The following is a 48,315-nucleotide window of genomic DNA, read 5'->3' on the forward strand; positions in this document are numbered from 1 at the left end:
TCGTTCAGTTTTCAAAGAACTCATCTGCCGCTCAGAAGCGACTTTATTAATATAACATTTCGTTATATTTTCGTCAACAACTTTTTTCAATAAGTTGTTTTTCGTTTGTTTTACTTGTTACCTTTCGTGGCAACGAATATAAATATACCAGTTTGATTATTAAAATGCAATAGTTTTTCTAATAAAATTTTTAACTTAGTAAAAAAGTATAAAAACAGCACATTTCTTCTATATAAATATAATTTCTCGCACCATCAAGAGCTACTATCCCTACGTAGCTCATACTCAAATAAAAAAAGCTTTGGAGAAATCTCCAAAGCTTAGTCTTGTTTATGACGCATAGCAGGGAATAATAATACATCACGAATAGATGGTGCATTCGTTAACAACATAACAAGACGATCAATACCAATTCCTAGCCCACCTGTAGGAGGCATACCGTACTCAAGAGCTTCAATATAATCATCATCCATCATGTGAGCTTCATCATTACCTTGTTCGCGCTCTTTTAATTGCGCTTCAAAGCGTTCTTTTTGATCAATCGGATCATTTAGCTCAGTGAATGCATTTGCATGTTCACGTGCAACGATAAATAATTCGAAACGATCTGTGAATCGTGGATCTTCGTCATTCTTTTTCGCAAGTGGCGAAATTTCTACTGGATGACCGTAAATAAATGTTGGTTGAATTAATTTATCTTCTACTTTTTGTTCGAAGAATTCGTTTATAATATGACCAACTTCCATCGTATCCTTAATACCTACATTATGTTCTTTTGCAAGTTCACGCGCTTCTTCTACACTCATTGGATTCCAGAAATCTGCTCCAGAATGTTCCTTGATTGCATCTACCATATGAAGACGTGTCCATTCTGGTTCTAGATTAATTTCATAATCACCATATTGGATTGTTGTTGTACCTAGTACTTGCTTCGCAATATGCGCAACCATATTTTCTGTTAGTTTCATAATATCTTTATAATCAGCATACGCTTCATATAATTCAATCATTGTAAACTCTGGATTATGACGAGTTGATACACCCTCATTACGGAATACACGACCGATTTCATAAACTTTTTCTAATCCACCCACAATAAGGCGTTTTAAATGAAGTTCAATTGCGATACGCATGTATAATTCCATATCTAACGCATTATGGTGCGTAATGAAAGGACGCGCAGAAGCTCCACCTGCAATTGCATGCATCATAGGTGTTTCCACTTCAAGATAACCATTGTCATCTAAGTATCTTCTCATTTCACGAATGATTTTACTGCGAGTAACGAATGTTTCACGGCTTTCCATACTTGTGATTAAGTCTAAGTAACGTTGACGGTAGCGTTGTTCAACATCTTTTAATCCATGATATTTATCCGGTAATGGACGAAGAGATTTCGTTAATAGTGTAAAGCCCGTTGCCTTCACCGAAAGTTCTCCAACGTTCGTTTTGAACACTTTACCTTCAATACCTACTAAATCACCTAAATCTGCTGTTTTAAATAATTCGTACTCTTCATCTCCAACAGCATCTTTACGAACATAAATTTGAACTTGTCCATGTAAATCTTGAATATGTGCAAATCCAGCTTTTCCTTTACCGCGTTTTGTCATAATACGACCAGCGATAGAAACAGAGATTTCTTTCTCTTCTAATTCTTCTTTAGAGAACTCTCCATATAAGCTTAATAAGTCATTTGTTGCATTTGTACGTTCAAATCGTTTACCAAACGGATCGATTCCTTGCTCACGTAAGTTATGTAACTTTTCACGACGAACAAGCAATTGGTCGTTTAATTCTTCGTGGTTCATGTTATCCATGGTATTGATATCACTCCAGCTCTATTAATTTTTACAATATATACAGTATAGCATTTTCTACTCAACTAGAAAAACTGCCAGCAACTAGCTGGCAGTTCTTCTTTCTTTCACGTAATTATAGGAAGTGTATAGAAGAATGTCAATCTTCCCTATCTATTATTAACCAACGTGAATTGTTTGTTGTTTCGCTTCTACTTCTTCTACAAATGCACCTAATACATTCGCAAGGTCCTCACGCGTATTACAAGCATTGATACCATTACGTACAGTTGCATTACCACGAACACCCTTTAAATACCAAGCTGCATGCTTTCTCATCTCTCTTACAGCGACATTTTCGTTCTTTAAATCGATAAGACGATCTAGATGCAACATACATACGTCAATTTTCTCACGCACTGTCGGTTCCGGCATTAATTCACCTGTTTCCAAATACTTTACCGTACGATAAATCATCCACGGGTCCCCAAGGGCAGCGCGACCAATCATAACACCGTCTACACCAATTTCATCAAGCATACGCTTTGCATCTTGTGGCGTTTCGACATCACCATTTCCGATAACCGGGATATTTACAGCTTGCTTTACTTGTTTAATAATATCCCAATCCGCTTTCCCTTCATACATTTGTACTCGTGTACGTCCATGAACCGCTACCGCTTGTCCGCCAGCACGCTCAACAGCTTTTGCATTCTCAATTGCAAAAATATGATCTGCATCCCAACCAATACGCATCTTAACTGTAACCGGCTTTTCAACAGCATCTACAACTGCCGCTACCATTTCATATATTTTATTTGGGTCTAAAAGCCACTTTGCTCCCGCGTCACACTTAATGATTTTCGGTACTGGGCAACCCATATTAATATCAATAATGTCTGCTGTCGTATATTTATCTACGTATTTCGCAGCATCTACAAGAGTTTCTTTCTCTCCACCAAAAATTTGTAAACTTAATGGCTTTTCTCTTTCATCAATATATAACATATCTAATGTTCTTTTGTTATTAAGTAATATCGCTTTATCACTTACCATTTCAGCACAAACTAAACCTGCACCAAATTCTTTTACTGTTAAACGGAATGCAGAGTTACACACTCCCGCCATCGGTGCTAATACAACCGGGTTTTTCATCTCAATATTTGCAATCTTTAACACTCGACTTACTCCTTCCTTCATAGTCACTTCGGCATTAATTCCTCCACTGAAACCTTTAATGCCTTAGCAACTTCCACTACAAAATCTTGGGAAGGCGATCGATTCCCTCTCTCAACTTCACCTAAAACAGATACAGATACCCCTAACTCTTTCGCAAAACCTTCTTGTGTATAACCTTTTAGCTTTCGAAAAGCACGAATGCGTCTTCCCCATTTTTCTGCTTCCATACCGTTACTCCCTCTCGCCTTTTCATTTCTTCTACTTGTGAACGTGAAATGTTTTGTTTTATATCTTGATTAATCTCTAACAACGGAACGATAACAAAAGCTCTTTCGAACATCCGCGGATGCGGAACAATAAGATTCTCTGCTTCAATATTTTCTTGATTATATAGTAAAATGTCAAGGTCGATGGTCCTCGGCCCCCATCTAATTTCCCTTTTTCTTCCTAAATCATTCTCTACTCTTTGTGTGATTTTCAATAATTCTTGCGGTGATAAATTGGTAGAAATTTTTATAACTAAATTTAAAAAGCAACTTTGGTCAGTATAGCCAACTGGCTCTGTTTCATATACAGATGAAATATCGTTAACTTGGATATACGGGTTTTTGTTTAAAAACTGAATCGCTTCAGTTAAATACGTATAACGTTCTCCGATATTTGAACCTAATGCAATGTAAGCTATATTATTCATGGACGTTCTCTCGTAATTTCCACTGCTACAGCACGATAATGCCCAGGTATCGGCGGATCTGGTTTAATTACTTTAATTGTACAACGGAAAATACTCTCATATTGTTTTAATATATCTGCAGCAATATTTTCAGCGATACTCTCTACAAGCTTATACGTTCTATCTTCAACAACTTTTCTACATAACTCGAAAAGCTCTCCATAATTGACAGAATGCTCTAAGTCATCACTTTCTCCTGCCTGTTTCAAATCCAACTCCACCGTTAAGTCCACTTTAAATCTCTGACCCAATTTATTTTCCTCTGGGAATACACCATGATAACCGTAAAACTCCATATCATGAACATAAATTTTATCCAATTACTTTACCCCCTTACCAATCATCGCATCCATCATCTTAGCCATACGTGCCATTTCCTTCACATCATGAACACGAACAAACTCACAACCCTTTTCAATGCCGAGACAAACGGTAGCTCCTGTTCCCTCAAGACGTTCCTCTACCGGTAAATCTAACACATGTCCAATAAAGGACTTTCTTGAAGTACCTAAGAGAACTGGATAACCCAGTACGTTTAACTGTTCTAAATTACGCATCGCTTCTAAATTTTGTTCAGGTGTTTTAGCAAAACCGATGCCTGGGTCTAAAATGATATTCTCATCTCGCACGCCAGCATCTTTAGCAATTTTGATGCTTTCATATAAATCAGCAATCATATCAGCCATTAAATTGCGGTAATTCATGTTATCGCGATTATGCATCAAGATAATAGGTACATCATAATGAGCTGCAACTTCAGCGATTTTTGGTTCCGCCTTCGCTCCCCAAACGTCATTAATAATATGAGCGCCAGCTTCGATTGCTTGTTTTGCAACTTCAGCTTTATACGTGTCGATAGAAATAGGCAATTCCACTTCTTTTGCAACCGCCTGAATCATCGGAACAACTCGCTTTATTTCTTCTTCCACCGATACTTTAGCAAAACCCGGGCGAGTAGATTCACCGCCGATATCAATAATATGAGCACCTTCATCTCGCATTTCTTTCGCATGGCGCACCGCAGCCTCTACCTCGTTGTAACTCCCACCATCAGAAAAAGAATCTGGTGTTACATTTAAAATCCCCATAATTAAAGTTTTTTCATTTAAGTTCAATGTATATTCGCCGCAGCGCAAATCATAATCCCACTTCAAACTACACATCTCCTCTTCGCAATTCATTTCTGCTCCACAATTTCTCTCTCTGCATTTCATAAAGACTCATAAACCTTTTTGTAACCATACCTACTTTACCCGGGAAATCTCGTCCCTCTATATGATAAAGCGGGACAATTTCTTGAATCGAGTTTGTTACGAAGACTTCATCAGCTGAAAGTAATTCATCTTTTGTAAAGAAACCTTCCTTCACTTCGATGCCCAGCTCTTCAGCAACCTTTATAATAAACGCACGAGTGATACCATTTAAAATCCCTGTTTTTAGCGAAGGTGTATACAAAATATCACCTTTCACGAAAAAGAGATTCGAAACAATACCCTCTGCAACATAACCTGTTTCAGTAAGGAAAATACCTTCCTTATTCACAACATTTCCAATTTCACGTTTTCCTAAAATGTTATTTAAATAATGATGAGACTTTAAGCGAGACGCACCCTCTGGTGTATTTCGCACTTGTTTTAAAACAACCCCTTCTTTTTCCACTACATCTTCGGGGGCTGCTAAAGGTTTTATAAAAACAATAACAGACGGCTCTTCATACAATTCCGTTTGCAATCCAATTTCATCTATACCCGCTGATACATTAAAGCGTACATATGCATGCTCTAATTCATTCTTAACGAGTAAATTCTTCAAAATAAGCAGTACTTCATCTTTCGTCATTGTCCATTTAATTTGCAATGTATCCAGTGCATCTATTAAACGGTCATAATGATCATCCAATAAGAAAGGATGACCATTATAAATACGAAATGTCTCAAAAACTCCAAGACCATATAAATAACCATGATCATAAGGAGAAATTCTCGCTTCACTTGCTTCTACATACTCACCATTTACGTAAATTAACACGATGTCACACTTGGGCTGTATTTACGAATGAAATTCTGCAACAACTCTTTCCCGTGGGAAGTCATAATTGATTCTGGATGGAACTGTACACCTTCAATCGGTAATGTTGTATGACGGAGCGCCATAATTTCCCCTTCTTCTGTCCAAGATGTTACCTCTAAGCAATCAGGTAACGTCTCTTTCTTAACGATAAGGGAATGATAACGTGTCGCAGTAAACGGATTAGGGATATCCGAAAAAATCGTCTTTCCGTCATGATGCATAAGCGACGTTTTCCCATGCATTAAGCGCTCCGCACGTATAACCTCTCCGCCAAACACTTGTGCAATGGATTGATGTCCAAGACAAACCCCAAAAATCGGAATCTTTCCAGCAAAGTATTGAATAACCTCCATACTAATACCTGCTTCATTAGGACTACACGGACCTGGCGAAATCATTAAAAAGTCTGGTTTCATATTCTCAATATCTGAAATAGTCACTTCATCGTTACGTTTAACAACAAGCTCTTGTCCAAGTTCTCCAAGAAACTGCACTAAATTAAATGTAAAAGAATCATAATTATCAATCATTAATATCATTTCTCTCACCTAACCGTTTCTTCGCTACGTTCTTTTGCACGCCATAAAGCAATCGCCTTTTTTAACGACTCTTTATATTCATTTTCCGGATTCGAATCAATTACAATTCCCGCTCCTGCTTGTACATGCGCTTTTCCATCTTTAGCAAGCAGTGTTCTAATTACAATATTCAATTCTGTATCTCCAGAATAACCGATCCACCCGATTGAACCTGTGTAAATCCCTCGGCGAACAGGTTCTAATTCTTCAATAATTTCCATCGTACGTATTTTCGGGGCACCAGTAATTGTTCCCCCAGGGAATACAGCCTTCACTAAATCAAAAGCATCTTTATCTTCTTCCACCTCACCACGCACATTAGAAACAATATGCATAACATGTGAGTATTTCTCAATTACCATAAATTCATCTACTTCTACAGTGCCATATTTACAAACACGCCCTAAATCATTTCGTTCTAAATCCACAAGCATGACGTGCTCTGCTCTTTCTTTTTCGTTCTCAATTAACTCTTTTGCTAATTCTTCATCCTCTTGCTCATTCGCCCCTCTAGATCTCGTTCCAGCAATCGGTCTTGTACTTACTTCGGTTCCCTCTTTCTTAATTAGCAACTCTGGCGATCCACTAACAATTTGAAAATCCCCGAGCTCCAAGTAACCCATATATGGAGATGGATTAATCTCACGAAGACTTGTATAGATTTCTAGTGGGTGTGTTTGTAACGTTCTTTCTTGCCTTGTCGACAAGTTTACTTGGAACACATCACCAGCCCCAATATATTCTTGAATACATTCAACTGCCTTCATAAAACTTTCTTCTGTAAAAGCAACTGTTTCACTTTTCTCTTCAGGGCATGCAAAAGGTATATTCACTTCTGGCGCTTCTGTCGCCCAAAGAATCTTCCATTCATTTAATCGCTCTTTTGCCTCTTCATGCTTATCTACATAATGTGTAATAATCCATAATACTTTTTCTTTTTGATCATAAACAAACACATCATCAAATAATAAAAAGAATATATCAGGTATATTAATGTCATCCTCCGCATGGGAAGGGAGTTTTTCAATATAACGGATGCAATCATAACTAAAGTAACCAATTGCACCACCTTGAAATGGAGGGTATTCCGGATTATAGTCCGTTTTCCATCGCTCCATATATTCCTGCATTAAATCTAATGGGTTTCCTTGTTTTATTGTTTCCTTACCACTTTCGCTTATATGTAACGTTTCACCCTTCCCTCGGATTACCGCTACTGGGTTCAACCCCACAATGTTATAACGACCGCCACGTCCACTCTCTAACAAAATATGTTGCGGTTTATCCTTAGAAAGAAATTTATACTGCTTAAAGAAATCTAACTGATATGGAATAGAAAGCGCTAAAGATTTTCTTCGTTGCATATCAACACCCCGTCTTCTTTTATCCCACCCTCTTAGATTAACCACCTCAAACTACATTCGTTATATATATAAAGTGGTTATACTCGAAGGCTAGTGAAAATAAATTAATTATACTACCTCTTATTTTACATGAAGTTTTCTAGTCATTCACTCTTTTCCTATTTCCAATCCAAAAAGAAAAAGCATCCTTTTCAAGGATGCTTTTTCAATCACATATAATTAAGACTCAAATTGATAAAGCGGTGTACTTAAATAACGTTCACCGTTACTTGGGATAATAACAAGTACCTTTTTCCCTTTACCTAACTTTTTCGCAATTTCTGTTGCTGCATAAATAACTGCTCCAGAAGAGATACCCACTAAAATACCTTCCTCTTTAGCCACTCTTCTTGCATATTCAAATGCTTGCTCTGCTTTTACTTGAATAATTTCATCATATACCTCTACATCCAATGTCTCTGGGATGAATCCCGCACCGATTCCTTGGATTTTATGTGGACCCGGTTTCCCACCAGATAGTACTGGTGAATCCGCAGGTTCTACTGCATAAATTTTAATATCTTTATACGCTTCCTTCAACACTTCACCAGCACCAGTAATCGTTCCACCTGTACCAATACCTGCAATAAACGCATCTAATTGGTCACCCATTTGTTCAACAATTTCTGGCCCTGTTGTTAAACGATGAATTTCTGGATTCGATTGGTTTTTGAACTGTTGTGGTATAAAGTAGCCATGCTCTTTTGCTAATTCAGTCGCTTGACGAATCGCTCCACCCATTCCTTCAGGCCCTGGAGTCAATACTAATTCCGCACCGTAAGCACGTAATAAATTACGACGCTCAATACTCATTGTTTCTGGCATTACTAAAATTGCCTTATATCCTTTAGCGGCCGCTACCATCGCTAAACCAATTCCTGTGTTACCACTTGTTGGCTCAATGATTGTATCGCCTTCTTTTAATAATCCTTTTTTTTCAGCATCTTCAATCATAGCTAATGCAATACGATCTTTAACACTGCTCCCTGGATTCATAAATTCTAATTTTAAGTATATATCTGCGCTGTTTGATTCTACGATGCGGTTCAACTTAACGATCGGCGTTTTCCCGATTAATTCTGAAACTGATTGTGCCACTCGCATTCCTGTCACTCCTAACACCGAGTATTTTTATTGGTTTTATCTATATTTAGATTTTGTCAGAAAATTCCCTGTTTGTCAATCTATTTAGAGGGTGGATTCCCTCACTTCCCTTATTACAAACTCTCAATTAAATTTGTAATATCTTCTTTAGAGAACTTGTATCGCTCATTACAGAAATGACAATGAACTTCTGTCTCTTCTTCTTCTTCGCGAATTTGCTCTAACTCTGTTTTACCTAAACTAATTAACACACTCTCAATACGTTCGCGTGAGCATGTGCAATTAAATTGAACATCCATCGTTTCTAACACTTTCACTTTATCTTCTCCAAGAACTGCATACAGTAACTCTTCTGGAGAAAGCCCTTGTTCAATTAACGTTGATACAGGAGGAATCTTCTGCAAACGATCTTCAATGAATGAAATTGTTTCTTCCTGTGCACCTGGCATAATTTGAAGGATAAATCCACCTGCCGCTAATACGCTGTCATCTCCATTTACAAGAACGCCAACTCCTACAGAAGAAGGTGTTTGCTCAGAAACTGCAAAATAATACGTGAAGTCTTCCCCTAATTCTCCTGAAACAATTGGAGATTGACCAATAAACGGCTCACGCATACCAATATCTTTAATTACTGTTACAAATCCCTCAGTACCTACCGCTTGATATACACGTAATTTCCCTTGTTCCGTTCCTTCAAAATCAACATGTGGATTCGTTACATAACCACGTACATCCCCATTTGCATGAGCATCTACTAAGATAGGACCAATCGGACCATTACCTTCTACCTTAATCGTTAACTTTTGGTCACCTTTTAACATCGCGCCCATCATTGTACCTGCAGTTAAAGAACGACCAAGTGCCGCCGAAGCTGTTCTCCATGTATCATGACGTCTTTGCGCCTCACTTACTGTGTTTGTAGTACGCACACTATATGCACGCACTTCTCCATCAAATGCTAACGCTTTTACTAAATAATCTTTCATACTCATTTATTCACCTTTCTCATGCTGTAAATTTGCATTACGCTCGTATAACATATACAAACCTTTTAATGTTAAAAATGGATCTACAACGTCAATTACATTCGATTCTTCTGAAATTAATTTCGCCAATCCACCTGTTGCAATAACTTTCGGTTCTTGTTTAGCTTCCTCTTTCATACGCTTAACAATACCTTCCACTTGTCCAACATAACCATAAAGAATACCAGATTGCATTGCACTTACCGTATTCTTTCCAACAACACTGCTTGGTTTTGTAATTTCAATACGAGGAAGTTTTGCCGCTCTACTATATAAAGCCTCTGCTGAAATCATAATTCCCGGCGTAATAACTCCACCCATATAATGCTTTTCTTCGTTAATATAACAATATGTAGTAGCCGTACCGAAATCGACAATAATAAGCGGACTTCCATACAAGTGGATTCCTGCTACCGCATTTACAATTCGGTCCGCGCCTACTTCACGTGGATTTTCATATTTAATATTTAGCCCCGTTTTTATTCCAGGACCTACTACAAGCGGTTTAATTTTAAAATACTTTTCACACATGCGCTCTAATGCAAACATAATTGGTGGTACGACTGAAGACACGATAATACCTTTCACATCTTCAAACGAAAGACCTTCATGCTCAAGCAACTGCTTTACAAGCATTCCATATTCATCTTCTGTCTTATGACGATCTGTTTCCATGCGCCAATGTTGACGAAGTTCCCCCTCTTCAAACACGCCTAGCACAGCATTTGTGTTCCCTACATCCAATACAAAAATCATATTCTCACCACTTATCTTATTTAATCTATATTTGTGCAGTATGTATAAAACTTATAAAAACATCATATCACACATACTTATATAATCAGCTTTTCTATCCTCATCATTTTACAAAAAGATTACGCTCTATTTCAATTTTTAATACCAGATTTACTTAAATTTTTTTCTACTTCATTTCGTTCCACAAATAAAAAAAGGAGTGACCATCGTCACTCCTTCATCTCTTACTTATCTTCTGATTCTTCATCGTCCTTCTTCATATTGATGTTTACTTTCACATCATCTGAAGATGTTGGACGCTCTGGCAATCTGCCGTAATCATATAAATGATTAATTTGCTCTGCATCTAACGTTTCTACTTCAAGTAACGTTTTCGCAATAATATCTAGCTTATCACGTTTTTCAGTAAGAATTTGTTTCGCGCGAGCATAACATTCTTTTATAATAGTTTGCATTTCCACATCGATTTCATGTGCAATTGCATCACTGTAGTTTTGTTCTGAATGGAAGTCTCTTCCTAAGAACACTTGACCACCTTGTGAGCTACCGAATTGCATCGGTCCAAGCTTATCACTCATACCGAATTCCGTAACCATACGTCTTGCAATACCAGTCGCACGTTGGAAGTCGTTGTGAGCACCTGTACTTGCTTCACCAAACACAATCTCTTCAGCTACTCGACCACCAAGTAAACCAGTGATTTTATCAAGTAACTCTGGTTTTGTCATGAAGTAACGATCTTCTTTCGGAAGCATTACTGCATATCCACCAGCTTGACCACGAGGGACAATTGTTACTTTATGAACGATATCTGCTTCATCAAGGACAACACCAATTACAGTATGGCCAGCTTCATGGAATGCAACGATATTACGTTCTTTTTCAGAGATAACACGACTTTTCTTAGCTGGACCTGCAATAACACGATCCGTTGCTTCATCAATGTCACTCATATCAATTTTCTTCTTATCTTGACGCGCAGCCACTAAAGCAGCTTCGTTTAATAAGTTTTCAAGATCCGCACCAGAGAACCCTGGTGTACGAGTTGCAATTGCTCTTAAGTTGATATGATCATCAAGCGGTTTATTACGAGCATGTACTTTCAGCACAGCTTCACGGCCATTTACATCTGGACGATCTACTGTAATTTGACGGTCAAAACGACCTGGACGTAATAACGCTGGATCAAGAATATCAGGACGGTTTGTTGCAGCGATGATAATAATACCTTCGTTTGCACCGAATCCATCCATTTCAACAAGTAATTGGTTCAACGTTTGCTCACGCTCATCATGGCCACCACCAAGACCTGCGCCACGTTGACGTCCTACCGCATCAATTTCATCAATGAAAATGATACAAGGAGCATTTTTCTTTGCATTTTCGAATAAATCACGTACACGTGATGCACCGACACCGACGAACATCTCTACGAAATCAGAACCACTGATAGAGAAGAATGGAACGCCTGCCTCACCTGCAACGGCACGTGCTAGTAAAGTTTTACCTGTACCTGGAGGTCCTACTAATAGAACACCCTTCGGAATACGGGCACCAACTTCAGCGAACTTACGAGGATCTTTCAAGAATTCAACTACCTCAACAAGCTCTTGTTTCTCTTCATCCGCTCCAGCAACATCTCTGAAACGAACTTTTTTCTTTTCGTCATTATATAACTTCGCCTTACTTTTCCCGAAGTTCATAACACGGCTACCGCCGCCCTGAGCCTGGTTTAATAAGAAGAAGAATAAAATGAAGATAATGACGAACGGAATGATAGAAGTAAAGAACGTTACCCAAGCACTTGTTTCTTCTGCTGGTTGATACTTAACTTCAGCACCTTGCGCTTTGTCATTAATTTTCTTTTGTAATTCCTCAGTATTTGGTGCATAAGTAACAAATTGTTCTCCTTGGCTAGAGTTGTTAAATTGTCCTTTTACCTCAAATACACCATTTTTCGGTTGAAGTTGCACATTACGCACTTCACCTTTTTCTAGTTTAGTAATGAATTTATCGTAGCTAACTGATGTCGTTTTTTGTGTCGAACCATTAAAATAGCTCACGATTCCAATTACTACTAGGAATATCAGTAAATAAAAGATGGTATTACGGAAGATACGATTCATTCCTAACCTCCTCTCACGGCATAAACACTATAGTAAATCGTAACATAGAAAAACTTTCCTATACAATTGTGACGCCTGCATTTAATTAATTTGAGTAAACACTCGGTTTTAATACTCCTACATAAGGAAGATTACGGTACTGCTCTTTATAATCTAATCCATACCCTACAACAAATTCATGTGGAACAGTAAACCCAACATAATCCGCTTTCAAATCTACCTTACGGCCTGTCGGCTTATCTAATAACGTAACAATTTTTACAGACTTCGCTTTACGATATTTGAATAGGTCTACTAAGTAACTTAGCGTAAGACCGCTATCAATAATATCTTCAACGATTAAAATATCGCGACCCTCTACAGAAGTATCAAGGTCTTTTAAAATTTTCACTTCGCCTGTTGAAACAGTAGAGTGACCGTAACTAGATACAGCCATAAAATCCATTTCAAGATATGTATCTGTTCTCTTTAATAAATCTGCCATGAATGGCATTGCGCCCTTTAATACACCAATCGCAAGAGGTATTGTGTTTTTATAATCCTCTGCAATAACCGCACCTAATTCGCGCACCTTTTCTTGTATTTGTTCTTCAGAAATTAATACTTTTTCGATATCTTGATTCATCATTTCATTATCCTCCCGGAAGACTCCTTGCTTTTGTAGTGAATAATCATATATTTATCCTTCTTTGCCGCCTCTTTCGAGATAGCAAATGCAGATCGCTTCAACAAGGGTACCCAAATAATATTCCCACTTGCATCACAAACGACCGGCCATTCTTCTCTTTTTTCTCTTGGTACTTTTGCTTCGATAAAAATAGTTTTTATCTTTTTTGTGCCATTCATACCTTGTATTGACATGCGATCTCCATTTTCTCTAGAACGAATACGAAGTGGATATGATATATCATTATACTTAGCAACAAATACTGTTTCATTCATGTTACTTGGTATGTCTTCGCTCACCTCTGTTACAAGCTTATCCCCGTTCGATAGCGTAATTGTCCCGGGCACTGATAAATCTTGTGAAAAAGGAGAAACAATTTCTTGTTTAAATCCAAAGCTGCACTCCTCGTATGCGCGAACAATTTTTAAATCACCTGGGAAATCAAGTGAACCCGAAGGTTGTGTCCGCTTAAAAAACTCGATCACTTTGTCAATATGTATAGAGGAAAGAGAAGATGGAATCTTATATTCATAAAGATAGTTTAATATTAGTTGAATCCCTCTTCTTTGTAAAGGCATAGACATGGATTCAAAGGCAGGAATTGATAAGCTAATTTGTTTATCACTTTTTTTTGTAATTACTTTATTCATTTTCTCAAAAGCTAATTCCTGCAAATACGCCTCATCCTCTTGCATCTGCATGCTAAATTTTTGGAATTTCTCATGCACTTGTGAATTTTCTTCTTTCAAATGAGGAAGAACATATTTACGTAATCGATTCCTTGTATATACTTCCTTTTTATTACTTGGATCTATACGGGGAATTATTTTTAGCTTATTACAGTAATCAACAATCTCTTCCTTCGTTACTCCAAGTAACGGCCTAATTAAATATCCATTATGAAAAGGACGCTTCACCGCAATTCCTGCATATCCTTTCGGAGTACTCCCTCGTACAAGGCGCATTAAAATCGTCTCTACTTGATCATCACCATGATGTCCAAGAGCTACATATCTCGCATCATATTTCTTCATTATTCTTTCCAAAAATGCATATCTGCATTCTCTAGCAGCAACCTGTGCATTCATTCCGTGTTGCTGTTGATATTGCGACACATTAATCCTTATCGTTTCGCAAATAACTCCCAGCCCTTTACAAAGGTCCTGCACAAACTGTAGGTCCTCATGAGATTCATCACCTCTAAACATATGGTCCACATGTGCCACTACAATTTCGAACTGTTTTGCTGCTCTTTTTTCTAACAAATAATATAGAAGAGCCAAAGAGTCAGGACCACCAGAAACCCCTACAATAATTGTTGAACGTTCCTTTAATACATCATGCTGCTTTACAAAGTCATCTACCTTTTCAACAAATGTATCTTTCAACTTCGTAATCACCTTTCATTAAACAAGAACAGCAACGTTAGTTACCTTGTTTATAATGGTACAACTTTTAGAAACATTGTGCAAAAAAAAGATATACAAAAATTACATTTTTATCTTACATCATCCGTACATATTCACAAAAATAATAACATTATCTTTTAAAGTAAAAAAACCTAGGCATCCACCTAGGTTTTTAGAAAGAAACAGTGATAAAGAAACATCACACTTAAAATTTATTGTGCCTGCATTCCTACAATTGGAATCGTAGCCCACTTCGGCATATTTTTCTTCACTTTCGCCACAACGATAGTCATATCATCATTTATATAACCATCACAAGAGCGAATCACCTCTTCCATAATGATATCAGCAATTTCTTGCGGATCTTCGGTTTGTAATTCTTTAATTTTTCGTTTCATCCATAGTTCATGATTTTCTACATGTTGCGCTCCCTCGAAAATCCCATCGCTCATCATAATAAGGATATCGCCCGTTTTTAATTGTTCACCTACTACATCAACTTCAACATCCTCAATAATGCCCATCGGCAAATTACTTGCCTCAATTTTCAAAATATTATTCGCACGTTTAACAAAACTCGGCGTCGATCCAATCTTTAAAAATTTCGCACTCGCATCCCGCAAATCCACCATAGCTAAATCTAACGTCGTAAACATCTCTTCTGTTGTTCTTAAAGAAAGAATAGAATTGATAGATTTAATCGCTATTTCCTCATCAATGCCTGATTGAAGTATTTTTTGTAATAATTTTACCGTTTCTTTACTCTCCATATGAGCTCTTTGCCCATTTCCCATACCATCACTAATTGCAAGCGCATATTTACCAACACTTAAATCCATCATCGCATAAGAGTCACCAGAAACAAACCCACCGCCTTTTGCAGCTGTGGCCAACCCAGTATCAAGAGAATACGTTTTTGCCGAACCAAATGATATTAAGCTGTGGCCGTTCGGATAAGAAGATTTTTCTTCATGTTTAACAACAATATTTTCCTTTAGAATGTCAGAAAGCATCGGCGCAACTAACTTTTCACATTCTCCATGTTCATTAGATGCAACTGGAATCAACATTTCAATATCAATACTTCCTCTATCTAAACAATATATATCAACATGCTCTACTTCTACGCCAAAATCACGAAACGCTTGCATAATCTGTTCTTCCTGCACTTGATGATTTTCTCGTTCTCTTTGGATCTCCTTAGCAAAATCCTCCATAACTTTTGATACACCTAATAGTTGCTCCGCTACTATTCTACGGTTTTCTTTCATTTGTTTTCGTAATTTTTGTCCTTCATAGAAGTGATCTAATTCACCCGCTACTAAATCCGTCACTTTCTTCCCTCTCACACAATGCTTGTCCCATTCACGAACTAACTTCCGATTATGCTGCAACGTCCCTTCTTCCGTTTCACTCATTATTTGTTTCATATAATCGTACGTTTTGTCGAAATTTACTACCCAGCATTGGTCCTTTTTAAAGCATGTTTGACATGTTTTTGCAGTTATTGTACTTAAGAACAAATCCGCTTCTGTCTCTTTATCTTCCTCCTCCACATATCCATATACAGAAAAGCTATTAGATAAAGCAGCAAATACATTGGCAAATTGATTAATTTTATTCGCTGTAACATCACGCATCCTTCTTAAATACTGTTGTTGATCTTGCGAATGTTCCTGTGTGCCTGGCATGAATTTAGCAATACGATCCATAACAAGTTTCGGTGTTAATAAGAAGAACATAATCGCCACACCAGATTCAATTAAAGTTGTCACAATGTTTGTTTGCTTGTCTACATATAGCGTAATCAAGCTCGTCCCAATTAATAAACCTAAACTAACACCTAAACGCTTCCCTTCTTTTAACAAACCACCAAGCAACCCAGAAAAAGCAAGTAGACTAAGTTGAGACAAACTGGAGACATTGGCTAAACTTAATATTAATCCAGTGACGACCCCCACTGTAGATCCTGTAGCAGCCCCCGCAATAAATGCAAACACGAGCACTAAATACCTAGTAAAAATATGTTGAATAGAAGCGTCATATACAAACCAATCTGTTGTCCCTGTTAAAACAGATGCTAGTAATATAATTAAACAAACAATTTCTTCTGTCTCTAGCGCTTGTTGTTTACCTTTTCGTTCTACTAAAAGCGGAACACTTTGTAAAAATATCATAGTTAATACGAAGCTAAGCCCTGCCTCAATCGTACTAACGAGTAAATCGTACATGGTGACAGTTTGTTGCGCGAAATATACGACAACTAAATGTGCGGTTAATGCGGAGATAAATACTTGGAATGGAACAAGTCCAACAGTTTTACGTGTAAACCGACTAAAGAAGATATTATAAATGAAGAAAGTAAAAATAGATGCAAAGGTAAAGAATAAATTATCTATCGAAACTGAAAGTGCGCCCCCCATAAGAGCCAAGAACGCGAGCGGCATTTTATCCCGCTTCATAACATAAACAGCAGCAAAAAACGGCAGTGCAAACGGTAAAATGTTTGTTAATATATATGCTCGTCCCAAAAGAAAACCAATAACAACAATAATAAATCCCCATCTAAAGAAAACCTGTTCAAACTTCATTCGCAACTTACTCGTCCACTTTACTGCTCCAAGCTGACTCTCATTCATTGCCAATGCACTTGTATTCATAGTATTCCTTCCTGCTTTAGGCATATTTTTAACACCACCTGCATAGTTTAATTACTGTCATTATAAAAGATGATTATTGGGATTTTTGTCAAAACAACAGTTTTCACTTTTATAATCGTTCGACTTTTTATTCGAAATAACTCTACATATATACACGGTATGTAATTTATTCTCACTATTTTAATTGAACATTCAGAAAATATAGGGTGATTTTGTAGAAGTGTTGTATGTCTTAATTTATTTAACAAAAAAAAGATCATGCAAATTTGCATGATCTTTTTAGGATGACCCGTACGGGATTCGAACCCGTGTTACCGCCGTGAAAGGGCGGTGTCTTAACCACTTGACCAACGGGCCGTTAAATTAAATATAGCGGCGGAGGGGATCGAACCCCCGACCTCACGGGTATGAACCGTACGCTCTAGCCAGCTGAGCTACACCGCCATGTCGTCTTATTTAACGGACAATTAGTATCTTACCTCAGATATATTTTAAAGTCAACACATCTTGAAAACTTTTTTAAAAATATATTTTCACATATAAAAAAGCACCCCGAGCAATCGCCCTGGGTACCTCTCTATATGCTAAGAATTAAACGTTCTTATTATCCGCGACGTGCGCCACGGCCACCACGTTTAGATTCTGTGTTACGCTTTAAAGAAGTTAAACGATCTTCACTGTCCTTTAAGAAACGTGCCATCTTTTGCTCGAATGTTTCTTTTGGAGCTCGTTCGTTACCGCCGCCACGGTTATCTCTGTTGAAAGAACGATTACGTTGTGGACGTCCAGAACGTTGTTGATCGCCACCGCCACCGCGTTGGTATTCACCACGTGGACGATCTCCTTCTGTTTTTTCACGCTCTTTCGCTTTTTTAATAGATAGACCGATCTTACCATCTTTTTCAACGTTAATAACTTTTACTTCTACTTGGTCGCCCACTTTTAAGTGATCGTTAATATCTTTCACATAATTATCAGCAACTTCACTAATATGAACAAGACCCGTTAAGCCTTCTGGCAGCTCCACAAAAGCCCCAAAATTTGTAATACCTGTTACTTTACCCTGTAACTTGCTGCCTACCTCGATTGACATAAAAAAAATGCTCCTCCTTAGTGGTTAAAAAGTCAAATTTTACTTTATTATATATAATCCTAAAATATAGTGTCAATAAGACATACTCTACTTAGAAACAGGAAAAATTATCTCCCCTTTTCCAGAGAAGAAATAATCCCTTCTAGCAATCTTTAATACGTACTCTTCATCATTCAACTTTTGAACTTCGTCTTTTAGACTCTTTTCTTTATTCGTTAATGAATCCAGTTCTTTTTTCATGTCCTTAACTTTTGCTTCTTTTGCTCTAATGGAACTGTTTTGTTGATAAAACGTTACACTAATACTCGCAATAATTGTAAAAGCAAAGACAAGAAAAACCGCTAAACGGCGATAAAGTCGCTTCCTGTTCTCATCCGTTTGTATTATATGCTCTTTAACAGGATTTGGACTCTGTTTTTCGATTGTTCTTTGTCTCAGTTCCCTCATTTCCGAGGTCCCCCTAACTTCTTTTTTATACGCCCCCATAATTGGAAGATGTGTCCCTTCAATTTTGCTATATATTGCAGGAACCCTACATGTTTCATTATAAAAAGTTTAACACGATTAGGGAGAAGTTTCCATATGAGCGAAGCAATAAATCGAACAGGCCAGAAAAAAACTTTCCATATGAAAAGTAATATCCAAATCACCATTTTCCATAACACATGTCCAATTGAAAGCAGTATACGAAATAAGAATAATATAAATGCAATAAATAGCTGCGCTATAATAATAACAGGTTTTATCATGAGTAGCTTTATAATTTGAACAAAAAAATGTGTTGTTTGCATAAAAATATAGATGAGAAAATTTAACAGTCTCATGTATATTGCTTTCAATAAGCTTTGATATGCCGCAAAACCACATAATAATGCCAAAAATACATATATACGTAGTTCAGCTTCATTTACAAGAAGTAGTACATAAAAAACGAATAATGCTTGGACAATCCAAAATAGTATATCATGTATAAATACAAGCCAACGTTTACGTTCTTGCCGCTTTAAAAATCGTTGGTATGTATCTAAAGACGCTCCAATCCAAGCACCCATTCCGATCATTGAGAGCATCGTATACAACTGAATTGTTAGGCTCATTTAAACAACTTACTAAAGAATCCTTTAGTTTTCTCCCCTTGATTCTCATCAATATACAGCATCTCATGAACTTTCCCTTTAATCGATACAACACCTTTTTCTACATCTAAATTTTTCATTTGCAAATTTTGACCACGAATTGTTAAAAAACCCATTACGGTCTCAAGTAAAAACTCCTCGCTATCAAAACTCTCTACCTGCTTTACACCGGTAATATCAATTACACGCCTGCCACGCATAATAATATCATGCTCTACCGAAACATTTTGTTGATTAGAAGACATAGGTGAGTAACCATTATTCACGTAAATCCCCCCATAGATTTATACTAGCTAATAGTAATGTATGAAGGGATAATTGATTTTAGAACAAGCCTTCTTCAGCCTTTACTTTTTCTTCGCGAACTAAACTATACATATTTGCTGCATCTTCTTTTTTAGTCGTTTCTTTCAATTCGTTTATTTTTACAGTTACTATTTTTTGACCAAAACGAATTGTTAATTCATCAGCTACTTTTACATCTGAACTCGCCTTTGCCACTTGACCATTAATTGATATTCTTCCTTGATCAGCTACTTCTTTCGCTAATGTTCTTCTTTTAATTAAACGTGATACTTTTAAAAACTTATCTAGACGCATATCAAATCCCCCTATTAACGCTCTGTTTGTTTTGCCTCTTCCCATAAAACGTCTAACTGCTCTAATGATAAATCTTGCATCTCTTTATTCATTTCAGCTACCTTTGCTTCCATGTATAAGAAACGACCGACGAATTTCTCATTCGTTGAACGTAACGCCTCTTCGGGATCTATTTTATAATGACGAGCTATATTCACAAACGCAAATAGTAAATCGCCAAATTCACCTAACATTTTCGCCTCATCCATATTTGTAACTTCTTGTTGGAACTCTTGCCATTCTTCTAAGGCTTTCTCTATCATCGGTTGTACATTAACCCAATCGAAACCAACTTTGCCAGCTTTTTTCTGGATTTCATAGGCGCGTAGTAACTGTGGCAAACTTTTTGGAACCCCATTTAAAACAGATTCTTTCACGAATCCTTTTTCTTGTTTTTTAATTTCTTCCCAATTGGCAATTACTTCATCGGCATTATTTACATCCGTATTCCCAAATACATGCGGGTGGCGGCGAACCATTTTCTCAGATAAAGTTCGAATAATATCATCTATAGAGAACCAACCTTCATCCTCCCCGATTTGAGCATGCAACATAACTTGTAATAATATATCACCCAGTTCTTCTACTAAGTGATCATCATCCTCTTCATCAATTGCTTCCAACACTTCATAAGCTTCCTCAATTAAATACTTCTTTAAAGATTGATGTGTTTGCTTTTTATCCCACGGACAACCATTCGGTCCACGAAGGTCTGCAATAATTTCTCTAAGCACATCAAACTGTTGATACAAGGACGCACGTTCTTTAACTGGTGGTACATATACACTCGTTAAATTATTCAACTCTGTTTCATGATCTAACATGTACAACGGCACCTTTTTAACTTGTTCAAATGAAGTCCCTGCAGCTGTTACGATATACACTTCATAATCATCTGATAGCATCTCCATTAATGTTAATTTCACATCAGATGCAACGAATGCGTCATATACTTGGCAAAAGATTAAATGTTGACGTAATTCTAATTGTCCTCTTTCAAATGATGTGGCGTCAATTAATTGGAATCCTTCAATCGGATCAATCTTTAGACTCGCAAACATAGGATCAAGGAAACTTTGTCCACCTTCAATGCGCACTTCAACATTCGCTACTTCGCCTTTTTCCAACAGTAGCTGAACCGTTCTTTCCGCTACAAGCGGATGCCCTGGCACGGCATAGATGATTTCTGTGCCTTCAGCTTGTTCTAACAATGTATTGGCGATTGTTTCATATACAATTTCAAATGTATCATGCGCTTCATATACACTGTCAAAGGCTGTATATTGTATACCTTCTTTCTCCAACTCTTCTATAACGGGATGTTCCTTCGTTCTAACAAACATGTGATCTGCTTCTTTTATTTTTCGATATACACCCATCGTTAACTGATCTAACTCACCAGCACCTAATCCTAAAATAGTAATGATTCCACTCACAACCTGCCACCTCTATCCACTCTTCTTCAATGAACCTTCTTTTTTCTCTTTTTTCATAACGGTTCCTATTTCCGCTTTTGTAAATACACGTAATTTTAAAATTAAAAACACATATGTTAATCCACCGATAGCTACACCTAACAATGCCTCAAGTGTTGCAATTCCTCTATGCCTTGTATCAATTACTAATCCAGACATTTGCATCAAACGTATAAATATTATTAATACAAACCCCATACCGATACCACTAATAACTACACCTAACATATTACGCTTATCGATAAGCGATTCGGATACAGCTTGCATAAGTAATGCACTATTTAGCACAGAAATTACAATTAACGCAACTAGTGTTGCAATTGCAGCTCCCTTCGCACCAAAATACGGCATTAATGTATAATTTAAAGCTAACTTTAAACAACCCCCAAATATAACGAATATTGCTGGTTTTAATGTTTGTCCTAACCCTTGCAAAATAGAAGCAGTTGTAATCGACAATGAACTAAATAAAATAGATAAAGATAAAATGGATAAAACATCTGACCCATCACTATTTTCAAACAACATAATATTCGTAGGCTGAATAATACAAGTTAATCCAATGGCAGCTGCAAATCCAATAACAAATGTTATTTTCATTGCTAACTTTACCTTTTCTCGAATAAAGGAAAGATCTCCTCTTTCCTTCGCCGCTGTAATAATTGGAATAAGTGACAATGAGAAAGAAGTTGTCACGACAGTACCTAATTGCATAAGCGGGATACTTCTGTCGTAAACACCTTTTAATACCTTTGCACTTTCAGCTTGCTCTCCTGCCCCAATAAGTAAGGAATAGAAGGAAATGGAATCCGCCATTTGTATAAAAATAAGTACTAAGTTACTAACACAAATCGCCAATCCCTGCCAAAACAGAATTTTAATGATCCTCTTTTTTCCCTTAATTCTCTTTACACTCTTGAAAAATATAGAACGAAAGTCATGACGCATATAAAGTACAAGTACGATAATCCCAATTAGTCCGCCTGCGATTGAACCTAACATAGCACCTGCACCGACTGTATATAAATCAAATCCGCGAGCAATTAGGAATAGAGATAAAAATACAATAATAGAAACACGAATTGTTTGTTCTATCACTTGCGAAACAGCTGTTGGCATCATATTATTGAACCCCTGAAAATATCCTCTTGCTACAGATAAAAACGGCATCAATATGAATGAAAATGAAATAACACGTAATAACTTATCTAAGTGTATATCACCCATGGCTGCTGCAATTGTTTCGGCACCAAAAAACAATGTAAAAAAGCCTACGAAACCAATTCCTAATAAAAACCAAAAAGATACACAGATAATTTCTTCTGCTTCTTGTTGTTTCCCTCGCTCTAATCGTTCCGCAACCATTTTTGAAATTATAATGGGGAACCCATAAGTAGCTAAAATTAAACAAAATCCATAAAACGGATAGATTTGTTGGTAAATATAGAAACCAATATCACCCGCTATATTTTGATATGGAATACGGTAAAAAGCGCTTAATACCTTTGTAACAAAACTTGCGATTGTTAATATAATAGCCCCACGCCAAAAGGCTTGATACTTCTTCGATTCCATACAAGAAAACTCCTTTTTCTATTCTCACCCCTCGTATTATATCATAAAGAAAAGGACAAGCTTCCTTGCCTACACGAGTAATAATACGTTCGTGCAACGCTAGAAATGTTCAACGAAAAAAGGTAGCAAAGCGCTACCTTCATTCAATATACATATATCTCCAAATATTTGATTTCTCAAAAAGAAATATCATAATTAGGAAAGATTGCTACTTCTAAAATTCGATATAGCCTTACTGCTCCATTTGTTTCGCTAAAAAGCTTGCAGCTGTATTTACTGACTTATGCTCTACTTCACTTATAATATCCTCTTTAGAGAAGATAACAACAGCTCCAATTGGATCCCCATTCGCAACAATCGGGCCAATTGTATAGGAACTCACTTTTTCTGTTACTCCATCAATAATTGAAATTTCGCTTTCATCTGTCATAATTACAGACTTACGCTCTTCCATTGTCTTCTCAATTAAATCGCCAACACTTTTATTTAAGTATTCTTTTTTAGATACGCCTGCTACTGCGATAATAGAATCACGATCGCATACAAGCACATTATGTCCTAAGCTATCGTATAAAGCTTCCGTATATTCCTTTGCAAAATTACCTAGTTCACTAATTGGAGAATATTTTTTCAAAATCACTTCTCCATCGCGATCAACAAATATTTCTAGTGGGTCTCCTTCTCGAATACGTAAAGTTCTACGAATTTCCTTCGGGATTACTACCCTACCTAAATCATCAATTCGACGTACGATTCCAGTTGCTTTCATTCTAATGCTGCCTCACTTTCTACTGATGATCAAAGTGGTGAATTTACCTGTTCATGTAAAAATCACCAACTGTTAGACATAGTATTTTACACATTAGTTCTTCTATGCACGCCGAATTGTATTTTTTTATCTTATATTAGGCATTTATGACTTCTTTTTTTACATCTGGTAGGCCTTTTAATAAATTTTCAGCAATTGTTAACCACTTCGATGTCTCTAAACCATTTGTTTTCATAACGATTTTCAATTGCGATCCTTCCATTCCTAGACCAATCATACGTCCAAAACTATTTCCAAGCATGAATAATTTTCCGCCATCAATATTTTGACTTGCTTGTTCTGAGAACAGAATTGTCACTTCAAATTTATTTTGCTTAATTAACTCAATTTGTTCTTTCATTGCCAATACTTTAATATTTGCAATTTGCAATAAGTAACCAACTTCTTGCGGGTAATCACCAAATCTATCTATCATCTCTTCCTGCAACTCTTCAATATCCTCAATTGCAGAAACACCTCTAAACTGTTTATACATCATAATCTTTTGTTTACTATCTGAAATATAAGCATCTGGTAAATATGCATCTACTTCTAAATCAATTTCAACATTAACTGTATTTTCAACCCCATCTGTTCCTCTACGCTGTTCAATTGCATCTTTTAACATTTGAGAATATAGATCAAATCCGACAGAATCAATAAATCCATGCTGTTCGGCTCCTAACAAGTTACCTGCACCACGAATGGATAAGTCTCTCATCGCAATTTTGAAACCTGACCCAAGCTCTGTGAACTCTTTAATGGCTTGCAGACGCTTCTCTGCAACTTCTGATAACACTTTATCTCGTTTGTATGCAAAGTATGCATATGCAACACGATTAGAACGTCCAACACGACCACGAAGCTGATACAGCTGCGATAATCCCATACGATCTGCATCAAATACAATTAACGTATTTACATTCGGAATATCTACACCCGTCTCAATAATTGTTGTACTTACAAGAACATCATGCTGCCCTTCTAAAAACGATAGCATAACAGACTCTAATTCACCTTCGTTCATTTTCCCATGTGCATACGTTACACGCGCGTCTGGAACTAACATCGAAATTTCATCTGCTTTTCTTTCGATATCCTCCACACGATTATATAGGAAGTAAATTTGCCCACCTCTTGCAAGCTCTCGTTCTATCGCTTCTCGCATTAACGCTGGATTATACTCTACTACATACGTTTGGACTGGGAAACGATTTTCTGGTGGTGTCTCAATAACAGATAAGTCACGCACACCAAGCATAGACATATGGAGTGTACGCGGAATCGGAGTTGCCGTTAATGTTAACACGTCAACATTTGCTTTTAATTGTTTAATTTTTTCTTTATGCGTTACACCAAACCTTTGTTCTTCATCAATAATAAGAAGACCTAAATCTTTATAAGTAACGTCTTTAGATAAAATACGATGCGTTCCGATTACGATATCTACCGTACCATCTTTTAAGCCTTTAATTGTTTCATTTTGCTGTTTTCTCGTACGGAATCTACTTAATAATCCTATATTGATTGGATAATCTTGAAAACGCTCTCGAATTGTTTCATAGTGTTGTTGTGCAAGGATCGTTGTCGGCACTAAAATTGCAACTTGTTTTTCATCCATAATTGCCTTAAATGCCGCACGGATAGCTACTTCCGTCTTTCCATATCCTACATCACCACAAAGAAGCCTATCCATCGGACGTCCACGTTCCATATCTTTCTTAATCTCGTCAATAGAACGTAATTGATCCTCTGTCTCTTGATATGGGAAAGAAGATTCAAATTCTTGTTGTTCTGCCGTATCTGGTGTATATGCATAACCTTTTGAAGCTTCGCGCTCAGCATATAATTTAATTAGGTCATCCGCAATGTCTTGTACAGATTTTTCAACTTTCGTTTTGACCTTTTTCCAATCATTTCCGCCCAATTTATAAACTTTAGGATCCTTACCTTCAGATCCTACATATTTCTGCACTTGGTCAATTTGTTCAATTGGAACGTATAACTTATCATTACCTTGATATTTAATATTCAAGTAATCTTTATGAACACCATTAATCTCTAGTGTCTCGATACCTAAGAATTTACCTATACCATGATTTACATGAACTACATAATCTCCAACTTTTAATTCCGAATAACTTTTAATACGTTCAGCATTAGATAACTTCTGCTTACGTTGTGATTTTTTAACTTTTTTATGAAAAAGCTCTTTTTCAGTAATAACAACAAGCTTTTGCATCGGCATTTCAAATCCTGCATGTAAATCACCTACAGCAATTTGCAACCTTCCAGGCAATAATATATCTGTGCCCTCTACGATATCTGCCTCAATATCATAATCACTTAAAATATGTTGTAGTTTTTTTACACGTTCATCATCTGTGCCGAGCACAACAGTCGTAAAATGCCCTTCGTTCCATCTATCAATTTCAGTTTTCAACAACTGCATCTGCCCATGGAAATCTTGCATTGTTTTACATGTCACATTCACAATATTTTGCGGATGTGTATGTGCTATATGACGTAAGAATAACGTTAAATATACAAAACTTCTTTTTTTATGATGAAGAAATTCCTCAAACGAGTGTGAGAAAGATAAATCTTGAATAATTGTTCCCTCACCAAGAAGTGATATATACCATTCCGCCTCTTCCGTTTCAAGATGTGATGCCGTTTCTTGAATACGAGAAATCTCATCCAAAACCACAATACCATCTTCAGGTAAATAATCTATCAGACTAGCAGGTTCTTTATAGAAAATAGATAAATATTTAAACATCTGTTCTATACTTTGCCCGTTTTTTAACATCTCAATTTCATGACTTACCGTTTCAAGCACTGTAGTCTTCAATTTATCATCGGAAAGTTTTTGCATCGTCTTAGTCAAGCCTTCCTCAAGATGCTCAATTCCCGACTTCAATTCTTCCTGTGAAAATAAAAACTCTGTTGCTGGACCAAATCTAACACTTTCTTTTTTATCTTGAGAGCGCTGTTCATCCACATCAAATAATCGAATAGAATCAACTTCTGTATCGAAAAATTCAATACGAAATGGTAACTCTTCAGTTAATGGGTAAATATCTAATATCCCCCCGCGCAAACTGAATTCCCCAGGAGCTTCTACCATCGACTTACGCTCATAACCAATATGATGTAAAGTATGCAAGAATGTATCTAAATCAATCTCTTGCCCTAGATTGATTTCGATTTGCCTTTGCTTCCACAACTCTTTCATTGGTAAAAATCTGCGTAGTCCTGCAACTGGCGCTACAATAATCCCGTTCTCTCCTGCCGCTAAACGATTCAATACTTCAATACGTTGCGCCTTCAATTCTGGGCTTGCAACACCAATTTCTGATGCTATCAATTCATTTACTGGGTATAACCACACATCTTTTTCACCAAGTAACGCCACTAAATCTTCATGCACTTTTTGTGCTTGATATAAATTATGCGTCACAATAAGTTGTGATTTTTTTGTTTTTTTATATAAGGCCGCCATTAATAACGAACGAGAAGAGGTTGCCATACCTGATACAAGTTGTTCTTTTAAACCATCTTCTAGTCCATTAATAACCGATTGGATCTCTTCATTTTTATAAAATTGCTCTAATAAACCTATCATTTTCAAAACCCCTCTCAACATAAAGAGCAAGCCACTATATTTTATGCAAATATTTTGGAAAAAGAAAACAGAAAAATGCTTTGGACATGCCAAAGCGACAACATTTTATTGCAGAAATTTTTCATATTCATAATACTCAGGATAAGATGCGAGCGTTTCTTGACACGATTCACAAATCGTTTTTATATATATATTTCCATTCTCATGAAAATGAATCATCTCTACTACTTCTTGCTCTGTTAGTTGAAATAAAACGTCGCTATACACTTTTTCTGCAGTAACGGAGCCTACATTACTCCCGCAATGTCTGCAATAATAATACCCTTCCATACTAGCCTCCTAAAAATCCAATTACTACTAGTATGGGTAAAAACAAGACAAAATATTCCCAATCATACCCTTAACTATTGAAGGTATTCATGATTTGAAGAAAAGGTTTATTTAACCATTCTTCACATGCATCCGCTGCTTTTTCAATAGAATGACTCACATCAGGAATTTCTTCCGATGTAAAACGTCCTAATACGTAATCTACTACCTTCATGCCATTTTTCGGACGATCAATTCCCATGCGGATACGTTGAAACTCTTGTGTTCCTAAATGTGAAATTGTTGATTTCACACCATTATGTCCACCAGCACTACCTTTCATACGAAGGCGTAATTTACCTACAGGGATGTCTAAATCATCGTACAGAACAACGAAGTCCTCAACATCAATTTTATAGTAATCCATGAGTGGTCGAATACTTTCCCCAGATAAATTCATATATGTAAGTGGCTTTAATAAGATTACTTTTTCTCCATTAACAAATCCTGCACCAAATACTCCTTTAAATTTTTGTTCATTCAAAGAAATATTCCAACGCTTTGCAAGTTCATCAATCGCCATAAATCCAATATTATGCCTTGTTAATTCATATTCTCTACCCGGGTTCCCAAGTCCTACTATCAATTTCATTCTTGTACCACTACTTTCTTTTTTCGATACGAAAAGACGTAACCAATCTTGGTTACGTCTCATTCTATCCAATTAATTGAATAATACACTTACAGATTCTTCTTCGTATACACGAATGATTGCTTCTCCGATTAGTGGAGCAACTGAAAGTTCATGTACTTTGTCGATTTTCTTCTCTTCTGGTAATACGATAGAGTTCGTTACAACTAACTCTTTAATATTTGAGTTTTGGATACGCTCAATTGCTGGACCAGATAATACTGGGTGTGTACAGCAAGCATATACTTCAGAAGCACCGTTCTCAACAAGAGCGTTTGCTGCTAATGTAATTGTACCAGCTGTATCAATGATGTCATCAATTAAAATTGCTGTTTTACCTTCAATATTACCGATAATGTTCATTACCTCTGATACGTTCGGACGAGGACGACGCTTATCAATAATAGCGATTGGTGCTTTTAGGCGATCTGCCATTTTTCTAGCACGAGTTACCCCACCGTGGTCAGGTGACACGATTACGATATCTTTAAGACCTTTTGTTTCAAAGTAATCTGAAAGAATCGGTACACCCATTAAGTGGTCGATTGGGATATCAAAGAACCCTTGAATTTGTGGAGCATGTAAATCTAGAGTGATTACACGAGTTGCACCTGCTGTTTCAAGCAAGTTTGCTACAAGTTTCGATGTAATTGGTTCACGAGAACGCGCTTTACGGTCTTGACGCGCATAACCATAGTAAGGAATAACAATATTAATTGTTTTTGCAGATGCACGTTTTAATGCATCGATCATAATAAGTAATTCCATGATATGTTCGTTTACTGGGAAGCTTGTAGATTGAATAATGAATACATCGCAACCACGGATACTTTCTTCAATGTTAATTTGAACTTCTCCATCACTAAAACGATCAACAGAACATTTTCCTAGTCCTACTCCAATGTGCTTTGCAATTTGCTCAGCAAGTTCCTTATTAGAGTTTAAAGAGAATACTTTCAAATTAGAATTTAGATATTGAGTCGACATCTAGATTAACCCTCCACATTATGATTTTTTCTTATTCAGCAATTGATCAACATAGTCTTCTTTGTTAACTTGACGTGCACGTGCTACAGATAATGCTTTTGATGGAACATTCTCTGTAATTGTAGAGCCTGCTGCCACATAAGCACCATCTTCAACTGTTACAGGAGCGACAAGGTTTGAATTACATCCAATAAATACCCCGTTACCAATCACAGTTTTGAATTTATTCTTACCGTCATAGTTCACCGTAATTGAACCACAACCAAGATTCACGTCTTCTCCAACTTGTGCATCCCCGATATAACTTAAGTGTGAAGCTTTACTTCTATTACCAAAAACAGTTTTTTTGATTTCCACGAAGTTTCCAACGCGTACTTCATCTCCAATAACTGAATCTGGGCGAATATGTGCAAATGGACCAACCGATACTTCTGTACCAAGTTTACTATCATGTACAGTAGATTGTCGAATTGTCGTACGATCTCCAATTTCACTATCGCGAATTACTGTGTGCGGTCCAATTTCACAATCAGAACCAATTACAGTATTCCCCTCAATAATTGTTCCTGGATGAAGAACTGTATCACTACCGATAATTGCATCAGCAGAAATATACGTGTTACTTGGATCAATAATTGTAACACCATTTACCATGTTCTTACGGTTGATACGGTTTTTCATAATAATTTCCGCTTGCGATAGAGCGACTCTGTCGTTAACACCTAACGTTTCATCGAAGTGCTCTGTTTGATAAGCCGATACGATATGACCTTCATTTTTTAAAATCTCAATAACATCTGGCAGGTAATATTCACCTTGTACGTTATCATTTGAAACTTTAGAAAGTGAGGCGAATAAAGCTTTATTATCAAAACAATACGTACCTGTATTGATTTCTTTAATAGCTAATTCTTTCTCATTTGCATCCTTATGCTCAACAATCTTTTCAACATGACCATTCTCATTACGAACGATACGACCATATCCAGCAGGTTCTTCTATGTAAGCTGTTAGCACCGTTGCCATTGCCCCTGCTTCTTTATGTTGCTGAAGCAATGCTTCCATCGTTTCAGCAGTTATTAGCGGCGTATCACCACAAATAACTAAAGTTGTTCCTTCTTCATTTGCAAGTACACTTGCAGCTTGATCGACAGCGTGCGCTGTACCAAGTTGTTCTGCTTGTAATGCAAACTCACTTACGTTTCCTAGCTGTTCTTGTACCATTTCAGCACCATGTCCTACGACTGTTACAAGTTTCTGCAATCCTAATTGCGTTACTTGATCGACAACATGTTGTACCATAGGTTTTCCACATACAGGATGAAGCACTTTGTATAGCTTAGACTTCATACGTGTGCCTTTGCCTGCAGCTAGAATCACTGCAAATCTGTTTGACATATAGACCCTCCATCGCAACCTATTTATCCATTAACGATATTATCCTAAATCATCATATATTTCAAGAAACACATTTTAACTATTAAATTTTACCATAATTCTTATACGATGTTTTACTCTTTAGTATCTTTTTTAAGAAATAAGCTATACTATTTAAAATGATTTTGAAAAAATTAGAAGTTTTCCTCTTCACTTTAATAAATTCAGAATTTTCCGTACAAAAAATAGATAAAACCACACAAAAAAAACAAACTCCTGTAAATGCTTACAGGAGTTTGTTGCAAAATTATAGGGATTTCTTTAAAAAGCCCTTTTCATTCGAATTTTACGAAGCACCCGCTTCTTCAAACTCAACCTCTTCTAACTCGCCTAAACGATGATACTCTGTTAAAACCGCATCTTGAATTTTAGAGCGTGTATTAGAATTAATTGGATGTGCAATGTCACGGAATTCTCCATCTGGAGTACGTTTACTTGGCATTGCTACAAATAATCCATTATTACCATCAATTACACGAATATCATGAACAACAAATTCATGGTCTAGAGTAATAGAGGCAATTGCTCTCATGCGGCCTTCTGTGTTTACGCGGCGTAATCTTACGTCAGTCACTTCCATCTTGTGTTCACCACCCTTTTCTAAATAAGCGATATATTTGTATAAATTCCACAAAATTTCTATTTTCCCTTTAATTTTTTAAAAATTTTTAAGATAAAAATTTTTAATGTAATTGAATATAGAGATTAGTGGAGGTTATCGCTTACAAAAGATTACTTAACTAGGGCAATTACTTCGATTTCAATTGAAACATCTTTCGGTAATTTTGCTACTTGTACACAAGAACGAGCTGGCTTATGAGTAGAGAAATAAGAGCCGTATACTTCATTAACAGCATTAAAATCATCCATATCTTTTAAGAATACTGTTGTTTTTACTACTGTATCAAATGAAGCACCTGCTTCTTCTAATACCGCTTGTAAATTTTGAAATACTTGCTCTGTTTGTACTGTCACGTCTCCTGCTACAAGCTCTCCACTTGCAGTTAACGGAATTTGTCCTGAACTGTAAAACATATTATTTACAATAATCCCTTGTGAATATGGTCCAATTGCTTGTGGTGCATTGCTTGTTTGAACAACTTTCATATTTTTTCACCCTTTTATTATTTATTTTTACTCTTTAAAAATAGTGCACGAAAAGCAGTTTGTCCATCTATTTTATAATTTATAAATAGAATAAAAAAAAGATAAAGCGATCTGCTTTACCTTTTTACTCAGCCTCTACAAGCCCTTCATCAAATGGTGCCAGTGAATAATTTCCCTTTTCCACTTGAATCGCTTTTTCTTTCACATCAACTTCTGATAGACGAATTAATGATACAAAATTATTAATTAGTCGTTCTTCAATATCCGTGGATTCTACTAATACACCAATACCAACAACATTAGCCTTAAACTCTTCTAACATACTCATCATACCTTGAATTGTCCCGCCAGCTTTCATGAAGTCATCAATAATTAAAACATTTGATCCCTCTGGAAGGCTACGCTTTGCTAACGTCATTGTTTGAATTCGCTTAGAAGAACCTGATACATAGTTAATACTAACAGTTGGGCCTTCTGTTACCTTATTATCTTTCCTTGCGATTACTACCGGTACATCTAAGTAATTTGCCACCGCATAAGCAAGTGGAATCCCCTTCGTTGCCACCGTCATAACCGCATCAATTGGTTGCCTAGCAAAAACAGAAGCAAACAAACGACCTGCGCCATTAATATGGCGAGGATTACTTAAAAGATCTGTCATATATAAGTAACCACCGGGCAAAATACGATCTGGATTTTCAAATAAGCTACAAAGCTCACCAATAATTAGATCTGCCTCTTCCTCACTTATATATGGTATATATTTCACTCCTCCTGCTGCTCCTGGTACCGTTTGCAATGTGCCGACCCCTTGTTGTTCAAACGTTTGCTTAATAATAACTAAATCTTCACTAATGGAAGACTTAGCCGATTGATACCTTTCAGCAAAAAAAGTGAGAGAAACTAGCTGACGAGGGTTTTGTAACAAGTAATACGTCATATCGACTAATCTTGTACTTCGTCTAATTTTCATACTCTCACCTCAAATCACGAATATTCTAAACAAATCATAACGTATTATACGTCTTTATTCAAGCGTTTCTCGCTCTCCTAATAAACGTACTGCGTATACTTGTTCACAAAATCCTTTTAATCCGTTATATATACGATGCATTCGCGAATCATGGTGCACAAGACCAAATACGGTTGGGCCACTTCCACTCATTAATACGGCATCCGCCCCAAATCGCTTCATCTGTGCCTTAATACGTGCAACTTCAGGATGCATCGCAAACGTTACATCTTCTAAAACATTACCAACAGTATCACAAATCCCTTTGTAGTCCCCAGCATTTATGACGTTAACCATTTTATCTACATTTGGATGTGTAACTCGATTTAACTTTAAATTTCCATACACATCAGCAGTAGATACACCAATATGGGGTTTTGCTAAAATAACCCAACAAGAAGGTGGAGTTTTTATGTGCTCAATTTGCTCTCCTCTTCCAGTGGCAATTGCTGTCCCACCATATACACAAAACGATACATCTGATCCGATTTTTGCGCCAAGCTCTGCTAACTGATCAATTGTAAGCCCTAAATTCCATAATTTATTAAGGCCACGTAATGTCGCTGCTGCATCACTACTTCCACCTGCTAATCCAGCTGCTACTGGAATCGTTTTTTCAATAGTAATAGATACGCCTTTTTTCACATTAAACTTCTCTTTTAATAATTTCGCTGCTTGATAAGCTAAATTTCTTTGGTCGTCTGGGACATACCGATTATGGGATAAAATTTCAATACGGTCTTCTGCTAATTCCATTAGTTCTAAACGATCCGCTAAATCAATTGTTGTCATAATCATTTTCACTTCATGATATCCGTCTTGTCTTTTTCCCAGTACATCTAACGACAGATTAATCTTTGCTGGTGCTTTCACTAGTAGCTTCAATCTATTCACCCACTCTATGTACTCAATCTTTTATCGTTTATTTTACCATAAATTTATAGTAAGACGATGACACTTCCCTAATTATAACGAAAAGCATTCAGAATGAAACTACTTATGTAAAATGATGGCACCTTTTCGAGTACAAAAAGCCGAGGAATCACTCCTCGGCTACCGTAGCATAGAAAGTATCTTACAACTACTGGTTTTGTTTCATTAATTGCTGTTCTGCAATTTCTATAGCACGTTTCACCATGTTACCAGCATCTTTCGCACGAATTCCGCCCCATCCTTCTTTCTGAACAACATCATAAAAGCCTAGCTCTTTTGCAAGCTCTTCTTTAAATTGATTTGACATGACACCTCTTCGTCTACTCAATGCAGAGTCCCTCCTTATTTTGCTACGGTATAATTAGTATGCAAAATAATATAGCTTTTCATTTGTGGGAATATATGTAACGATACATGAATTATAAAATCACTTCATTATGAGGTTCACCATAAAACGTTAACTCTACTGTCTCTGTTAAAACATCTGCATAGCTATATGATACACGTTGCAACGCATCTTCTTGCTGATCCAATTGTACAACAAAAACAGAACGGTACGTTTCTGCAAGTACACCTGATTGTTCTACTGTTTTTCTTCTCCCACTATTTGCCTTTAACATCAGTCTCTGTCCAAGATGGTGATCTAATTCGCTTTTAATTTCATCTAAACGTTTTGACATATACTTTGTTACACCTCGCTGTAATTTAGATTGAACACTTAAAACACGATATATCTATCCCAATTATTAACCGCAACTCACAGACAATATCATTATAAAAGCATCATGCGTTCAAATAGATAGAAGAAATACTATATTGTAAAAGTATCATTATGTAGTCTGCGCGTTCTTGTCTCTTTTTATCCAAGTTGATTTAAATCCTTCCCATACAAAAAAGCAAGATACATATGTACCTTGCTTATTCTTCATAATGTTGAAAGGGTAATCCAGTTCGTAAAATCCCCCTCGTCTCAATCCCGCCAAGTCCCTTTTCGCCGGTAATCGTATTACGTACAACATCCCATACATTTACTCTTTCCATAAATGACGTAAAACTAATTTTACCAACCACATATACAGGATCTAGTGCGTGAATATTAATTCTAGATGGTGAACTAGCAAAGTTAGCACCTGCTCGAATTAATGCTTCAAAGTGTGATTGGCATGCCCCAGCAAAAATAACGAGTTGATCCAATGATGGATATTTTTTTCTCACTTCTCGAACAGCCTGTACAAAATGCCTTGAATGCCTATATGCTGCTAAATCTCCCTTTACCCCTTTTGATTTTGTATATGCATCGTGCCCCGTAATAACTAAAATGTCTGGACGAAAATGATCTATTAAATCTACTACCTTTTCATGCATCTCTGTTTCTTTACAATGAATACCTTGTACAGGAACACCAATTTTATTATATAAGTCTAAGCACTTGCGCAAATATAACGGGTCCCCATCTATATGCAATACACGTCCTGGCATTTGAAAATAATTCACCTCACTTGTATATCCACCCGTTGAAGTGTGTTCATGCCTTTGTTTCATTAATACATAATCTTGTTGAAACAAACGATACGTACGCTCCATCGTTTCTTTCTCACGCTTCGCTCTTTTTTTATGCTCTCGTTGATCTATACTAATTAAATCTTCAAGTGGCGCATCTGCCACCAGTCTAATTTCCTCTCCAAATAATATAGCTATCTCGCCTTTTATTTCTATAATACGAAAAAGGATATCCCTATTATGAGAATATCGTTCCACTAATTCTCCAACATGTAAAGCCATTCTCCTACCTCCAAACTCGTTAGGCCATCTTACCTGTTTTTAAAGTATGAATGTAGGAGAGGAAAGGTGACAAAAGGGACAGTTCAAGTTGAACTGTCCCTTTTCTATTCTTATGACAATTTATGAAGAACTAATGCATTACTTAATGTTGCAAACTCCTCGATAGATAGCGTTTCGCCTCTTCGTTTTGGATCAATTCCTACTTCTGTTAAAATTCGACCCAACAGCTCTTTATCTTTCGGGAAACCATTTAAATTATTTGATAAATTATTCATTAAAGTTTTACGACGCTGTGCAAAACTTGCTCGTACTACTTCAAAGAAGAATGTCTCATCTGTTACTTCTACAACTGGTTTCGGGCGCTTTAGGAGACGAATAATCGCAGAATCAACATTTGGTTGTGGCACAAACACTGTACGTGGTACAGTCATAACTGTTTCTACCTCTGTATAATACTGAATAGCAATGGATAAAGAACCATACTCTTTCGTTCCAGGTTTAGCAGCTAAACGATCTCCAACTTCTTTTTGCATCATAACAACAAATCCACGAACCGGTAATTTCTCTTCCAACAATTTAAATAAAATTGGCGTTGTAATATAGTACGGTAAGTTCGCTACTACCATTACATCTTGCCCTTCCTCAAATTGCTCACTAAACACCTCATGTACATCCGCTTTTAGTACATCTTTATTTATAACTGTAACGTTACTATATGGAGCTAACGTCTCATCTAAAATCGGTAATAACCTCTGATCAATTTCAAAAGCTACTACTTTTTTAGCACGCTTCGCTAATTGTTCTGTTAACGCACCGATACCTGGTCCAATTTCAATTGCACCACTTTCTGAACTAATTTCAGCGTGATCGACAATACGATTTAATACATTCGTATCAATTAAAAAATTTTGTCCTAAACTTTTTTTGAATGAAAATCCATACTTTTCAACAATGTCTTTCGTACGATTTGGCGTTGCGATATCCTTCATTTTCTTTCCTCCTGTATGACTTGCTTATAAGCTTCTGCAAAAGATTCTTTTGAAACTTGAAACATTTGTAAACGTTTATGTAACTGTTTTGCGTTTGTATAACCGATCTTTAATAGCTTACCCATTCTTTCTCTGCGACTCTTTGACATTTCTCCGCCCACTAAGCCTGCATCGACTAAATCGCTCCAACTAATTTCACTTGTGTAAGCTTCCATTTCTTCATGTATATTCTCTAAAGCACGGCGAATTGATTCATTAGAAGCATGTTCAATCCCGACACCCTTTTTCCTTTTGGCAAGTGCTTCTTCCTTCGGTAAAAAAGCATGTTTACATCCAGGCACCTTATCAGAAATAATTTTTCGAATACGCTCTCCAGGATAATCCGGATCTGTGAAAATAATAACGCCCCGTTTTTGCAGCGCTAATTTAACTTGCTCAATAACATGATCACCGATTGCTGAACCGTTCGTTTCAATTGTATCCGCATCAACAGCACGCTTAATCGCAACTGTATCATCTTTACCTTCTACAACGATAATCTCTTTAATTTTCATGCTTGCCTCCACACTCGTTTCGTCTCTACTTAGTAAAACAAAAAAATGACGACTTTTCCATTATTATTTTCCCCATTCTTACATTTTAAAAAATAGAATGTCCAAAACTTTGTTCTCTCTCCTTATTGTAACACTTCCTCATTCGCCCTTATTTTTTCACAAAAATAAAAAAGGATGGGTTCTCCCACTCCTTTTTATTCAACACCAAATAAAGCTTTTGCATTTTTTGTTGTTATTTCTGCTACTTCCTCATAAGAAATTCCTTTTAAATTCGCAATTTCTTCTGCTACGAGTTTTACATAACTCGGTTCATTTCGTTTTCCTCGAAATGGATGTGGTGTTAAATATGGACAATCTGTCTCTATTAACAATTTCTCTAATGGAATCTCCACAGCAACTTCTTTCGGCTTCTTAGCATTTTTAAATGTAACTGGTCCGCCTAATGAAATTAAAAAGTTCATATCAACACATCGCTCTGCTACTTCTACGCTGCCGCTAAAGCAATGCATAATGCCTCCCACTTCAGCTGCATTCTCTTCTTCTAGAATATCAACAATATCTTGAGTTGCATCGCGGTTATGTATAATAATCGGCAATTTCACTTTTTTGGCTAATGCAATTTGTTTACGGAATACTTCCTTCTGTATTTCTTTTGGAGATTTATCCCAATGATAATCTAATCCCATCTCTCCAAGTGCAACGACTTTAGGATGAGAAGCAAGTTCTTCTAACCAAGCTAGATGTTCTTCTGTCATGTCAATTGCATCAACTGGATGCCATCCAACCGCAGCGTAAATAAAATCATAAGTTTCAGCTAATTCAATCGCCTTTTTTATCGTTATTTCATCAAAACCAACAACAACTGTATAGGTAACTCCCGCTTCTTTCATTCGTGCAATAACCTCTTGCAAATCTTCTTCAAATTGCTCTGCATTCAAATGTGAATGTGTATCAAACAACATAATACATAACTCCTTTTATATTGAAATCAAGTTTATTCTAAAAAATAAGCTCTTTAATAACTTAACGATAACAATACTATAATTTTAATGCAAAAATAGAGAGTGTAAAAAGAAAAAAGACGCTTCACACATGTTACACGTGAAACATCTCTTTTCTTGTCTTAATTACTTGATTTTTGTACCGTTTGGTAGATTTTGGTCGATTGATGCTAATGACAATACGCCATTCTCTTCACCCGCTAAAATCATACCTTGTGATAATTCACCGCGTAATTTTACAGGTTTTAAGTTTGTTACACAAATAACCTTTTTACCTTTTAGGTCTTCCGGCGAATAGAATTTTGCAATTCCTGAAACAACTTGACGCTTTTCTGTACCTAAATCCAGCTGAATTTTTAACAACTTATCTGCTTTTTTCACAGGTTCAGCTGATAGTACTTCAGCTACGCGTAATTCTACTTTAAAGAAATCATCAATTGTAATTTCTTCTGCTTTCGGTTCTTCTTCTTTTTTCTCCTCTACTTTAGGAGCAGAGCTTTTCATTTGTTCTTTAATGTACCCTACTTCTACTTCCATTTCTAAACGCGGGAAAATCGGGTTTCCTTTTTCTACTTTTGTTCCAGCTGGAATACAGCCAATTGTAGATAGGCTTTCCCAAGATTTATGTGCCTCTTCAGTAAGTCCAAGCTGAGCAAACATCTTACTTGGTGCTACTGTTAGGAACGGCATAAGCATAATACCTGTTTGACGAAGCACTTCTGCTAAGTGAGCCATTACAGAAGCTAATTTTTCACGATCATTCTCATCTTTCGCTAATACCCACGGTTGTGTTTCATCAATATATTTATTTGCACGGCTAACCAATTGCCAAATTGAGCTTAGCGCTACAGAGAATTCCATATTCTCCATTGCCTCTTCTACTTTTTTCAATGTATCTTTTGCAAACGTTACTAACGTTTCATCGAATTCCGTTACATTTTCTTTAAATGCAGGGATTTCTCCGTTAAAGTACTTATCAATCATAGCTACTGTACGATTTAATAAGTTACCTAAGTCATTTGCTAAATCGAAATTAATGCGCTCCACAAATCCTTCTGGTGTGAATACGCCATCAGATCCGAATGGAACTTCACGAAGTAAGTAATAACGTAATGCATCTAATCCGTAACGATCGATTAAAGTAACTGGATCTACTACGTTTCCTTTTGACTTACTCATCTTTCCATCCTTCATTAAAATCCAACCATGAGCAAAGATTTTTTTCGGAAGAGGTAAATCTAATGCCATTAAAATGATTGGCCAATAAATTGTATGGAAACGAACGATTTCTTTTCCAACTAAATGTACATCAGCTGGCCAGAATTTCTTATACATCTCTTCATTTTCTGTTCCATAACCTAATGCTGTAATGTAGTTAGATAATGCGTCAACCCATACGTAAATAACGTGTTTCGGGTTACCTGGAACACGAACTCCCCAGTCAAATGAAGTACGAGAAACAGCTAAATCTTCTAGGCCTGGTTTAATGAAGTTATTAATCATCTCATTCTTACGAGACTCTGGCTGAATGAAATGTGGATTATCTTCATAGAATTTTAATAGTCTGTCGACATATTTACCCATTCTAAAGAAATACGATTCTTCACGAACAAGTTCTACATCATGACCACTATCTGGGCTTTTTCCTCCAACTACTTTTTCACCTTCCATAATTGGATCTACTAATTGATGCTCTGTATAGAATGTCTCATCTTGTACAGAATACCAACCTTCATATTCATCAAGATAAATATCACCTTGATCTACTAGTTGCTTGAAGATTTTTTCAACAACATCTTTATGACGATCTTCAGTTGTACGAATAAAATCATCATAAGATATATCCATTTTCTCCCAAAGCTCTTTAATTCCTGCAACAATGTTATCCACATATGCTTGTGGTGTAACATTCAATTCTTCTGCTTTCTTTTGGATCTTCTGTCCATGCTCATCAGTTCCTGTTAAATAATGAACATTGTATCCTTGCATACGCTTATATCGTGCCATCGCATCTCCTGCTACTGTTGTATAAGCATGTCCAATGTGTAATTTTCCACTTGGATAATAAATTGGGGTAGTAATATAAAAGGACTTATTTTCCTCTGTCATTGTTTTGGACCTCCCGGATAACCTCATATGTATTTATAAATAGTATATCAAAAACTTATATATAAAGTGAAACTTTAATCTGTTGGGGTTTTGTTCACTCCCGCGGATTATTAGCCCGCACCAATCAGGCTTTTACGAGCAATCCGACTCCAACTTAACTTCTTTGCTCTAGCCAAATTTTAAATTTAGAATCTTACTGCTTGTTAATGCGGGATAAAAACGAGTTAATACTTAATATCTTTATCATCTATTGCTCATATTTCAAGAAAATATACAGTCCTTACTTACAGTCCATAAATTTTTCTGAAAATAAAGTGAAATAATAGTAGAAATTACTCTCATTCTATTATATATAAGAAGTAAGAAATCTATAAATCTTTTTAAAAAATATAGAATTAAAGAATTGACGGAAATGTAAATGATTGGTATCATATGTCCATAGGGTATTTTGTCGAAAAATGACGAATCTAGAAAATAGACTCGAAACTTATAAACTATTTCTTTAGGAGGAAAAGAATTATGAAATCTACTGGTATCGTTCGTAAAGTTGATGAATTAGGTCGTGTAGTAATTCCAATCGAATTACGCCGTACTTTAGGTATTGCAGAAAAGGATGCTCTTGAAATCTACGTTGATGACGAGAAAATCATCTTAAAAAAATATAAGCCAAACATGACTTGCCAAGTAACTGGTGAAGTATCTGATGGTAACCTATCTTTAGCTGAAGGTAAAATTATCTTAAGCAAAGAAGGCGCTGAGCGAATCTTAAACGAACTTCAAGATTATATCGAAACAGCAAAATAAGCTTCTCAATTATGAGAAGCTTATTTTTTATCGACATGATAGATTTGATATACATCGCGTTTCGACAAATCTCGATCTTTAGCGACTGTTTTTATTGCCTCTTTTGAATTCATACCTTTTTCGTTTATATAATGTTCAATATGATCATATACCGAAATAGATTCCCACCATTGTTCTTCTGGGGTAGGTTCTTCCGTTGAACCAGCTACTAAAATACAAAACTCGCCACGAACTTCATTTTGTTTCGTCCACTCAATTGCTTCCTCAACTGTTCCACGAATAAATTCCTCAAATTTTTTCGTTAACTCTCGACATAATACAATTTCTCTATTTCCCAACACTTCTTGCATCGAGATTAAAGTATCATCTAAACGATGGGGCGCTTCATAAAACATCATTGTAGTTTGTACATAACGAAGCTTCTCTAACTCCATTTTTCTTTCTTTTTTATTTCTTTGTAAAAATCCATAGAAATAAAATTGTTTTGTTTCAAGACCTGATGCAATTAATGCTGTAAGGGCTGCATTTGCCCCAGGAAGCGGGATTACATGATACTGTTCTGCTACAGCCTCTACAACAATATCGTAACCTGGATCGGAAATACAAGGCATACCAGCATCACTAACAAGCGCTACAGTCTTTCCTTCGTCTAACTTCCCTAATATTTTCTTACCACTTACTTCCTTATTATGCTCATGGTAACTCATAACGGGGGTTTCAATTTCGAAATAATTACAAAGTTTTTTCGTTTGTCTCGTATCTTCAGCAGCAATTAAATCAGCTTCTTTTAAAATTCGGATTGCACGAAATGTCATATCTTCTAAATTTCCAATAGGAGTTGGTACTAAATATAAAACTCCCTTTTCATTTTGTTGAAAGCTTTTTTGTTGCCACATAGCGTTCTCCTTTTTGCATATATTCTTCTTTTTGTTTTCTATTTAACTGCTTAAAATAATACTCTGCTTGCATAGCTGTACGCTTATCTTCATGAAATTCTATGTATTTTAAAACAACAGGAAGTCTAGCACGCGTATACCTAGCCCCTTTTCCACTATTATGGGTCTGAATCCGCTTCTCTATATGATTTGTATATCCTGCATAATAACTTCCGTCAGAGCACTCTACTACATAAAAACAATGCTTATTCTTCTCCATATAAAATTGAACGAATCTCCTTTGTATATTCATTATTTTCTTCATATACAAAAAGGGGTGGCAATATTTTCAAATCTGCGTTTCCGTCTTTAATCCCTTCAATTAACAATGTATTTGCTTCTTTCCCTGCCTTAGGATAAATAAATCGTACACGCTTTGGTTCAATTTTGTATTTACGCATTAATGTAACAATATCTAGCAAACGACCTGGACGATGTACAAATGCTACTTTCCCGCCTTGCTTTACTAATTGACTACTTGCAGAAACAACATCCTCTAATGTACACATAATTTCATGACGAGCTATCGCTAAATGTTCATTCATATTTTTCTCAGAAGTTGCAGGTGTTTGAAAATAAGGGGGATTACATGTAACTACATCATATTGATGACGTCCAAGTTTCTCCGGCATATCTTTCAAATCCCCATGTATTAAGTGAATTCTTTCTTCTAACTTATTGTATTGAACGCTTCTGATTCCCATATCATATAAACGTTCTTGAATTTCTACACCTGTAATGTTTCCCTTTGTTCTTGTACTTAATAAAAGGGGGACAACTGCGTTACCTGTACACAGATCAAGTACATTACCTTTTTGAATCGGCACCCAAGCAAAGTCTGCAAGTAAAACAGCATCTAACGAGAAATTGAATACTGATGGGCTTTGTACAATCTTCATATCTTGCGCTAATAAGTAATCTAAACGTTCATCTTCATATAAATTCATATGTTACTCCTTTTCTTACACTTAACCTACCCTATTTCTTCTTCTACTAATAAAAAAACATATTTCATTCTACTCTCATGTATAAAAAATTACCTTTCCAATTATCATTGGAAAGGTAATTTCACTTTTTATTTAAAAATGACAGGCAGAATAAACAATCTCCCTCTTTACGTACACTTCCATAATGCAGATTACAAATATGAAAACCTTCTTGATATAGCCTTGCTAAATTATCGTAGCCTTCGCCAATATCAGTTGTCTTCGGCTTCACTTCTTTACGTTTTTGAGTTTTTTGTTTTTCCTTAATCTGCACTTCTTCAAAGCGGTGTCGCAAATTTTCATTTTCCATTTTTATATGTTGGTTCTCTTCCAACAACTCTGCAAGATGTTGTTTTAATTCTCCCAACTGTTTGTATAAATGTCCAATTTGCTCTTCCATACTAGAAACCGATGCAAAAATATCTTTTTTCTCCACAAGCACCCACCTCATTAATCTGTGGTTTGACTCGAAACGACCCCTTTATTCACTAACTCATCTAACGTATATTCTACTATCCGTTCCTTGTCTACTAGTTCCACTTGAATTAATCTTTCTAAAATATTTAATCCGATAACACGGCCAGTACCATGCGGGGTTTGTATACGTTGATCTAAATCAGGAAGTTGTTCCTTTGCTGCCTCATATTCATCATTCTCATATTTTAAGCAACACATTAAGCGACCACATAAACCAGAGATTTTTGCAGGATTTAATGATAAATTTTGATCCTTTGCCATCTTAATGGATACAGGTTCAAAATCTCCTAAAAAAGTAGAACAACAAAGCATACGACCACACGGACCAATACCACCAAGCATCTTCGCTTCATCACGAACACCAATTTGTCTTAGTTCAATTCTTGTCCTAAAAATTGCCGCTAAGTCCTTCACTAGTTCGCGGAAATCAATCCGACCATCCGCAGTAAAGTAGAAAATAATCTTATTTCGATCGAACGTATACTCTACATCTACAAGTTTCATATCAAGATTATGCTCTACTACCTTTTGCTGACAAACTTGATATGCTTCTTTCGCAGCATGTTTGTTCTCTTCAACAATGGTACGATCATTTTCATTTGCAATACGAATAACCTTTTTTAGCGGTAATACAACGTCGTTTTCATCAACTTGCTTTTTGGTAATAACTACTTTTCCGTACTCAATACCTCTTACTGTTTCTACAATTACAAACTCATTTTCAGAGATATCGAACTGATTCGGATCGAAGTAATATACCTTTCCGGCCTTCTTAAAGCGAACACCTACTACATCATACAAAACGGTCATCCCTCCTGCAACCGCAACACTAACTGTTCGAACACAAGCTGCGCATTTACATTAGCGTTGATTCTATTTTTTGCCTCTAATATATTAAAGAGAGCTGATACAATGCGCTTCTGAGCATAGGAGAAAGATTCAAACATCTCTTTCTGCTCATGAAAAACAAGACGATCTTCTTCTCCAAGTTGAACATATAATAAATCCTTATAAATAAGGAGCAACATATCTAAACCTTGCTGTAATTGTTCTTTCTCTCTAAAGTGTTTCCCCCATTTTTCTTGTACAAAAAAAATAGAGGCTTTATCCTTTTCGAGCGCTTCACATAATTTTATCACTAAAGCTCGTGCTTGTGCAAACCATTCATCACTACATAAAGCTAAAGCTTCATCAAAACTATTCGTGAGTTGCGCAGCAAGTGTCGATAAAGATGCCGTAATACCTTCATCCTGTAATCTTCTAATTAAAGATTCCGTAGGTAACGGTCTAAATGTAACAACTTGACAGCGAGATAAAATCGTATTTAAAATTTGATGACTTTGTTCAGTAAGTAAAATAGCTGTTGTATCACTACTTGGTTCTTCTAAAAATTTTAAAAGTGTATTCGCTGCATTTGCTGTCATACGATCTGCGTGCTCAATAATATATACTTTTTTATTTGCTTCTAATCCTGTTTTTGAAAACTCTTCTTGTAAATCATGAATTTGCTGCTTCTTAATAGATAATCCGTCTGGTTTTACAATATGTAAGTTAGGGTGGTTACCTGAATCAATTCGCTTACAATTTGTACATACGTGACAAGGCTCTACCCCATTCCGCCCAGAACAGAGGAAACTCTTTGCCATTTGAATTGCCGTTGCAAACTTTCCAGTCCCTTTCCCTCCCTCTAACAAGTAAGCGTGGGATATACGCTCTTTTGCAATGCTATTCATCAACATTTTTACACCGATGGGTTGTATAGCAGAAAGCTGCTCCCACGTCTTCGTCATAATGCATACCTCACTTATTTCATTCTTTCCTTCTATTATAACAATTTATCTTCTATAATCTGAACAACTTCTTCTATAAGTTTTTCCATTGGTTGATCAGCATTTACCAATACAATACGATCTGAGAAACGTTCTACAACTTGTAAATATCCTTCACGGACACGTTTATGGAAAGAGATATCTTCCATATCTAATCGATTCACTTCACGTCCTGCATCTTTTTCAATGCGAGCTAAACCAATCTCTGGTTCAATGTCTAGGTAAATCGTTAAACTAGGCATACAGTCCTCTGTTGCGAAACGATTTATTTCAAATACTTTATCCATACCTAATCCTCTTGCATATCCTTGATACGCTAAAGAGCTATCTATAAAACGATCACATAATACAAGGTAGTCCTCGTTAAGTGCCGGCATAACCTTTTCCACCAAATGTTGTCTACGTGCAGCAGCATACAGAAGCGCCTCTGTACGTGCCTCCATCATCGTATATTCTTGTTTATGTAAAATTGTTCTAATATCCTCTGAAATTGCAATGCCACCTGGTTCTCTCGTCGCCATTACCTTTTGTTCTTTTTGTTCAAAGTACGGCAATAAACTTTTAATTAACGTTGTTTTACCCGAACCTTCTGGACCTTCAATTGTTACAAATAATCCCTTCATTCTAAAACCTACTTTCTATATCATACACTTTCATATATTTCGTGCTACCTTGAAAACGAGCGCCTGATTGCTCTAAATACATAATTTGCTCTTTATGTTCTGAAGTAATTCTTTCTCCATACATAATCAATGGAATTCCAGGTGGGTACGGAATTACCATTTCTGCCGCTATCATCCCAACTGCTTCTTCTACAGATACTACTTTTGTTTCATATCCTTCCAGTTGTTTATATGTATACGGTAAAGGAGAAAATTCTCCTTTATAAGTATAACGAATAGATTCCTTCTTGTCTTTCACCTCATAATATTGCAATGCCTCTCGGATCATCTCTATAGCCTTCATATACCCCTTATTTACTTGCAAGGGCAAAATAAATAGAACATTATATGGATCCGCCATTTCTGTATATATACCGACCTTTTCAAATACAGACTGTAATTCGTATCCTGATAACTGACAACGTGTCTGTACAGTAACCTTTAACTCGTCTTGTAATGGATATTGTAAAATAGCTATTTGTGGAATAGAACATAATTCGTCTTTAAATCCCCGTAAAAACTCGACAATTTCATCATGTCCCTTTTCTTTTATACGTGCTATTGTAAAGCGTGCAATATCAAGAGAAGTCATAATTGGATACGATGGACTACTAGATTGTAGCATACTTAAATAGGTAGAAACTTTTTCTTCTTTCACTAAGCGACTATTTATATGTAAATAGGACCCCATTGTCATCGCGGGTAATGTTTTATGTGCAGAATGAACTACAATATCTGCACCATATGCTAATGCTGACTTTGGAAATGCTCCCCCTAAACAAAAATGGGCTCCATGTGCTTCATCTACTAAAACGGGGATTTTATGTGCATGTGCATAAGCGATGCTTGCCTCTAGATCCATCCCCATACCATAATAATTAGGATGCGTTAAAATGAGTGCTTTAGCATTTGGATATTTTTCAATTGCTTCCTTAATAATTTCCTCATGAATTCCCACTGGTACATTATAAGCTTCATCAATCCATGGATCTAAAAAAATTGGATTTGCGCCCGCTAATTTTAAACCATTAATAATTGATTTATGACAATTTCTTTGTACAAGAACAATATCATGTTCCCCACAACAAGACAAAATCATTGCTAGGTTCCCTACTGTTGAACCATTAATTAAAAAATAACTTTTTTTCACTCCATATACATCAGCTAATAACTGTTGTGCCTCATCTATACATTCAAACGGACTATGTAAATCATCTAACCCTGACAACTCAGTTACATCGATAGATAGTATATCTTTAAACTCCCCTACAGCTTCCTGAGGGAAGTTTAAACCATTTTTATGACCTGGAACATGAAAGGATAACGGCCCTCTTTCTTTAAACTCTGTTAATGCCTCATATAGAGGTATGCGATTTTGATTCATCTATATCTCTTCCTTATTATTTCATTCTTCCTCTATTATACAGAACAAAAAAAATAATAGGCATATGCCTATTTAAAAATATGATACTTCTAATTTCCGAAGCTGTTTTAAATAATATATATACTTCGGATCATTTGTCTCCGTATTCACCATATCCTTTTCACATTCATAACATATTAAATTATTATAAACATATATCCCTTCTTTTCTTTCTGTCTCACAAACAATACAAACTTCATTTTGTGCTTTCATAATCTTCCCTCCCTATTTAAATGGACATATTTTATACTTCTATTCCTTAACAATTTACAGAAAAATATACATCCATCTCTTATATAATATGATTAACCCTTGGGCAACGTGTTTGTATTACCATTACTTCTTTTTTCGTACTGTTTGAAAACAGAAAAAAACACAAGTCAAAAGACTTGTGTTTTTAGTTGCTTGGCGACGTCCTACTC

50 protein-coding genes and 2 tRNA genes are annotated in these 48,315 nt (G+C 36.2%); 1 reads left to right on the top strand and 51 read right to left on the bottom strand.

Annotated elements, in window-relative coordinates:
• Nucleotides 1-320: 320 nt before the first annotated feature.
• The 42 genes from lysS to metG all read right to left on the bottom strand — a co-directional run bounded on the left by lysS (nt 321) and on the right by metG (nt 40,777).
• The gene (lysS, locus tag DT250_RS25690; protein WP_000369672.1) at nt 321-1,820 is read right to left on the bottom strand and encodes a lysine--tRNA ligase; all 1,500 of its coding nucleotides are present in this window, start codon (nt 1,818-1,820) and stop codon (nt 321-323) included.
• Between the two features lie 159 nt (nt 1,821-1,979).
• Nucleotides 1,980-2,978 carry a tRNA dihydrouridine synthase DusB gene (dusB, locus tag DT250_RS25695; protein WP_000912237.1) on the bottom strand — a complete coding sequence of 333 codons (999 nt, stop codon included), beginning with the start codon at nt 2,976-2,978 and terminating at the stop codon, nt 1,980-1,982.
• A 23-nt stretch (nt 2,979-3,001) separates the two neighbouring features.
• Complete coding sequence (locus DT250_RS25700) at nt 3,002-3,205, bottom strand: helix-turn-helix domain-containing protein (RefSeq protein ID WP_000387029.1); 204 nt, start codon at nt 3,203-3,205, stop codon at nt 3,002-3,004.
• Nucleotides 3,157-3,672 carry a 2-amino-4-hydroxy-6-hydroxymethyldihydropteridine diphosphokinase gene (gene folK / locus DT250_RS25705; RefSeq protein WP_001059453.1) on the bottom strand — a complete coding sequence of 172 codons (516 nt, stop codon included), beginning with the start codon at nt 3,670-3,672 and terminating at the stop codon, nt 3,157-3,159. The genes DT250_RS25700 and folK overlap by 49 nt, the downstream gene beginning before the upstream one ends.
• Complete coding sequence (folB, locus tag DT250_RS25710; protein ID WP_000358076.1) at nt 3,669-4,031, bottom strand: dihydroneopterin aldolase; 363 nt, start codon at nt 4,029-4,031, stop codon at nt 3,669-3,671. The genes folK and folB overlap by 4 nt, the downstream gene beginning before the upstream one ends.
• Complete coding sequence (folP, locus tag DT250_RS25715) at nt 4,032-4,892, bottom strand: dihydropteroate synthase (protein ID WP_048542168.1); 861 nt, start codon at nt 4,890-4,892, stop codon at nt 4,032-4,034.
• Entirely contained in the window at nt 4,867-5,739 is an 873-nt protein-coding gene (gene pabC, locus DT250_RS25720) for an aminodeoxychorismate lyase (protein ID WP_097891828.1), read from the bottom strand. The genes folP and pabC overlap by 26 nt, the downstream gene beginning before the upstream one ends.
• Complete coding sequence (pabA, locus tag DT250_RS25725; protein WP_000602298.1) at nt 5,733-6,320, bottom strand: aminodeoxychorismate/anthranilate synthase component II; 588 nt, start codon at nt 6,318-6,320, stop codon at nt 5,733-5,735. Before pabA ends, pabC begins: the two co-directional genes overlap by 7 nt.
• Before the next feature lie 5 nt (nt 6,321-6,325).
• Nucleotides 6,326-7,723, bottom strand: a complete 1,398-nt coding sequence (gene pabB, locus DT250_RS25730; protein WP_001189683.1) for an aminodeoxychorismate synthase component I — start codon at nt 7,721-7,723, stop codon at nt 6,326-6,328.
• Between the two features lie 219 nt (nt 7,724-7,942).
• Nucleotides 7,943-8,866 carry a cysteine synthase A gene (gene cysK, locus DT250_RS25735; protein WP_087983740.1) on the bottom strand — a complete coding sequence of 308 codons (924 nt, stop codon included), beginning with the start codon at nt 8,864-8,866 and terminating at the stop codon, nt 7,943-7,945.
• Between the two features lie 113 nt (nt 8,867-8,979).
• The gene (hslO, locus tag DT250_RS25740) at nt 8,980-9,855 is read right to left on the bottom strand and encodes a redox-regulated molecular chaperone HslO (protein WP_075313525.1); all 876 of its coding nucleotides are present in this window, start codon (nt 9,853-9,855) and stop codon (nt 8,980-8,982) included.
• A gap of 6 nt (nt 9,856-9,861) precedes the next feature.
• Nucleotides 9,862-10,650 carry a type III pantothenate kinase gene (locus tag DT250_RS25745; RefSeq protein ID WP_000578367.1) on the bottom strand — a complete coding sequence of 263 codons (789 nt, stop codon included), beginning with the start codon at nt 10,648-10,650 and terminating at the stop codon, nt 9,862-9,864.
• A 224-nt stretch (nt 10,651-10,874) separates the two neighbouring features.
• The gene (ftsH, locus tag DT250_RS25750) at nt 10,875-12,776 is read right to left on the bottom strand and encodes an ATP-dependent zinc metalloprotease FtsH (protein ID WP_001079657.1); all 1,902 of its coding nucleotides are present in this window, start codon (nt 12,774-12,776) and stop codon (nt 10,875-10,877) included.
• An 85-nt stretch (nt 12,777-12,861) separates the two neighbouring features.
• Nucleotides 12,862-13,404: a hypoxanthine phosphoribosyltransferase gene (hpt, locus tag DT250_RS25755; RefSeq protein ID WP_000981845.1), complete on the bottom strand. Its 543-nt coding sequence runs from the start codon at nt 13,402-13,404 to the stop codon at nt 12,862-12,864.
• Nucleotides 13,401-14,831, bottom strand: a complete 1,431-nt coding sequence (gene tilS / locus DT250_RS25760) for a tRNA lysidine(34) synthetase TilS (RefSeq protein WP_149213914.1) — start codon at nt 14,829-14,831, stop codon at nt 13,401-13,403. The genes hpt and tilS overlap by 4 nt, the downstream gene beginning before the upstream one ends.
• A gap of 233 nt (nt 14,832-15,064) precedes the next feature.
• Complete coding sequence (gene spoIIE / locus DT250_RS25765) at nt 15,065-17,536, bottom strand: stage II sporulation protein E (RefSeq protein WP_001123543.1); 2,472 nt, start codon at nt 17,534-17,536, stop codon at nt 15,065-15,067.
• A gap of 261 nt (nt 17,537-17,797) precedes the next feature.
• Nucleotides 17,798-17,869 (bottom strand) — tRNA-Glu (locus tag DT250_RS25770).
• A gap of 13 nt (nt 17,870-17,882) precedes the next feature.
• A tRNA-Met gene (locus DT250_RS25775) sits at nt 17,883-17,956 on the bottom strand.
• 160 nt (nt 17,957-18,116) lie between these two features.
• The gene (locus tag DT250_RS25780; RefSeq protein WP_000021454.1) at nt 18,117-18,605 is read right to left on the bottom strand and encodes a S1 domain-containing RNA-binding protein; all 489 of its coding nucleotides are present in this window, start codon (nt 18,603-18,605) and stop codon (nt 18,117-18,119) included.
• An 87-nt stretch (nt 18,606-18,692) separates the two neighbouring features.
• Nucleotides 18,693-19,052 (bottom strand): cell division protein DivIC, encoded by a 360-nt coding sequence (gene divIC, locus DT250_RS25785; protein ID WP_001208737.1) that lies wholly within the window; start codon nt 19,050-19,052, stop codon nt 18,693-18,695.
• Nucleotides 19,049-19,702, bottom strand: a complete 654-nt coding sequence (gene yabQ / locus DT250_RS25790) for a spore cortex biosynthesis protein YabQ (protein ID WP_000059764.1) — start codon at nt 19,700-19,702, stop codon at nt 19,049-19,051. Before yabQ ends, divIC begins: the two co-directional genes overlap by 4 nt.
• Nucleotides 19,699-20,007, bottom strand: a complete 309-nt coding sequence (yabP, locus tag DT250_RS25795; protein ID WP_001059101.1) for a sporulation protein YabP — start codon at nt 20,005-20,007, stop codon at nt 19,699-19,701. Before yabP ends, yabQ begins: the two co-directional genes overlap by 4 nt.
• A 58-nt stretch (nt 20,008-20,065) precedes the next feature.
• Complete coding sequence (locus tag DT250_RS25800) at nt 20,066-20,341, bottom strand: RNA-binding S4 domain-containing protein (protein WP_001234876.1); 276 nt, start codon at nt 20,339-20,341, stop codon at nt 20,066-20,068.
• Nucleotides 20,342-20,355: 14 nt separating this feature from the next.
• Nucleotides 20,356-21,816: a bifunctional methyltransferase/pyrophosphohydrolase YabN gene (yabN, locus tag DT250_RS25805; RefSeq protein WP_149213907.1), complete on the bottom strand. Its 1,461-nt coding sequence runs from the start codon at nt 21,814-21,816 to the stop codon at nt 20,356-20,358.
• Nucleotides 21,817-21,828: 12 nt separating this feature from the next.
• The gene (locus tag DT250_RS25810) at nt 21,829-23,430 is read right to left on the bottom strand and encodes a putative polysaccharide biosynthesis protein (protein WP_149213908.1); all 1,602 of its coding nucleotides are present in this window, start codon (nt 23,428-23,430) and stop codon (nt 21,829-21,831) included.
• Nucleotides 23,431-23,662: 232 nt separating this feature from the next.
• Nucleotides 23,663-24,199, bottom strand: a complete 537-nt coding sequence (spoVT, locus tag DT250_RS25815; RefSeq protein ID WP_000648313.1) for a stage V sporulation protein T — start codon at nt 24,197-24,199, stop codon at nt 23,663-23,665.
• A 136-nt stretch (nt 24,200-24,335) separates the two neighbouring features.
• A complete protein-coding gene (gene mfd, locus DT250_RS25820; protein WP_000579706.1) occupies nt 24,336-27,866 on the bottom strand; it encodes a transcription-repair coupling factor in 3,531 nt (1,176 codons plus the stop codon).
• 105 nt (nt 27,867-27,971) lie between these two features.
• Nucleotides 27,972-28,196 (bottom strand): anti-sigma-F factor Fin family protein, encoded by a 225-nt coding sequence (locus DT250_RS25825; protein ID WP_000399441.1) that lies wholly within the window; start codon nt 28,194-28,196, stop codon nt 27,972-27,974.
• A 70-nt stretch (nt 28,197-28,266) separates the two neighbouring features.
• Nucleotides 28,267-28,827 (bottom strand): aminoacyl-tRNA hydrolase, encoded by a 561-nt coding sequence (pth, locus tag DT250_RS25830; protein ID WP_080377450.1) that lies wholly within the window; start codon nt 28,825-28,827, stop codon nt 28,267-28,269.
• 72 nt (nt 28,828-28,899) lie between these two features.
• Complete coding sequence (locus tag DT250_RS25835; protein WP_000107420.1) at nt 28,900-29,853, bottom strand: ribose-phosphate diphosphokinase; 954 nt, start codon at nt 29,851-29,853, stop codon at nt 28,900-28,902.
• A gap of 18 nt (nt 29,854-29,871) precedes the next feature.
• The gene (gene glmU, locus DT250_RS25840; RefSeq protein ID WP_000071045.1) at nt 29,872-31,251 is read right to left on the bottom strand and encodes a bifunctional UDP-N-acetylglucosamine diphosphorylase/glucosamine-1-phosphate N-acetyltransferase GlmU; all 1,380 of its coding nucleotides are present in this window, start codon (nt 31,249-31,251) and stop codon (nt 29,872-29,874) included.
• 325 nt (nt 31,252-31,576) lie between these two features.
• Nucleotides 31,577-31,870, bottom strand: coding sequence for a septation regulator SpoVG (gene spoVG, locus DT250_RS25845; RefSeq protein ID WP_000454042.1), 294 nt, complete (start codon nt 31,868-31,870; stop codon nt 31,577-31,579).
• Nucleotides 31,871-32,022: 152 nt separating this feature from the next.
• A complete protein-coding gene (locus DT250_RS25850; RefSeq protein ID WP_000869826.1) occupies nt 32,023-32,397 on the bottom strand; it encodes a RidA family protein in 375 nt (124 codons plus the stop codon).
• 124 nt (nt 32,398-32,521) lie between these two features.
• Nucleotides 32,522-33,370 (bottom strand): pur operon repressor, encoded by an 849-nt coding sequence (gene purR, locus DT250_RS25855; RefSeq protein WP_000702481.1) that lies wholly within the window; start codon nt 33,368-33,370, stop codon nt 32,522-32,524.
• A 54-nt stretch (nt 33,371-33,424) separates the two neighbouring features.
• Complete coding sequence (ispE, locus tag DT250_RS25860; RefSeq protein ID WP_000772096.1) at nt 33,425-34,294, bottom strand: 4-(cytidine 5'-diphospho)-2-C-methyl-D-erythritol kinase; 870 nt, start codon at nt 34,292-34,294, stop codon at nt 33,425-33,427.
• A 196-nt stretch (nt 34,295-34,490) separates the two neighbouring features.
• A complete protein-coding gene (gene sspF / locus DT250_RS25865) occupies nt 34,491-34,670 on the bottom strand; it encodes an acid-soluble spore protein SspF (RefSeq protein WP_001985066.1) in 180 nt (59 codons plus the stop codon).
• A 91-nt stretch (nt 34,671-34,761) separates the two neighbouring features.
• Entirely contained in the window at nt 34,762-35,022 is a 261-nt protein-coding gene (gene veg / locus DT250_RS25870) for a biofilm formation stimulator Veg (protein WP_000044349.1), read from the bottom strand.
• A gap of 238 nt (nt 35,023-35,260) precedes the next feature.
• Complete coding sequence (gene yabG / locus DT250_RS25875) at nt 35,261-36,124, bottom strand: sporulation peptidase YabG (protein ID WP_001173738.1); 864 nt, start codon at nt 36,122-36,124, stop codon at nt 35,261-35,263.
• A 110-nt stretch (nt 36,125-36,234) separates the two neighbouring features.
• Complete coding sequence (rsmA, locus tag DT250_RS25880) at nt 36,235-37,113, bottom strand: 16S rRNA (adenine(1518)-N(6)/adenine(1519)-N(6))-dimethyltransferase RsmA (RefSeq protein ID WP_149213909.1); 879 nt, start codon at nt 37,111-37,113, stop codon at nt 36,235-36,237.
• Nucleotides 37,110-37,667: a ribonuclease M5 gene (gene rnmV, locus DT250_RS25885; RefSeq protein WP_149213910.1), complete on the bottom strand. Its 558-nt coding sequence runs from the start codon at nt 37,665-37,667 to the stop codon at nt 37,110-37,112. The genes rsmA and rnmV overlap by 4 nt, the downstream gene beginning before the upstream one ends.
• 194 nt (nt 37,668-37,861) lie before the next feature.
• Nucleotides 37,862-38,629: a TatD family hydrolase gene (locus tag DT250_RS25890; protein WP_149213911.1), complete on the bottom strand. Its 768-nt coding sequence runs from the start codon at nt 38,627-38,629 to the stop codon at nt 37,862-37,864.
• Nucleotides 38,630-38,794: 165 nt separating this feature from the next.
• Nucleotides 38,795-40,777, bottom strand: coding sequence for a methionine--tRNA ligase (gene metG / locus DT250_RS25895; protein WP_048542191.1), 1,983 nt, complete (start codon nt 40,775-40,777; stop codon nt 38,795-38,797).
• 519 nt (nt 40,778-41,296) lie between these two features.
• Here metG and DT250_RS25900 point away from each other — a divergent pair.
• Nucleotides 41,297-41,581 carry an AbrB/MazE/SpoVT family DNA-binding domain-containing protein gene (locus DT250_RS25900; RefSeq protein WP_000843039.1) on the top strand — a complete coding sequence of 95 codons (285 nt, stop codon included), beginning with the start codon at nt 41,297-41,299 and terminating at the stop codon, nt 41,579-41,581.
• Nucleotides 41,582-41,601: 20 nt separating this feature from the next.
• On the opposite strand, the gene rsmI is transcribed toward DT250_RS25900, so the two are convergent.
• The 9 genes from rsmI to DT250_RS25945 all read right to left on the bottom strand — a co-directional run bounded on the left by rsmI (nt 41,602) and on the right by DT250_RS25945 (nt 48,106).
• Complete coding sequence (gene rsmI, locus DT250_RS25905) at nt 41,602-42,477, bottom strand: 16S rRNA (cytidine(1402)-2'-O)-methyltransferase (RefSeq protein WP_000267812.1); 876 nt, start codon at nt 42,475-42,477, stop codon at nt 41,602-41,604.
• Complete coding sequence (locus DT250_RS25910) at nt 42,446-42,736, bottom strand: GIY-YIG nuclease family protein (protein ID WP_000414343.1); 291 nt, start codon at nt 42,734-42,736, stop codon at nt 42,446-42,448. The genes rsmI and DT250_RS25910 overlap by 32 nt, the downstream gene beginning before the upstream one ends.
• On the bottom strand, nt 42,723-43,463 hold the full coding sequence (locus DT250_RS25915) for a tRNA1(Val) (adenine(37)-N6)-methyltransferase (RefSeq protein ID WP_149213912.1): 741 nt from the start codon (nt 43,461-43,463) through the stop codon (nt 42,723-42,725). Before DT250_RS25915 ends, DT250_RS25910 begins: the two co-directional genes overlap by 14 nt.
• 121 nt (nt 43,464-43,584) lie before the next feature.
• Nucleotides 43,585-43,938 carry a DNA replication initiation control protein YabA gene (yabA, locus tag DT250_RS25920; RefSeq protein WP_000412057.1) on the bottom strand — a complete coding sequence of 118 codons (354 nt, stop codon included), beginning with the start codon at nt 43,936-43,938 and terminating at the stop codon, nt 43,585-43,587.
• A 14-nt stretch (nt 43,939-43,952) separates the two neighbouring features.
• Entirely contained in the window at nt 43,953-44,780 is an 828-nt protein-coding gene (locus tag DT250_RS25925) for a PSP1 domain-containing protein (protein WP_000272429.1), read from the bottom strand.
• A gap of 5 nt (nt 44,781-44,785) precedes the next feature.
• Complete coding sequence (gene holB, locus DT250_RS25930) at nt 44,786-45,769, bottom strand: DNA polymerase III subunit delta' (RefSeq protein WP_046954526.1); 984 nt, start codon at nt 45,767-45,769, stop codon at nt 44,786-44,788.
• A 35-nt stretch (nt 45,770-45,804) separates the two neighbouring features.
• Nucleotides 45,805-46,431 carry a dTMP kinase gene (gene tmk, locus DT250_RS25935; RefSeq protein WP_000677225.1) on the bottom strand — a complete coding sequence of 209 codons (627 nt, stop codon included), beginning with the start codon at nt 46,429-46,431 and terminating at the stop codon, nt 45,805-45,807.
• 1 nt (nt 46,432) lies between these two features.
• The gene (locus tag DT250_RS25940; RefSeq protein WP_149213913.1) at nt 46,433-47,854 is read right to left on the bottom strand and encodes an aminotransferase class I/II-fold pyridoxal phosphate-dependent enzyme; all 1,422 of its coding nucleotides are present in this window, start codon (nt 47,852-47,854) and stop codon (nt 46,433-46,435) included.
• A gap of 72 nt (nt 47,855-47,926) precedes the next feature.
• The gene (locus DT250_RS25945) at nt 47,927-48,106 is read right to left on the bottom strand and encodes a sigma factor G inhibitor Gin (RefSeq protein ID WP_000647291.1); all 180 of its coding nucleotides are present in this window, start codon (nt 48,104-48,106) and stop codon (nt 47,927-47,929) included.
• Nucleotides 48,107-48,315 lie beyond the last annotated feature (209 nt).

This window comes from Bacillus sp. AR2-1, assembly GCF_008368755.1.
Lineage (GTDB): Bacteria > Bacillota > Bacilli > Bacillales > Bacillaceae_G > Bacillus_A > Bacillus_A wiedmannii.

Excerpts from the sequence above, each read along its gene's own strand:
- lysS (WP_000369672.1), bottom strand. The coding sequence starts at position 1,820 with ATGGATAACATGAACCACGAAGAATTAAACGACCAATTGCTTGTTCGT.
- DT250_RS25700 (WP_000387029.1), bottom strand. The coding sequence starts at position 3,205 with ATGGAAGCAGAAAAATGGGGAAGACGCATTCGTGCTTTTCGAAAGCTA.
- folK (WP_001059453.1), bottom strand. The coding sequence starts at position 3,672 with ATGAATAATATAGCTTACATTGCATTAGGTTCAAATATCGGAGAACGT.
- folP (WP_048542168.1), bottom strand. The coding sequence starts at position 4,892 with ATGAATTGCGAAGAGGAGATGTGTAGTTTGAAGTGGGATTATGATTTG.
- pabA (WP_000602298.1), bottom strand. The coding sequence starts at position 6,320 with ATGATATTAATGATTGATAATTATGATTCTTTTACATTTAATTTAGTG.
- pabB (WP_001189683.1), bottom strand. The coding sequence starts at position 7,723 with ATGCAACGAAGAAAATCTTTAGCGCTTTCTATTCCATATCAGTTAGAT.
- cysK (WP_087983740.1), bottom strand. The coding sequence starts at position 8,866 with ATGCGAGTGGCACAATCAGTTTCAGAATTAATCGGGAAAACGCCGATC.
- hslO (WP_075313525.1), bottom strand. The coding sequence starts at position 9,855 with ATGAAAGATTATTTAGTAAAAGCGTTAGCATTTGATGGAGAAGTGCGT.
- DT250_RS25745 (WP_000578367.1), bottom strand. The coding sequence starts at position 10,650 with ATGATTTTTGTATTGGATGTAGGGAACACAAATGCTGTGCTAGGCGTG.
- ftsH (WP_001079657.1), bottom strand. The coding sequence starts at position 12,776 with ATGAATCGTATCTTCCGTAATACCATCTTTTATTTACTGATATTCCTA.
- hpt (WP_000981845.1), bottom strand. The coding sequence starts at position 13,404 with ATGATGAATCAAGATATCGAAAAAGTATTAATTTCTGAAGAACAAATA.
- spoIIE (WP_001123543.1), bottom strand. The coding sequence starts at position 17,536 with ATGCCTAAAGCAGGAAGGAATACTATGAATACAAGTGCATTGGCAATG.
- DT250_RS25780 (WP_000021454.1), bottom strand. The coding sequence starts at position 18,605 with ATGTCAATCGAGGTAGGCAGCAAGTTACAGGGTAAAGTAACAGGTATT.
- divIC (WP_001208737.1), bottom strand. The coding sequence starts at position 19,052 with ATGAGGGAACTGAGACAAAGAACAATCGAAAAACAGAGTCCAAATCCT.
- yabQ (WP_000059764.1), bottom strand. The coding sequence starts at position 19,702 with ATGAGCCTAACAATTCAGTTGTATACGATGCTCTCAATGATCGGAATG.
- DT250_RS25800 (WP_001234876.1), bottom strand. The coding sequence starts at position 20,341 with ATGCGTCTAGATAAGTTTTTAAAAGTATCACGTTTAATTAAAAGAAGA.
- DT250_RS25810 (WP_149213908.1), bottom strand. The coding sequence starts at position 23,430 with ATGGAATCGAAGAAGTATCAAGCCTTTTGGCGTGGGGCTATTATATTA.
- spoVT (WP_000648313.1), bottom strand. The coding sequence starts at position 24,199 with ATGAAAGCAACTGGAATCGTACGTCGAATTGATGATTTAGGTAGGGTA.
- mfd (WP_000579706.1), bottom strand. The coding sequence starts at position 27,866 with ATGATAGGTTTATTAGAGCAATTTTATAAAAATGAAGAGATCCAATCG.
- DT250_RS25825 (WP_000399441.1), bottom strand. The coding sequence starts at position 28,196 with ATGGAAGGGTATTATTATTGCAGACATTGCGGGAGTAATGTAGGCTCC.
- pth (WP_080377450.1), bottom strand. The coding sequence starts at position 28,827 with ATGAAATTGATAGTAGGACTTGGGAACCCGGGTAGAGAATATGAATTA.
- DT250_RS25835 (WP_000107420.1), bottom strand. The coding sequence starts at position 29,853 with ATGTCGACTCAATATCTAAATTCTAATTTGAAAGTATTCTCTTTAAAC.
- glmU (WP_000071045.1), bottom strand. The coding sequence starts at position 31,251 with ATGTCAAACAGATTTGCAGTGATTCTAGCTGCAGGCAAAGGCACACGT.
- spoVG (WP_000454042.1), bottom strand. The coding sequence starts at position 31,870 with ATGGAAGTGACTGACGTAAGATTACGCCGCGTAAACACAGAAGGCCGC.
- DT250_RS25850 (WP_000869826.1), bottom strand. The coding sequence starts at position 32,397 with ATGAAAGTTGTTCAAACAAGCAATGCACCACAAGCAATTGGACCATAT.
- purR (WP_000702481.1), bottom strand. The coding sequence starts at position 33,370 with ATGAAAATTAGACGAAGTACAAGATTAGTCGATATGACGTATTACTTG.
- veg (WP_000044349.1), bottom strand. The coding sequence starts at position 35,022 with ATGTCAAAACGTTTAGATGAAATTAAAAGCGAATTAGATCACCATCTT.
- yabG (WP_001173738.1), bottom strand. The coding sequence starts at position 36,124 with ATGGCTTTACATGTTGGAGAATTAGTGGAACGATATTCTCATAATAGG.
- rsmA (WP_149213909.1), bottom strand. The coding sequence starts at position 37,113 with ATGAAGGATATCGCAACGCCAAATCGTACGAAAGACATTGTTGAAAAG.
- rnmV (WP_149213910.1), bottom strand. The coding sequence starts at position 37,667 with ATGAAAATTAAAGAGATTATCGTTGTAGAAGGTAAAGATGATACAGTT.
- DT250_RS25890 (WP_149213911.1), bottom strand. The coding sequence starts at position 38,629 with ATGTTGTTTGATACACATTCACATTTGAATGCAGAGCAATTTGAAGAA.
- metG (WP_048542191.1), bottom strand. The coding sequence starts at position 40,777 with ATGACAGAGGAAAATAAGTCCTTTTATATTACTACCCCAATTTATTAT.
- DT250_RS25900 (WP_000843039.1), top strand. The coding sequence starts at position 41,297 with ATGAAATCTACTGGTATCGTTCGTAAAGTTGATGAATTAGGTCGTGTA.
- rsmI (WP_000267812.1), bottom strand. The coding sequence starts at position 42,477 with ATGTGGCAACAAAAAAGCTTTCAACAAAATGAAAAGGGAGTTTTATAT.
- DT250_RS25910 (WP_000414343.1), bottom strand. The coding sequence starts at position 42,736 with ATGGAGAAGAATAAGCATTGTTTTTATGTAGTAGAGTGCTCTGACGGA.
- DT250_RS25915 (WP_149213912.1), bottom strand. The coding sequence starts at position 43,463 with ATGAATTTATATGAAGATGAACGTTTAGATTACTTATTAGCGCAAGAT.
- holB (WP_046954526.1), bottom strand. The coding sequence starts at position 45,769 with ATGACGAAGACGTGGGAGCAGCTTTCTGCTATACAACCCATCGGTGTA.
- tmk (WP_000677225.1), bottom strand. The coding sequence starts at position 46,431 with ATGAAGGGATTATTTGTAACAATTGAAGGTCCAGAAGGTTCGGGTAAA.
- DT250_RS25940 (WP_149213913.1), bottom strand. The coding sequence starts at position 47,854 with ATGAATCAAAATCGCATACCTCTATATGAGGCATTAACAGAGTTTAAA.
- DT250_RS25945 (WP_000647291.1), bottom strand. The coding sequence starts at position 48,106 with ATGAAAGCACAAAATGAAGTTTGTATTGTTTGTGAGACAGAAAGAAAA.